We start from the raw sequence: 57,671 nt of genomic DNA, 5'->3' as shown, positions 1-57,671 counted from the left end.
GTAGTAAACAGCAACAGTTGGCATACCAATGCCTGCTTGCTGTGCCTGACGACTCACTGTGCTCATCAGCCAGTGCTCAGTTTCGTTACGTGGGTGTTCGATAACTTGGCCGCGCACTGAACGTAGTGCCATAGATTTCGACATCATCAGCGAAATCAGTGAGCCACCAAAACCGAACAATGCTGCCATCACCAATAGTCCAGACAAGCTGCCTGGTTGAAGACCGGTAACGGCATATACGATGTTTAGTACGATGCTGAAGACAAACAGTACAGCAAGGTTTGTCATCAGAAATAATGCGATGCGTTTCATTGCGTCAATATTCTCCGAATCATGAAAGCGTATTACTCAAGCTACCTCAAGTCGCTGATCACAGTGACCTCAGCTAGCTTGGGTATACAGTTCGAATAGTAGGGTCGAAATGTGGAAAAACAAGCCTGTGTAACAATTTAAAACACAAATCACAGAAATTTGTTGTTTTTGTTCTCTTGGTCAGAGGGTTAAAAGAAAAACCATTCACTCGTACACGACCTTGAAGCCAAAGCATTCATCTAAGTCATGTGCTTTGGAATGGGTCAGCTCTGTACACTCTGCTTTGGATTGACATCTCCATCACTCGTTATTTGCGAGGGAGCACAGTTTAAAACGCAAGTTCTTGCAAACATACGCCGTATGCTATTTTTTAAGCGTGCGTAAAACAGGTAACAGATAGAGGATGTTCGACTAGGGTATTAGACTTTTGTCGAGTTGTATTTGTCGCCAGAGAGGAATAACGTACGCATAAGGATGAAATGCCAAAAGGCATACATTGTGGCCCAGCAGGGACGCGATTCTAAGGAGAGAGAATCATGGCTGACAAAGAAAACTATCGTATGGCGATCGATATCCTTTGCTGTCACTTGGGAATGAGCTTTGACGAAGCTTGTGCCGAGTTGGGGCTTGCCGACGATGAGAATCAAAAGCTCAAAGAAGTGTCCGATGTTCAGCAATCGCTGATGGGCTTGCTGCCGGAAGATAGCAAATAAGCACCAAACCAAGTTCCAAAAAAGCCAGCTTTAAGCTGGCTTTTCTTTTGGTTACAACCCCAGTGGTGCGATGTCGATGTAACCACTCAAGTCACGCGACTTGATAGATGGCATGTAAGGAATCTCACCCAACTTAGGCACTTTCAAGTGATGTTCCAGCGTCTTAACGATATCGCCGTAGTGCTCTGTTCCCGGGTTAACGCGGTTCGCGACCCAGCCAACGATTTCCATGCCATCACGCCGAATCGCTTCAGCGGTAAGATAAGCGTGATTTAAACAACCCAACTTAACACCAACAACTAGAATCACGGGTAGCTTCTCACCCACAACCCAGTCTGCCAGCGTAGTGTCATAAGTAACAGGCACTCGCCAGCCGCCAGCACCTTCTACCAATGTGAATTCCGATCTCGCTTGAAGATTCTTCAATCCATCCGTTAGAAGACTAAAGTCGACCGTTTCATTTTCCAATTCAGCAGCAATATGCGGTGAACAAGCCGCATGCAAAAGACACGGGTTCACATCCGTGTAGCTAACTTCTACTGTCGTACATTCGCGCAGGCGAATGGCGTCTGAGTTCATTGGGCCTTGTTCTGTTTCCTTGCTGCCTGCGGCGACTGGTTTGTATCCAGCCACGCTGTAACCAGCCTTGGAGACAGCCTGCATAACCGCCATTGAAGCGACAGTTTTTCCTACTTCAGTATCCGTACCTGTGACGAAAAAGCTTTTATTCATTTGTTATAGCTCCAAAGCAAACCTGATACGTAGCGGGAACGGTACCATCCGCAAGCCGGAAAACACCGTAAGCGTTTTCCAATTCGTTGAAGGTACGTTTGCCAACTAGACCCGCACTTCTTCCCTCTTGAAGATGCGTTGCGCCGATCCCTTTTAGGTCTCTCATTAATGCGAACGCTGAGGGGTAATACTCCGTAATCGGCTTACATTCTATGTGGTAGTGGTTGCAGTGAGCTTGAGCGAGCGCAATGTTTACCTGCTTGTGTGATAAAAAGGTATTAACGTGAGACTGCCCGTTCACTTGACGCCATGATTGCTTCAGCTCTTCCAGCGAACCTTCTAACAAGGTCGTAAATAGTATTTGCCCCCCCGGCTTCACGACTCTTTTTAGCTCATTCAAAGGCACAGAAAGGTCATGACACCATTGCAACGCTAGCGAACTGAAAGCGATATCAACACTGTTATCTGCCAATGGCAGTGCTTCGGCATCGGCTGAAACGTAGTCCACGCTGTCTCCGCAACGTGACCTCGCCTGCTCAAGCATCTTGTCGGAAAGATCGAGCGCAATCATGTTTGCGCCCTGCTCCAGAATTTGTTTGGTGAAATAGCCAGTGCCGCAGCCCAAGTCGAGGACAGTCTTACCTTGCCAATCCGTATTCATGTCCATCAACAGATGGCCAACACGTCGCTGAAATGAAGCGCTGTTGTCATACGTTTTTGCCGCACGACCGAAGGCGTCCTTGATGGCTTTCTTTTCGTCATTCAGCATGGTGAATGCGCCTTGCTGAAAATCGATAGCCTGACTCATGATGCCTCCTGCAAAATCTGGCTCAGTGTCGCTACTAACTCTTTCACTTGCGATTCGCTTTGGTTGACTGACAACGTGATTCGAAGGCGGGAAGAGTTTACTGGCACTGTCGGTGGACGAATCGCCCCCGTCCAAAACCCGGATGCTTTGAGGGATGTTGCTGCAATTTGCATACGTTCTACATCGCCCAGTACAACGGGTTTGATTGGCGTTATCGTAGGAATGACTTCTGAGAAGTCAGCTAGCGAAGAATGAAAAAGCTCAGAGAGTGCTGCAAGTTTTTCACGACGCCAGGATTGTGTGTTGATGATTTCCACCGCTTGTGTCAAAGCATGTGCCTGAGAAGGTGGCATGGCGGTTGAATACACGTAGTGACGGGCAAACTGCGTCAAATAATCATGGACGCTCTCGCTGCAAAGTACAGCCGCGCCCATCATCCCGAAGGCTTTACCAAAGGTCACGATCAGTATGTCAGGTTTAATACCAGCATGATCACAACTACCCCGACCATCTTTTCCAAGAATCCCACAGCCATGGGCATCGTCCACCATCAGCCATGAACCGTGAGCTTCACATTGTGCTTTCACATCAGCCAGTGGTGACAAGTCACCATCCATACTGAAAACGCCTTCTGTGACCGTCAGCGTTGGGCTGTCTGCTTTCTGTAAAAGCGCGCCAAGTTTAGTCACATCGTTATGGGGGAAGCGTTTCATAGTGGCTTCAGACAGCATGCCCGCTTCCATTAAAGAGGCATGATTAAGCTTGTCTTGAAGCAGCAAATCCCCCTTTTCCAGTAAAGAGAAAATCACCGCCTGATTGGCAGAGAAACCACTGTTAAACAATATTGCTCGATCAAAGCCAAGCCAATTGCAAAGCTTGTCTTCCAAGAACTGGTGAGCTTTAGAGAAGCCAGTTACCAAAGGCGAAGCTGTGCTTCCTGCGCCATAAAGCGAAAGTCCTTCTTGCCACGCTTTGATAAGGGATGCGTCCTGAGCGAGGCCAAGGTAATCGTTGCCCGAGAAATTAGCGAACTGGCGGTTGCCGCTGTCCGTAATCAGTCCTTCTTGGTGGCCAAATGCGGCCACCTGACGGTGAAGGCGTTGTTGCCGCCGCGCTTCGAGCCTCTGCTCGATACGGCTTTGCAGCTGGCATTGTTCACGCATTGTCGAAGCGCGCTCCTAAACGTTCGCTTCGTAGAAGAGGTCGTCTTTGCCCGGACGAGAAGCTACGCGCTCAGCTACTTGAGTCAACAGCGTTTCTTCCTGAACCTGATCCGGTTTTTGTACAGCCTGCTCGCTGTTAATGCCCAGCTTCTTAAAGAGCATCATATCTGAGTCTTCATCTGGGTTTGGCGTGGTCAGTAGCTTGCAACCGTAGAAAATCGAGTTCGCGCCCGCCATAAAACACATGGCCTGCATCTGCTCGTTCATGTTTTCACGGCCTGCTGAGAGACGAACAGCAGACTTCGGCATCATAATGCGTGCTACAGCGATAATACGAACGAAGTCAAAAGGCTCAACGTCGTCGACACTTTCCATTGGCGTGCCTTTGACCTTAACAAGCATGTTAATTGGCACACTTTCTGGGTGATGTGGAAGGTTCGCCAGCTCGACAAGCAGACCAGCGCGGTCTTGTTTGCTCTCGCCAAGGCCGATGATACCGCCGGAACACACCTTCATGCCCGCTCCGCGAACATGAGATAACGTGTCCAGACGATCCTGGAATGTACGAGTGGTAATGATGTTGCCGTAGTGCTCGCGAGAGGTATCCAGGTTGTGGTTGTAGTAATCCAAACCCGCTCCCGCAAGTTCGTTCGCTTGGTCCGGACTCAGCATGCCAAGTGTCATACAGGTTTCAAGGCCCATACCCTTCACACCTTTGATCATGTCTTTCAGATATGGCATGTCACGCTCTTTAGGGTTTTTCCACGCTGCACCCATGCAGAAACGCGTCGCACCTGAGTTCTTCGCTTTTTGCGCTGCATCCAGAACACGCTCTACCTCCAACAGACGCTCTTTCTCAACGTCAGTGCGGTAATGTGCGCTCTGGGGGCAGTACTTACAGTCTTCAGGACACGCACCAGTCTTAATGGACAGCAGTGTGCTGACTTGCACTTGGTTAGCGGGTTGGTACTGTCGGTGAATCTGTTGCGCTTCAAACATCAGATCCATAAAAGGTTTTTCAAAAAGGGCCTGTACTTCCTCGACAGTCCAGTTATGGCGAACGTCCACCTGTCTTTCCTCAAATTGATTAAACGATAACTTGTCCAGTCTAAGGTCGCCCTTTACAATGTCAACAGCAAGCACTTCCTATGGTTTACATCTGGATATTTTTTGAGCATGGACATCGCATTCGATCGCAATCACATTTGGCACCCTTATACATCCACCATTAACCCGTTGACGTGTTATCCCGTTAGCCGGGCGGAAGGTGTTCACATTTATCTTGAAGATGGCACAGAGCTTATTGACGGTATGTCGTCTTGGTGGGCGGCGATTCACGGCTACAATCATCCTGCATTGAATGAAGCTGTTACTTCTCAGCTCGCCAACATGTCTCACGTGATGTTTGGTGGCATCACCCACGAGCCAGCGATCGAATTGTGTAAAAAGCTGGTAACGATGACACCGCCTTCGCTAGAGAAAGTATTTCTGTGTGATTCAGGCTCTATTTCTGTAGAAGTTGCGCTCAAAATGGCGCTGCAGTATTGGCATTCAAAAGGGGAAAGCCGGGCAAAGTTTTTGACACTTCGCCACGGGTATCATGGCGACAGTTTTGCAGCCATGTCAGTCACAGACCCAGATAATTCAATGCACAAGCTCTATAAAGGCTTTTTGCCGGAACATATTTTCGCGGACTCCCCACAATGCGGTTTCCACGATGAGTGGGACGAAAATGATATTGTCGATTTCAAAGCCAAGTTAGAAAGCAATGCAAAGCAAATAGCAGCAGTGATCCTCGAACCTATCGTTCAAGGTGCGGGTGGAATGCGGATTTATCACCCAATCTTTCTAAAGCGCGTCAGAGAACTGTGTGACGAGTTCGGTATTCTTTTAATCTGTGATGAAATCGCTACTGGCTTTGGCCGTACAGGCAAGCTTTTCGCCTGCGAACACGCCGATATCGAACCTGACATTCTCTGTTTGGGTAAAGCTTTAACGGGCGGCTATATGACCATGGCAGCCACCATCACCTCTAAGCATGTAGCAGACACAGTGTGTAGCGGGGAAGCAGGTTGCTTTATGCATGGCCCAACCTTTATGGGAAACCCTCTCGCTAGTGCTGTGGCCAACGCCAGCCTTCAATTACTCCAAGACACGCCCTGGCAGGAAAAAGTGCTCGGTATTGAAGCAAAGCTGGCTGAATTACTTCCAACATTGCTTGAAATGCCGCACGTAAAGGATGTGCGTTGGCTCGGTGCGATTGGTGTGGTGGAAACGCACTCACCCGTCGATGTCGATACCATTCAAAAACACTTCATAAAGAAAGGTGTATGGATTCGTCCGTTTGGCCGATTGGTTTATATCATGCCGCCATACGACATGAGCAGCGAGCAACTTAAGCAACTGGTTGATGCCATTCAAAGCGGACTTGCCGACTATTTCGAGAGTAAAGAGTAAGCGAAGGTGATCTCACACATTGATCTCTCCGTAATTTTGTATGTGATTTTATGGAGGTTTCAATGCACTTAGGTCTTTTTCCGTTACCCCTCTTTTTACTGCCTGGCGGTGTTACCAAGCTAAGGATTTTTGAACCACGCTATGTGCGCTTGGTGAAGGAATCAATGGCGAGTGACAGCGGTTTTGTGCTGGCAATGAAGGACGGAGACGCAATTTGTCGGTTCGGCACACACGTAAAGATCGTCGATTTTGAAACCTTATCAGACGGTTTACTTGGCATCACCATCCGAGGTATCTCCCGTGTCGCTCTGGACAATATCGGGCAGGAAGAAGACGGACTTTGGGTCGGCGATGCCGAAGCGCTTGAGAATTGGGATGAAATTGAAGGCGCTGGCCTCCTAGGTGAAGCGTTGGAAAACGTTTTCGAAGCCCACCCTGAACATGCTTCGCAATACCACGATGAACAGCACTTCGACGATATGCTTTGGGTATGCCAACGCTGGTTAGAAATCCTTCCGCTCGCCAATAACCAAAGACAATGGTTCTTGTCCCAAAAGGATTTAGAAGAAGCCAAACAATTCATCTCTTTGCTGCTCACCGAAGAAAAAATTTGATGTACAAGTGATCCAAATTTGAATTTCATTCGTTTCGACTGGTAAGACATTTAAAGGACACAATCATCATGGAACTGGTCGAAAGCACTTATAATTCAATCAACCAGAAACGATCAAACAGTCGGTCATCTATGTCTACACCCACCCCTGAACATTTGGCGGAGCTTTTAACTCGCGTTGCGAACGACAGAGACGACAAAGCTTTTTCAAGCTTGTTCAGTCACTTCGCACCCAAAATTCGTGCTTACGGCCTTCGCCATTTGAGAGCAGACGGTCAAGCGATGGAGTTGGTTCAGGAAACCATGATTCTGGTGTGGCGAAAAGCCCATCTGTATGACGGGTCTAAAGGGGGCGCATCGACTTGGGTGTTCACAATCATGCGTAACGTCAGCTTTGACATGCTGAGAAAAGTGAAGAGCAATAGAGAAGATTGTTTGAGTGGCGATATTTGGCCGCTTATTGATGGTGAAGTTGGCGATCAAGAAGACGAAGCATTGCAAGATCAAATCCAGACGCAATTGCTTTCTTACATTGATTTGTTACCTGACTTACAACAGCAGGTCGTCAGAGGTGTCTATCTGAAACAGCTGACTCATCAAGAGCTCGCAGACCAACTCAACGTGCCCCTGGGGACCATCAAATCTAGGTTGAGATTGGGCCTTCAAAAACTGCGTACTCATCTGGAGGTAAATAATGATTAAGTACCATCCGTCTGAAGCACTGCTTGAGGCACATGCAGCGGGTGAATTGCCGGCATCAATGTCCATTGCCGTCGCTGCCCACTGTGAACTGTGTTCATGCTGCGCAGATAAGCTTGCGCACTTCGAGGCTAAAGCGGCTGAATCAGCCTTCAGTGAAGAAAGCGTCAACGACGCTGAGACTCACGCAGAGCAAGAAGCGCTTTTCGCTGACATGATGGCATCCATCATCAGCGGAGAGAGCGTGCCAATGACAAAAGTATCTGCTTCCCCTTCTACAGAGATTGAGGTGGCGGGTGAACGATACAATCTGCCGACCGCACTGCGCCGATATCATCATTTAGGGTGGAGCTCAATTGGTGCAATCAGCCGAGCAAGGCTGCCTCTCAATGAAGGCGATACCAGAGCAAGCCTGCTTCATATTGGTATGAATGGCAGTGTTCCTAGTCATACTCACAAGGGTATGGAAGTGACGCTATTACTGAGTGGTCATTTCGAAGACGAACACGACAAATACGTGCCAGGTGATTTCATTGTGTTGGACGGCTCAAACCATCACACCCCGCAAACACACGATGGCTGCCTATGCTACACAGTCGCGGATGCACCGCTGCACTTCACAAAAGGTGTGAGTCAGTTGCTTAACACTATTGGACGCGTTATTTATTAGTCTGATACGCACCAAGCTCAGTATGATTTTTACCACCAAAGCGCCCTTAAGGGCGCTTTTTTATTATGCCAATTAACAACTAAACAACAGTTATTTATCCAACATATTACATCATTATATCCACATATAACGTTATATAATCACGCATATGCGATCTGATTGTATATTTTGTGTCATTTATCCCTTTACAGGATGCCAGCCATCCTGATTTAATCCAATCGCTAACCTCGTGTTAACAGTTTTACCTCAAGCGTGATGACGTTTGAGGCTTTGTCGGTTATGGGGCCCCAAGACCCTTACACAGTGAAGTGAGAATATAATGAAGCAAACACAATCTCCTCTCGCTCGCATTGCCAATACCAGTCTGGTTGTCCAGATTCTGGTCGGTATTATTGCGGGTGTCGCGTTGGCAAGTTTTTCGCCAGAAAGTGCAAAATCCGTCGGTTTCCTCGGTGGGCTTTTCGTCAGTGCGTTAAAAGCCGTTGCTCCGATTCTGGTCTTTATACTGGTCGCAGCATCTATCGCTAATCAACGCAAAGGCCAACACACACACCTTCGTCCTATCGTTATCCTTTACCTTGTTGGTACTTTTGCCGCCGCGCTGACCGCGGTGACGATGAGCTTCCTGTTCCCAACGGAACTGACGCTGACAACCTCTGAAACCGCAGTTGCACCGCCAGAAGGTATTGGCCAGGTGATCACTACCCTGCTGTTCAGCATTGTGGATAACCCAATCCACGCTCTGATGAACGGTAACTTTATCGGCATTCTGGCTTGGGCAATCGGCCTGGGCATTGCTCTTCACCACGCCAATGACACCACCAAAACGGTGTTTGGTGACGTTGCAGAAAGCGTCTCTTTCATCGTTCGCAACATCATTAAACTGGCACCGCTGGGCATCTTTGGTCTGGTGGCAAAAACCTTCGCAGAAACTGGCTTTGAAGCACTGATGAGCTATGCGCACTTGCTGGCTGTGCTGTTGGGTAGCATGGCAATTATCGCGCTGGTCGTTAACCCTATTATTGTGTACTTCAAAACCCGCTCAAACCCTTACCCATTGGTGTTCCAGTGCCTGCGTGAAAGCGGTATGACCGCCTTCTTTACGCGAAGCTCCGCTGCGAACATCCCAGTGAACATGCAGCTATGTAACCGTTTGAAGTTGGATAAAGACACTTACTCCGTTTCAATCCCTCTGGGTGCGACCATCAACATGGGCGGTGCGGCGATTACAATCACCGTTCTGACACTGGCTGCCGTTAATACACTGGGTATTCAGGTAGATTTGGCCACCGCACTTCTTCTCAGCATCGTTGCCGCGGTTTCTGCATGTGGCGCATCTGGCGTAGCGGGTGGCTCACTGCTGCTGATTCCTCTGGCTTGTAACCTGTTCGGTATCCCGAACGATGTGGCAATGCAGGTTGTTGCGGTAGGCTTCATCATTGGTGTGGTTCAGGATTCAGCTGAAACCGCACTGAACAGCTCAACAGACGTGGTGTTCACTGCCGCAGCATGTCGTGAAGTTGAACGCAAAGCGGTACTGGAGAAGCTGGTGAAATAGCCTCCAATTCCCTCCCTTTGAGAAAGGCGCTTCGGCGCCTTTTTTGTTGGTTCTCAACTTCGTTTCGGTCAAAGCTTCATCAAGCGTCTATCTTGGTTTACAGAAAGGTTTAGACGTCTAGATAGATAGCTTTCCTTTCCCGAAAATTATCCCTATAATCCCGCCTCATTTTTTGCGAGCCACTTAAAGAATTTGCATCACGAAGCGTCCTGGCTCGCCTTCGATCAGCCGGGCGTGAAAGGTTATCTATGAATCTCTCTGCAAAAACAGTCGTTATTATTGCCATTGGTGCCGCTCTTTACGGCATCGGTGGCTTGCCCATGTTTGGTATTCCGATTTTTGCCAACACCACTTTGAAACCCGCCATGGCGATTTTGGCACTTTTCGCTGTGCTGTTTGGCCCAGGCGTTGGATTTTTCGTTGGTTTCATCGGCCACTGGGTGACTGACCTTTTCGCAGGATGGGGCGTATGGCTGACTTGGGTATTAGGCTCAGGCATTGTGGGCATGATCATCGGGCTATTCCCACTGTTAACCAAAAAACGCCTCAAGTACGGCCATTTCAAACTGCCAGATGTCTTCTTGTTTGCGCTTTTAGCATTGCTCGGTAATGTGATTGGCTACGGCTGCTCAGCCTTACTTGATACTATTTTGTATGCAGAACCTTTCACCAAGGTGTTTATCCAGCTTTGCATCATTGCCGCAGGTAACGCTTTACTCGTGTCAGTGGTCGGCTACTTCATCCTGCAATCTGTCGCTAAGCGCAACAGCCAGTGTCGTAATCTGACTGAGGCCTGACCATCTCCATGACAATAGAATTTAAAAACTTCAGCTTCCGATACGATGCATTGGTGAACCCAACGCTCAAGGGCATCAACCTTCGCATTGAAAAAGGTGAAAAAGTCCTGATCATCGGGCCAAGTGGCAGCGGTAAATCGACGCTGGGTCAGTGCATCAACGGTTTGATTCCTCATTCCGTAGAAGGCGATGTTTCTGGTGAGCTTTTCATCGGCGGCCAAAACGCCAGTTCGATGTCACTGGTTCAGTACACAGAACAAGTCGGCACCGTTTTGCAGGATACCGACAGCCAGTTTGTTGGCCTAACCGTAGGTGAAGACATCGCTTTTGCTCTGGAAAACCAACAGGTTCCAGTTGCTGACATGTATCCGGTTGTGAAAGCCACTGCCAAGATGGTTGAGCTGGAAGCCCTGCTCAACCACGCGCCTCATGATTTGTCAGGCGGCCAGAAGCAACGTGTCTCTCTGGCTGGCGTGCTGGTCGACGATGTCGATGTGCTGTTGTTCGATGAGCCCCTTGCCGCACTTGATCCGAAGACGGGCAAACGCACCATTGAAATCATTGATCAGCTGCACCGTGATACCGGCAAAACCATCATCATCATTGAGCATCGTCTGGAAGATGTGCTGACCAAGCATGTTGACCGCGTCATCCTGATGGATAACGGCACCATAGTGGCAGACACCACACCAAATGCGTTGATGATGTCCGTTCTGCTGGAAACACACGGAATTCGCCAACCATTGTATTTCTCTGCGCTCAAACATGCGGGTTGTGAGCTGGCGGAATCAGATTCTCCTGCCTATCTGTCTGCGCTACCCGTCGAGAAGTTCAAAGCGTCGCTCCAACATTGGGCAACAGTGAACAGCTCTTCTGCTCGCACAGAAAATCAGCAACCTTTGCTAACTGTGGAAGGTCTCACCTACTCCTATGACGGTGAGAAAAATGCGCTTGAAGACGTTTCCTTTACTGTTAACCGCGGCGAATTGGTATCCATTCTCGGTAAAAACGGTTCGGGTAAGTCCACCATAACCAAACTGATCATGGGCGTGTTGGAACCAGATGCAGGCAGCATCAGCTTCGAAGGTCAGGATTTCAATCAGCTATCGATTTTTGAGCGGAGCAAGAAAGTCGGTGTGGTGATGCAAAACCCTAATCACATGATTTCCCACCACATGATCATGGATGAAGTGGCATTCGGCCTGAAAAACCAAGGTTTGGATGACAAAGAGCTCGAACGACGCTGTCTTGAAGTGCTTGAATTCTGTGGTCTGAGTAAATATCGCCATTGGCCAGTCGATGCACTGAGCTATGGCCAGAAAAAACGTGTCACCATCGCTTCAATTCTGGTGATGGAACCAGAACTGTTGATTCTGGACGAGCCAACTGCTGGTCAGGATTATCGAAATTACACCGCGATGCTTTCTTTCATCAAACGATTGAATAAAGAACGTGGTGTGACCGTGATGATTATTTCTCATGACCTCCATCTGGTGCTTGAAAACACCACCCGTTCTATCGTGATTGCTGACAGTAAGCTGATCGCTGATGCGCCGATGACTGACGTCTTCAGCCACCCAGCGCTTTTAGATGCAGCTAACCTGACCACCACCAGCCTATACGAACTGGCAGAGCGGGCAGGCATCAGCGATATCAACGGTTTTATGCAGCAGTTTATTGAGACAGAGAACAACGCCAAATGAAAGCATCGAAAATGAAGTTTGGTATCAACTACATTGATACCCAATCCCCGCTTCATGCGCTAAATGGCATCACCAAATTTGCCCTGTTTATGGCTTGGGTCACTGTGGTTCTCACGACCTTCGACCTGCGTATTATTGTTGCAATGGTGCTGCTCGGCCTAGCCTTGCTGAAGATGACGGGCGTGGCTTTTCAGGTTTATAAACCACTTTTGCTGGGTACATTGAGCGTACTCGGCATGAATGCCGTGTTTATGTTTCTGGTTGCGCCCCAACAAGGTTCAGAATGGACAAACACGGCAACTGAGATCATTGCGTTACCGGGTAACTATTCGCTTACTCAGGAAACCCTGTTTTACCTACTCACGGTCACGTTGAAATACTTCAGCATGTTCCCTATCGCACTGGTGTTTGTGTTTACCACTCACCCAACGGAGTTTGCCTCTAGCCTGAATCGCATTGGTGTACCCTACAAGATTGCTTATGCGGTCAGCCTGACGCTTCGTTATCTGCCAGAAGTGAAGAATGATTTCGTCAATATCATGCATGCACAGCAAGCTCGCGGTGTGGATTTCTCAAAGAACGCACCGCTGATGACACGTTTCCGTGGTGTGGCAAAGATTCTGATCCCACTGATTTTTTCCAGCCTGGATCGTGCCGACGAAATCTCTAATGCCATGACACTTCGCGGCTTCGGACGCAATAAATCGCGCACTTGGTATAACGAGCGCCCGCTGGCTCTTAAAGACTGGAGCATGCTGGCACTTATCGCTATCTGTGTTGCGCTGGCGCTGACGAAACGCTCACTCGACAATGGTGTTGTCTGGTACCCGCTATAATACCAATCGTAGTAAATATCTGCTCATGCTAGCTTGTTAAAATGCTCGATCACTGCGTTGAAAAATTTGATTGTAGAATAACTACTTATCGAAATTTTTTGCCTTGCTCTCGAGCATTTTTCCTGCGCTATTTCTGATCACCTACTTACTGTGATTGGTATAAACAACAAAAAGGAGCCAATGGCTCCTTTCTTCATTGTCACTCTTAGGGGCTGTCGATCTTTACCCTTCCAGCACCTTCATTAGCAAATAGCCGTCATACATGGCGCGTTTCACCAGTGCAGCACCTGGCATGGTTGCCTGAGTATAGAAATGGCTTTCTTCCAGCACCAAGTTCTCAAAGTAATGTGGAAGCGTTTGGTTTTGAATGCGTTCCATAATGGCTGGGTACAACACAGATTTCGCCTGGTTGAATTCACCGCCAATCAAAATTCGCTCTGGGTTGAACAAGTTCACCACGATGGCAATTGCCTGACCTAGATTGTGACCGAGCTCAGTAATCACTTTTACCGCAACACCGTCACCCGCTACTGCCGCAGCACAGAGAGAATCAATCGTCAGCGGTTTGTCCTGCAACACACTTTCATGACCTTGATCCAGCAGTACCTGCGCATCTTCGAGCACTGCTTGTAAACTGGCCACCGTTTCAAGACAACCACTGTTTCCGCAATAGCAGCGTTTGCCGAAAGGCTTAATCTGAATATGGCCTAGTTCGCCAATGTTACCCACTTGGCCTTCAAGCACTTTGCCGTCAATCATGATGCCAGCTCCGACACCGTGGTGGATCGAAATCAGTACTGAGTTTTCAACATCACGCGCATTCCCGAACAACTTTTCCGCCAAAGCCCATGAACGAGTGTCATTACCGATAAAAACAGGCAAGCCTGTCGCACGGTGAATGGCAGGACCCAAAGGCATGTTGTGCACATCATAGTGCGGCATTTGAATCACAATACCTTGCGTACTGTTCACCAAACCGGGCAGGGACACGGCAATGGCAGTGACACGGTCAACCACCTCAGAGTGGGTGGAGAAAAACTGGTTGATATGCTGCTGAATCAGTTCGAGCAGTAAGTCTTGTTCAAGCACCAGAATGTCGTGGCGCTCTTCAACCAAAATGTCACCACCCAACTCGTGGAGTGCCAGCGTCAGGTAGCCACGTCCAAGACGGATAGAAAGGAATTGCCAGCCTTCATTGTTTAACACCAATCCGATAGCAGGACGTCCACGGCTGACTGGCTCACCGTACTCAGTCTCTTTGACCAAATGGGCTTCAATCAGCTCACGGGTGATTTTGGTAATACTGGCAGGCGCTAACTGGCTGCGCTTAGAGAGTTCAATTCGGGAGATTGGCCCTAGCTGATCGATCAACTTATATACTGCTCCAGCGTTGTTACGCTTGATGTGATCTATATGTCCTGGCTGGGCGAGGATCATCCCATACTCCCTGTAAAATTCTTGAATAGTGAATTTTTTTACTTTGCGAAGTAATTGTGAAGCGTCATGAGATAATGTCGTGAAGCTCGTCACGAGCTAAATAATTTACCGCATAGATAAAAAGTTCAGATTCCTAAAATCAATAAGTTAGCGCCATTTCAAACGGTAAGAGATGTATCTGCTTATTTCTGGTCAAGACAGTTGCCCCCGAAACTGACATAATCTGCCCCCTTCTTTGAACCAGTGACTGTTTTAGCGGTATGTACAACGTCAACGAAATATTCGAAACCATTCAGGGCGAAGGCACCTTCACCGGCGTACCTTCTGTCTTTGTTCGTCTTCAAGGCTGTCCAGTAGGCTGCCCTTGGTGTGATACGCGCCAGACATGGGATACTCTGCCAGCCGATGAACGTGATTTTGGAACCATTATCGCGAAAAATGGCGATAGTCCATTGTGGACGAAAGTCACTGCCGAAGAAATTCTGACTCACCTGCAAAGCAGTTATCACGCTAAACATGTGGTGATTACTGGTGGCGAGCCTTGTATGTTTGATCTGCTGCCTTTAACTTCACTATTAGAATCAAATGGTTATCGCTGTCAAATCGAAACCAGCGGCACCTATGCAGTAAAAGCCACCTCCAATACCTGGGTCACTGTTTCCCCTAAGATTAACATGCGAGGAAAACTGCCAGTTTTGGGCGAAGCCTTAGCACGTGCCAATGAGATAAAGCACCCAGTGGGTACAGAAAGTGATATCGAAAAGCTTGAAGAACTACTGAAAGACATTGATTTGTCAGGCAAAGAAGTTGCACTTCAACCGATCAGTCAAAAAGAACGTGCAACTAAGCTATGTATTGAAACCTGCATCAAGAAAAACTGGCGTCTTTCGATTCAAACACACAAGTATCTGGAAATTGCCTGATATTACTCTCTGAAAAAGGCAGGCAGACTGCTTATTTTTCAAGGCACGAAAAAAGGGCCAATTTGGCCCTTTTTTATTCAGCTGTTAAAGCAAACTGCTTACTCGCCAGTGTAAATACAACCCGCTGTACAGGTTTCTTTAATCATAACTTTACTAAGGATTGGCAGTTCTGGTTTTAGCTGATCCCAAATCCACTTCGCCAGTACTTCACTGGTTGGGTTTTCCAGACCTTCAATATCATTCAGGTAGTAATGGTCCAGACGATCATAGATAGGTTTGAATGCTTGCTTGATCTCAGAAAAATCAATCACCCAGCCAGTATGCGGATCCACTTCTCCGGCCACATAAATTCGAACCAGGAAAGAGTGGCCATGCAGACGACCGCACTTATGTCCTTCTGGGACATTCGGCAGTCGGTGTGCTGCTTCAAACATGAATTCTTTAAACAGTTCGGTATGCATTTTTAGCGTTCCTGTGATCGAGTGTTTTTACATTGCGCGGCGATGCTACTCAATAATTGCGTTGAGCTCAAACTGATTCGGCTGCAATAACAATTTCCAAGCGTGCGAGACGACCCATAAATTTTTGTGTTGCAACAATCACACATTAACATCATGGTTAATACTTATTCACATTGTTGAAGCTAAACTATTGATAATAATAACTACATGGAAGTCATCGTTAACAATGCGCCTACCAATAGCGGTAAAAATACTCTTCGTCTTGCTCGGTATATTTTCTGTCGTATTAGCTGTTTCCCTGATCTACCAAACTAATCACCAGAAAACATTTGTTACTGATATTGTCGGAGAGCAAACCTTAGATAAAGCCAGCAATTATTTCGATAGCCTGAACATGATGATGCTGACCGGCACCATCCATCAAAAGGAAGCGCTGAGAAATAAAGTACTGGAACAGAATGGTATTGAAGATGCCCGCGTTATCCGTGCCGATGGCATTACAAGCATCTTCGGCCCCGGAAATCCCAATCAAGCAATTCTCGATAACATAGACCAACGTGCGGTAGCGGGAGAAACCATCGTAGAGCGTGTTACCCGTGATTATGGTCCCGGTATTGTGGTCGCTCTGCCAATGAAAGCCAGCGCAAACTATCGCGGCACCAATTGTATGCAGTGCCACATTGTTCCAGAGGACACCGTTCTTGGGGTCGTGAGGCTGGAATATAACCTGTCCGAACTCTATGAAAGTATCAACGGGGATATGTGGGTCACGGCGGGCATCATGGGAGCCATTACCCTCGGCGGTTTTGCACTGACCTTCGGCTTTGTTCGCGTCAGTTTGGTTTCGCCTTTGAAGCGAATCTCCCATTTCATGCATCGTTGCAGCGAAGAAAAAAACCTCAGCCAACGTTTGGCCATGCATCGGGACGATGAAATCGGACAATTGGCAGCCAGTTGCGATACCTTGCTCGACAGCTTTTCTAGCAGTCTGAACCGCGTGAAAGGCACTGCCACGACTTTGCTTGAGGAAGCTACAGTGCTCACTAATGTCTCCAGTGAAACCAATCATCTGGTTGAGAATCAACGCCGGGAAACGCAAGAGATGTCTTCGTCAATTGATGAAGTTCAGCATCATCAGCATATCGTGGAAGAGAAAACCACGGAGGCAGCAGAACTGAGCCAAAACCTGGCAGAGAGCGCACAACAAGGTCGCAACGTCGCGAATGTTGCAGCGGAGCAGATCCAGCAGTTGGTTCAAGAAGTCGATCAGGTTCGTCATCAAATCCTTGCTGTGAACCAGCAAAGCAAGGAAGTGAACAGCATTCTGGAAGTCATTCGCGGAATTGCAGAACAAACCAACCTTCTTGCCCTTAACGCTGCGATCGAAGCAGCCCGAGCTGGCGAGCAAGGTCGCGGGTTTGCTGTTGTCGCTGACGAAGTAAGAAGTCTTGCCAGTCGCACCCATGATGCGACAGGCGATATTCAGAGCATCATCGAGCAACTGACAGCCGATGCCGAGCGTTCAGCTTCAGCCATCGAGACCACGTGCGAAAACACGGCTCAGCGCTCTGATACCGTCATGCAACTGTCTAACTCATTGGCTCAGATCGCCGAGGAAATCCTGATTGTGAATGCGAACGCCAAAGAGATCAGTCAGGATACGGTGCATCAGGCTGAAATGGCCGATAACCTTCGTGAACAGGTGGTGACCATTCAGTCCCATGCGGAAGACACGTCAACCAACGCCAACCAGACACAGGCCATCAGCGCGAAGCTGAAAAACCTCGCCGATCAACTCGAGCAACTGATCGACCAATTCAAGTTGGCATAACCCAGCGTGATCAGTCTTGAGTATCAAAGTCCCGCAACCAAGGCGGGGCTTTGTCTTTCTGGCTGTATATCTTACCCACTATCGTCCCATCCGATGACGTGAACCCCGCGTTCATCCAGCCCAATAAAGCCTTCGACATTTTTTTCACAAGCTTCGAGTTATATCTAACGTTTCCTCCTTTGAAGCAACGGACTGTTAGAAATGGAAAAACCTATTTCCGAACAAAAATTCGTTTCGGTTCCAATAACGTTGGCAGCATTACCCCTTACTTTTGCCGCAAGTTGTTACTCACAAGATGACTTCAACACTTATCAATTAGATATCACGACAGAAATTCTTACCGAAGGCGGCGTCGCCGCTGAAGATGAGTTGTTGATTGGTGGAGAGTTTAGATATTTCTTTTTACGCCAGTCACCTTTTCATTTGTACCTGTCTTCCGGCTACCGCACAGACACTGACGATGAAGGCAGTACTTTTGACATCTACAACGCTGACGTCGGCTCTCAATGGGATTTCGGTTACTTCTGGGGAAACCGAGCATTTTTAGAGGCCGCAGTTGGAGTTGCCTACATTCGAGAGTCCTATGCCATTGCGCTCATCGACCGCAATGCTAGCAGTGACTTTGATGAGTTCACTTACAAAGCGGCTTTTGGGCTGGGTGTTGAATGGCAAAACACAGTCGGAACCAAGCTCTTTATCAATCAATACGGCTCAGATTACCGCTCACTCGGTATCAGCCTTTCCTATTCATTCTAAGAGGTATTCATGATGAAAAGACTTGTTACCATGGTACTTCCACTTCTTCTAACAGCCTGTGGTGACGCCTCATTAGGTGGTAATGGGAACAACCCTCAAGTCGGAAGCTTGCCACTATCCATCATTGAGCCGGCAGACAATCCATCTACCAGCGAAAAAATCGCCCTTGGCCGGATGCTGTTCTGGGACCCGATTCTTTCAGGCAATGAAGATGTGGCTTGTGCCACCTGCCACCACCCGAATGTCGGCTATGGCGACAATCTCGATGTCAGCATGGGCGTCGGCGGCCTTGGTTTAGCCACAGAACGTGTCTCCGGTGCGCTGGTGTTGCGTAATGCGCCTACCATTATCAACACGGCTTACAATGGGATTGACGAAGATGGCAACTACGACCCCAGTGCCACCGTGATGTTTTGGGATAACCGCTCTGTGTCTCTTGAAGCACAAGCGCTTGACCCTATCCGCTCTTTGGAAGAAATGCGCGGCGAGATGTTTACAGAAGAGGAGATCCTGCCAGAGGTTGTCTTCCGTCTCTCACAGAACTCAGAATATATTTCGATGTTTACTGACGCCTTTGGTGACAACACGATTAACGAAGAGCGTATAGGTAAAGCCATCGCCGCTTTCGAGCGTTCTTTAATCGCCAATAACTCGCCTTTTGACCGCTATGCAAGGGGAGATAATTCAGCGCTCAGCCAACAACAAATCCAAGGGCTTAACGCCTTTATTGATGCCGGTTGTAATGCTTGTCATAGCGGCCCTATGTTCTCAGATTTTCAACTTCATGAGTTACCCGTCGACAGCAACCAGAAACTGGTTTCTGAAGGCATCAGCGACAATGGCGTCAACAACACATTCAGAACACCTAGTCTAAGAAACGTTGAACTCACCGCGCCTTACATGCATAACGGCACAGTCAGAACGCTCCGTGAAGCCATCGTATTTTATGACGACATGACGAACCCCGGTGGAGACCCTGACATTTCCCAACTGGACTTTGATGATGTTGACGATGATACCATTGATGCGATTGAAGCCTTCCTTCGCTCGCTGACAGATCAAAGTTTTGATAAGTCGATTCCTGAATCTGTACCCAGTGGATTGAATCCAGGCGGCAACATCTAACCGACAAACAGACCACAATATTGCAGTTTTGGCCCGGCGCTCTACGCCGGGTCATAAGTTTTTCTACTTATTCCTATATTTCTGCTGGTTTTTTCTTCGATCTCATCGCACCATGAAGCCTCGTTATTCCTGCATCTTGAGGTAGCTCAGGTATGCGGGTAAACTTGCCAGTCCTAGTGCGAATTATCCTAATCCGACGACTCTGAATCGTCGGATATTCTTCAACGGAGTTAGATGCAAATTATGAACTATGTGCCTGTAGCAGACGTCCTGCACGGCAAAGCGGCAGTAGACACAGAAGTCACTGTTCGCGGTTGGATCCGCACACGTCGTGATTCAAAAGCCGGTATTTCTTTCCTTGCCATTTATGACGGCTCTTGTTTTGACCCTATCCAGGCGGTTGTTCCTAATGAGCTGAATAATTACCAGGAAGAAGTATTGCGTCTTACCACAGGCTGCTCTGTAGAAGTTACCGGTAAGGTGGTAGAAAGCCCGGGACAAGGTCAGGCATACGAACTGCAAGCAACTAACGTGAAAGTGGTTGGTTGGGTTGAAGATGCTGACACCTACCCAATGGCGAAAACCCGCCACTCGATTGAGTACCTGCGTGAAGTAGCTCACCTGCGCCCACGCACCAACGTCATTGGCGCGGTAGCACGTGTACGTAACTGTCTGGCACAAGCGATTCACCGCTTCTACCACGAGCAAGGTTACTTCTGGGTATCTGCTCCACTAATCACTGCGTCTGACGCTGAAGGTGCTGGTGAAATGTTCCGCGTTTCTACACTGGACATGGAAAACCTGCCTCGCACTGACAAAGGCGACGTTGATTACAACGAAGATTTCTTCGGTAAAGAAACCTTCCTGACGGTATCAGGTCAGTTGAACGCAGAAGCATACGCGTGCGCAATTAGCAAGGTTTACACCTTCGGCCCAACTTTCCGTGCTGAAAACTCAAACACCAGCCGCCACCTTGCGGAATTCTGGATGGTTGAGCCAGAAGTAGCGTTCGCAGAGTTGGACGATGTAGCAAAGCTGGCAGAAGACATGCTGAAGTTTGTGTTCAAAGCTGTGCTTGAAGAGCGCCGTGACGATATGGAATTCTTTGCTCAGCGTATCGACAAAGAAGCGATCACCCGACTTGAGAAGTTTGTTGATTCTGACTTCGCTCAAGTAGATTACACCGATGCTATCGACATCTTGATCAAATCTGGCAAGAAGTTCGAATTCCCTGTTGAGTGGGGTATCGATCTGGCTTCTGAGCACGAGCGCTTCCTGGCTGAAGAACACTTCAACGCGCCAGTTATCGTTAAAAACTACCCGAAAGACATCAAAGCTTTCTACATGCGTTTGAACGACGACGGCAAAACTGTAGCTGCGATGGACGTTCTGGCACCTGGCATCGGTGAAATCATCGGTGGTGCACAGCGTGAAGAACGTCTGGATGTACTAGACGAGCGTATGCGTGCGATGAACATCGACCCAGAGCACATGAACTGGTATCGCGACCTGCGCCGTTACGGCACTGTGCCACACGCGGGTTTCGGTCTGGGCTTCGAGCGTCTGGTTTCTTACGTGACAGGTATGGGCAACGTTCGTGACGTTATCCCATTCCCACGTACGCCACGTAGCGCAAACTTCTAATCCATTTTGGATGTTTAAAAAGGTCGCGAAAAGCGGCCTTTTTTGTCTGTAATTTTTCTTCATCAGGCACACGAGATTTTCGTCTTCTCTGGCACGTACGACTCCCCTTCTCATGCGTGTTTCAGGATTTTGTGCCACTCCTCCAAAACTTGTCTGTCCCACATCACGCCATTAAGAAAAGATAGAGAAATAGAGGCTTTATTGTCATCCGGCAGCCAAGTGATAGCTAATCGTAAAAAATCCTTAAATTTCCGTTTTATTACCATCAGCCAAATGTTATAAAAAAAGAAAGTTACTAACGCCATGGATGAACGAAGATGTTTGAAAAAATTGCTGCGGCTCCCGCCGACCCTATTCTAGGCCTAACCGAAGAATTCAAAGCCGATGCCCGTGCTGAGAAAATCAATTTGGGTGTAGGTATTTACAAGGATGAATCCGGAAACACCCCTGTTCTGGCAACCGTTAAAAAAGCAGAAGCTGTTCTGCTGGAAAACGAAACCACCAAATCTTATCTGGCGATTCCAGGTACCCCTGAATACGGTCTGGCAGTGCAAAAACTGCTGTTCGGCGCTGACGCTCCAGTAATTGCAGACAAACGTGCACAAACTGCACAAGCTCCGGGTGGTACCGGCGCTCTTCGTCTGGCGGCTGAATTCATTAAACGCCAACTTGGCGACGTGAAAGTTTGGGTGAGCAACCCAACTTGGGCAAACCACAATGGCGTATTCGCTGCAGCAGGTCTGGAAGTCGCGCAATACAGCTACTACAACGCAGAAACTAAAGACATGGACTTCGATGCCATGCTGGCAGATCTCCACACTGCAAGCGCTGGTGATGTTGTCCTTCTGCACGGTTGCTGCCACAACCCAACCGGTATCGACCCAGATGCAGGCCAATGGCAACAACTCGCAGCACTGGTAAAAGAAAAAGGTCTTCTGCCGCTGTTTGACTTTGCATACCAAGGTTTTGCGAAAGGCGTTGAAGAAGATGCTGCAGGTCTGCGTATTTTCACTGAAAGCTGTTCAGAGCTTCTGGTCGCAAGTTCATTCTCGAAAAACTTCGGTCTGTACAATGAGCGTGTTGGTGCATTCACACTGGTCGGTGAATCTGCCGAGCAAGCTGCAGCTGCATTTAGCCAAGTGAAGAGCATTGCGCGTGTTATCTACTCTAACCCACCAGCACACGGTGCTGCGGTTGTGACTGTTATCCTGAACGATGCGGCACTGCGCGCAGAGTGGGAGCAGGAAGTGGCAGATATGCGCGTTCGCATTCAGGCGATGCGCGAGCTGTTCGTAGCGACATTGAAAGAAGAAGGCGTTGACCGTGACTTCAGCTTTATCGAGCGTCAAAACGGCATGTTCTCTTTCTCTGGCCTGACCAAAGAACAAGTGAACCAACTGAAAGAAGAGTTCGGTGTTTACATTGTTGGTTCTGGCCGAATCAGCGTTGCTGGCATGACACGTTCAAACATGGGTCCACTGTGTAAAGCTATTGCCGCTGTTTTGAAGTAATTCAAAATTGCAGCCAAGAAAAAAGCGCCTTTCCGGCGCTTTTTTTGTATTCGTCATTCAGTGTTAGATGCCATGTAGGAATTCTGCGCGCGTCGCTGAGTTGGATTTGAAGATACCACCCAATGCAGTCGTCGTGGTTTCACTTGTGGCGTCCATTACACCGCGTGCTTTCACGCAATAGTGGGTTGCGTTCATATGAACTGCTACGTTATCTGTTTCCAGTAACGTTTGCAGGGCCACGAGGATTTGGCGCGTCAAGCGCTCCTGAACCTGTGGACGTTGAGAGAAGAACCTTACGATACGGTTAATCTTCGATAAACCAATGATCTTGTTCTTTGGCAGATAAGCAACTGTGCACTGCCCATCGATAGTCACCAAGTGGTGCTCGCAGGTGCTGGTCAGCGTAATATTCTTCACTCTTACCATTTCATCACAGCCCATTTTGTTATCGATAACTGTGATTTTTGGGAAGTTAGCGTAATCCAGGCCAGAAAAGACTTCATCGACATACATTTTCGCAATGCGCATTGGTGTTTCAGTCAGGCTATCATCTTCCAAATCAAGATCCATCGCCGTCAGGATTTCACGCATGTGGTATTCGATTTTCTCTTTCTTCTCTTGGGCGGTCATCGGCGACCCAGCCTGCATCGGCGTCTCAATGCCACGTGCTATCAGCGCCTCACGGACTCGTTTTGCAGAATCGCTCAATGCTGTCATAGTCATTCCTCGGATCGTTCCAATGTTATAGTTTTATTTATTACTCGCCTTTTGAGGACAAGGATCAATGTGCTGTCAGAATTTTGAAGCATAACGTTAATAGTAGGAAAATTACACCTCGAAATGCGTGTGGGCATTAGTTTCCGGCTACAAAGTTTGCGATAATACCTTCTTTCTTCTACGAGTTGAGCAGAATACCTCATCATTACAAAGATGCTTGGTTCGTTATTAACGCTCTGTCATCAATCTCGTTGCACCGATTGTGTCCGCCAAAAGTACAAGTCTATATAGAGATCATAGGCTAAGCATGAAAGTTACGTCACATGACCTGACTAACGCAATCGGCTACAGTATTCAAAAAACGAATGAGAGTCTTTATATGGGTTGCTGCGACACGCCGGGATTGATGCCCGTTTCTGAGGCTATTTCTACCCTTCTTGAGAACACAACGCCACTCAGCGAAACAGAAGTGGTTTCTCTTGTTAATGCGCAAAACCGCATCACTGCGGAAGATATCCGCTCACCGCTAAACGTGCCACCTTTCGCTAACTCAGCAATGGATGGTTACGCCCTTCGCACCAGCGATTTGGCCTCGTCTAACACGTTAAGACTGGCTGGGAAATCATTTGCCGGTGTGCCATTTGAAGGCGAATGGCCAACAGGCAGTTGTATCCGCATTATGACTGGTGCAGAAGTACCAGAAGGTGCGGACGCCGTTATCATGCAAGAACAAACGACTGTTGAAGGCGACCAGATCACTTTTACCGCATCAGCCCAGCCACAGCAAAACATCCGCCCGATCGGCGATGATGTAAAAGCGGGTGACGTTGTTATTCCAAAAGGCACGCTGCTAACACCACGCGAAGTGCCAATGCTCGCAACACTGGGCATTGCCGAAGTTACCGTCATACGTCGCCCAAAAGTCGCCTTTTTCTCGACAGGTGATGAATTACGTCAGGTCGGTGAAACACTGGGCAAAGGTGAAATCTACGACAGCAACCGCTATACCATTCGCGCCATGCTAGAGAAGATGCATTGTGAAGCCATTGACCTCGGTGTGATTCCTGATTGTCCCGACCAACTTCGCGAGGCTTTCCTCAAAGCAGCAGCTGAAGCCGATGTCATTGTGACTTCCGGTGGCGTCAGCGTCGGTGAAGCAGATTACACCAAAGACATTCTGGATCAGGAAGGCGAAGTCGGATTCTGGAAAATCGCCATCAAGCCGGGCAAACCTTTTGCCTTCGGCAAAGTGAAAGGCGCCCTCTTCTGCGGTCTGCCAGGCAACCCGGTTTCAGTCCTTGTCACGCTGCACGTTTTGGTTCAGCCTCTATTGGCTAAATTGGCAGGTCATACTCAGTGGCAACCTTCAATTACGCTGAAAGCCAAAGCCGAAACCCGCTTTAAGAAAGCACCAGGCCGAGCAGATTATCAACGTGCCGTTTATCGTACGGATGACAATGGCGATTTACTGGTTTCAACTACGGGCAACCAGGGTTCTGGCGCATTCAGCTCTTTGTCTCTGGCTAACTGCTTTGCCGTACTTGAGCAAGATCGCGGCCATATCGAAGTGGGCGAAACCGTCACCATTGAACCATTTAATGCCGTACTGAACTGAGGAAAAACGTGGATATTCTCTCTCCCGAAGAAGAACTCAGGTATAACCGGCAAATCATTCTGCGTCAGTTTGATTTCGACGGTCAGGAAGCATTAAAAAAAGGCAGTATTCTGGTGTTGGGAGCGGGCGGCCTTGGCTGTGCTGCCACGCAATACCTTGCTGCCGCTGGGGTCGGGAAACTGACGCTTATTGATGACGACAAGGTTGAGCTCTCCAACCTGCAGCGCCAAGTGCTACACAGTGACGACACGATTGGTGAACTGAAAGTGGAATCAGCCGCTGCCAGTCTTCGTAAAATCAACCCACATATCGTGGTAGAAACTATTGCCAAGCGGTTGGACGACGAAACCTTACGTCAGCTCATTCATTCTCACGACTTGGTGATGGATTGCTCCGACAATGTGGAGACCCGCAATCAGTTAAACCGTTTATGCTTTGACGCCAAAAGGCCATTGGTGAGCGGCGCTGCTATTCGGCTCGAAGGACAAATAGCGGTGTTCACCTACGGAGAGGGTGAACCATGCTACCAATGTCTCAGCGCGCTTTTCGGTGACCAGGCGCTGAGCTGTGTTGAGGCCGGAATTCTCAGTCCTGTCGTAGGCATCATTGGTGCTTGTCAGGCCCTAGAGGCTATTAAGCTATTATCAGGCTTTGCGCCTGCGCCAACGGGTAAGGTCATGCTGTACGATGCGATGGCCAGCGAATGGCGCAACTTTAATCTGCCTAAATACCCAACCTGTCCTGTCTGCAATACTTAACATAACCTCATTGATTTGCTGACACTTTTCTCAATATCGACAAATCTCTACTACATTTATAACAGCTTATGCTGTCTTGGCATATCAAGGCAGCGTTAATCCTTTTCAAGGTTTGTTGACCTTAGTATTTCACCGCGGGCGAAGTGATAGGACGATGATAAAAACCGTCTCAATAGTGCTTGTCATACTTGGAATGCTCGCCCTGATTTCGGCGCTGAAATCATCGATCGCTCTATATCGCCGCGACCGTCGCCCTTCCACTTTCAGCTTCATTCCCGTGATGCTTGGTTTCGTGCTGGGCTACGTCATTTTCGCAGCCTTCTTGTCTCGTCAGCCTGAAGCCACCACGATCGAGTTCATTGTTGCGGCGGTCTTTTTTGGCGGGGGTATCTTCTGTGTCATGATCTTTGGTGTCGTCTCCCAAAGCATGGAGCGCATCGCGTTTGCGGAATTTCAACAACGTCACAACGAGTCGCATGACCCACTGACCGGCTTGCCAAACCGTCGGTTTTTGTTGAACACCATTGGACAGCAAGTCATTGACTACAACACTTCTCAACAACACTTTGCCTTGATCATTATTGATATCAATAACTTCAATAACATCAATGAAGTCTTTAGCCACCAAAAAGGTGATGTGTTACTTGCGCAGTTTTCTACCCGACTCAAAGAATTTGTTGAGGATGAAATCTTTCTCGCCCGGTCCAGCGGGAACCGATTCACCATGATTCTGAACGACCCAGAAAATATCAATATTGCCCAATACATCGAGAGTATTCAGAGCTATTTAGACCACCCACTGACTATTAATGACCACGATGTGAATCTGACCAACACAGTGGGTGTCGCGCTGTTCCCGGAACACGGCAGCAACGCTGAAGAGGTCCTTAAGCGCGCTGAAGTCGCCATGTACAACGCCAAACGCATTCAGGCGCCCTACGCTATTTACGAGCCTGCGGCATCCAGCCACTTCTACGATAAAACGGAATTGGCCGCCATGCTTCACAACGCGCTTGAAACCATGGATTTTGAGCTCAATTTCCAACCCGTCATGAACGTACACAATCCGAGCAGCACCACCTTTGAAGCCTTAATACGCTGGCCTTTGGCTGACGGTTACAGTGTCAGACCGGATGACTTTATCCCGCTTGCTGAACAAACCAATGCCATACAAAAAATTACCCATTGGGTCCTGGAAAGCACAGTCGCCCAGCTCGCCGTATGGCGACAGCAATCTATAACGCCGCAGGTTCAGGTCAACCTTTCGGCAAAAGACATTGAAGATGACTCACTCGAACCTTACCTGTCCAAGCTACTCAGCCGTTATGCCATCAACCCTGCCCAACTGACGCTGGAAATCACGGAAACCAGTATGATGCAGAATCCAGCCAAAGCGCGGGCTGTACTGGAGAAAATTAAGAAGTTGGGTGTATCACTGAGTATTGATGATTTCGGAACTGGCTTTTCATCACTGTCTATCCTGAGCAATATGCCGATAGACGAAATCAAAATTGACCGCAGTTTTGTGACCGATCTTCTTTACAGTAGCAACCATGAAGCCATTGTCAGATCAACCATTTACCTTGCCCATAGTCTGGATTGCCGCGTGGTTGCTGAGGGTGTGGAAACCGAAGCCTTGGGTCAATATCTCGTCTCAATTGGGTGCGACAAAATACAGGGCTACTGGTACGGCCGCCCAATGAACCTTGCTCAGACCGATGCCTGGCTAAACGAAGCCTTACTTATCAACTCCCGCGTTGCCAGCCAAAACTAACCGATATTTCTTTCTCTAGAGCCCCAAACCTATTCACCCCAACATGCCTATCTACTGAATCATACGACTCATATCTAACCCCTTGTCTCGTCATTAATGCTTAATTTTGTTGAAACATGAGTGTCATAAAAGAGACCTAAAGTTGCAATCGTTGACTCATACACGACCTTCGAGAAAGGCAACGATTAAGGAAATCTATAATGAAATCAAAAGTATTCACCGCACTTTGTATGGCTGGCGCACTCGTTGCTCACACTGCTACCGCTCAAGAAACCATCACTGTATCTGGCTCAACGTCTGTAACAGAAGTAATGGAAGTTTTGGCTGAGACTTACCAAACCCAGAACAACAACACCTTTATCGAAGTACAGGGAACAGGCTCTTCTGCGGGCGTAAAAGCCGCTAAGAACGGAACGTCAATGTTCGGCATGGCATCTCGTGAGCTGAAAGATTCAGAAAAAGAATCATCACTGAAAGAAACCGTGATTGCGCGTGACGGTATCGCCGTTGTGGTTAACAACGCAAACGCGCTGGACGATCTGACTATCGAAGACATCGCAAAAATCTACCGCGGGGAAGTGCAAAACTGGTCTCAGGTTGGCGGCGAAAACAAGCCAATCGTGGTTGTTACCCGTGACACAGCATCAGGCACCCGTGGCGCATTCGAAGACATCATGGGTCTGAAACGCAAAGTTAACGGCATTAGTGTTTCTGCTATCTCGCAGCGCGCTCAGGTAGGTAACGGTAACGGCGTGATCAAAACCATCGTCGCGAACAACCCATTCGCCATCGGTTATATCTCTCTGGGTTCGATCGATGAATCACTGAAAGCCGTCAAAGTGAACGGCGTTGCGCCAACTTCTGAAGCAGTCGCAGCCGGCGATTACAAAGTAGCCCGTCCTTTCCTGGTTCTGAGCAAAGATGGCAAACCTTCACCTGCAGCAGATGAATTCCTGAAGTGGGTCGTTTCTTCTGAAGGCCAGAAAATCGTTTCAAACCAAGGCTACGTGCCAGTTAAGTGATACCCCTTGGCCTGATGGTTTTCATCAGGCCGCTTTTTCAAGAAGTTAAGCATTTCCCTACTGTCATCATGTGACACAAAGGACAGCAATTATGACCATCGCAACCGAACAATCTATCCAAATCCCCGCTGGTAAGCTGGGAACAGGCAAACGCCGAGACTGGCGCGAAGACATCTTTCGCACGCTATTCCTGACAGCCGCAGCGCTGGGCGTGTTGTCTCTCGCGACCATCGGCTTCTTTATTTTCCGTGAAGGCCTCCCTGCTATTCAGGAAGCCGGTGTTACCGGTATCGTCACTGGCTCAGAATGGCTGCCACCAGCCCTTTACGGCATCGCGCCAATGATTGTGGCATCGCTGGCATCAACCGCAGGCGCTGTCGCGCTGGGCGTGCCAGTCGCGGTTCTAACCGCCGTTTTTATCGCGGAAGTTGCCCCAAAATGGCTGGCAAACATCATCCGTCCAGCCGTTGAACTCCTGGCCGGTATCCCATCTGTGGTATACGGCTTCTTCGGTCTGGTGATTATCGTTCCAATGATTCAGGACATCTTCAACGTTCCAGCGGGTAATACACTGCTGGCGGGTATCATCGTTCTCGCTGTCATGATTCTGCCAACGGTTATCGCTGTCTCTGAAACGTCGCTGCGCGCAGTACCAAAGGCCTATAAAGAAGGCTCTCTGGCACTTGGTGCATCGCCGATGTTCACCACCTTCAAGTTGCTGGTTCCTGCAGCGCGCTCAGGCATCATGACGGGCGTCATCCTTGGCATCGCCCGCGCTTTGGGTGAGACCATGGCCATTATCATGGTGATGGGTAATGCGCCTGCTATGCCTAACGGTCTGCTCGAATCAGCACGAACCCTGACCGCCAACATCGCGCTGGAAATGTCATACGCATCAGGTATCCACGCCAGCGCTCTCTACGCAACAGGTATAGTCCTTCTGGTCTTCATCATGATCCTGAACGCGTCCCTGCTTTACCTTAACCGTGAAAAAGCGAGGTAATGACTATGTTGACCCGTCAAATGAAAGACAAAATTTCACTGGTTGCCGTTTGGGCCGCAGCAGCAATGACCGTCGGTTTCCTGTTCTGGATTATCTGGTACATCCTGAGTAATGGCCTGCAATACGTCGATTGGTCATTCATTACCAGCGATTACACCCGTATTGGTGAGCAATCAGGTATCTGGCCGATGATTGTTTCAACCATCTACATGGTGATCGCATCTATCTCTATCGCAGCGCCTATCGGCATCATGACGGCAATCTACCTCACCGAATACGCAAAAGTAGGAAGTCGTCTGGTGAAAGTGATTCGATTTTGTACTGAATCACTGGCGGGTATCCCGTCTATCATTTTCGGCTTGTTCGGTATGACATTCTTTGTCGCCGTGCTCGGCCTTGGTTTCTCTATCCTCTCTGGTGCACTGACGCTGAGCATTCTCATCCTGCCAGTGATTATCCGTACCACTGAGGAAGCACTAATGGCGGTGCCTCAAACCTATCGAGAAGGCTCGTATGGTCTGGGCGCATCGAAGATATACACCATCTGGAAACTGATTCTGCCTAGTGCCATGCCAGGCATCGTGACTTCTATCATTTTGAGCGTTGGTCGCGTCATTGGCGAATCTGCACCGGTATTTCTGACAGCAGGTATGGTCGCACGAATCCCAGAAAGCGTGCTGGATTCAGGCCGTACACTGACCGTACACCTCTACAAATTAACCCAAGAGCTCTACACCATTCACGAATGGAACCAGGCATATGCCACCGCGACAGTGCTGATTGTTGTCGTGCTGTTTATCAACATGCTGACCAAGCTTATCGCCAGCAAATTTAGCAAAGCCACTTACTGAGCCCGGGAGAGAACACAATGATGACTGCAACTGCAATGAACAAAGCAAACAAATTCGATATCGAAAACCTGAACCTGTTTTATAACAACGGCGCTAACCACGCACTGAAAGACATCACCCTGCCGATCCCGAGCAAGAAAGTAACGGCGCTGATAGGTCCTTCAGGCTGCGGTAAATCTACCCTACTGCGTTGCCTGAACCGCATGAATGACCTGATTGAAGGGGTTAAGATCAACGGTCGCTTGGAGATGGATCGCGAGAACGTTTACGGTAACATCGACATCGCCAACCTTCGCATCAAGGTGGGCATGGTGTTCCAAAAGCCAAACCCTTTCCCAATGAGCATCTACGACAACGTGGCTTATGGCCTGCGTGCACAAGGCGTGACTGACAAGAAAAAGCTGGATGAAGTGGTAGAGAAAAGCCTGCGTGGTGCAGCGCTTTGGGATGAAGTGAAAGATCGCCTGAAATCTCACGCTTTCGGTCTGTCTGGCGGCCAGCAGCAACGTCTGTGTATCGCCCGTACCATTGCGATGGAGCCAGAAGTGATTCTGATGGACGAACCTACTTCCGCACTTGACCCGATAGCCACCAAGAAAATCGAAGATTTGATGGAAGAGCTTAAGAAGAACTACACCATCGTCATCGTGACGCACTCTATGCAACAAGCTCGTCGTATTTCAGACCGCACCGCCTTCTTCCTGATGGGCGAATTGGTGGAACATGATGAAACTGCCAACCTGTTTGCCAACCCACGTGACGATCGTACCCGTGGTTATGTGAACGGAGATTTTGGTTAAAAACCAACCGCTCAGTACAAGAACTTCTCATTACTACTATAACAATCGCGATGGATTACTTTGCCCCCGTCTCCCGGGGGCTTTTTTCATACCGCCCTAAAAAACACCCGCTCATAACCTCATGATATTTATAAAATATCGATACTTTGGTTAACAGGTCGTTGAGACAATTCTTAAAACGAACAAACCCTGTCCAAGTTCCGCAATTTAATACCAAATTGACAGATTTCTGACTTGCTAAGCGACTAAGATTCATAATAATCATTGAACCAAGCCAATCAGGCGCTGTCTCTACGTGACGAAATGTAGAAACACTCAGAGATCAATCTGGAGTTAATAATGAAAAAGATGGCAATCGCAATGCTGGTCGCTCCTGCAATTCTGGCAGGCTGTGCAACCAGCACTTCAGGCAAAGGTGACGCAATGGAAGTGTCTCAAGCAAACATGCAGCACCACAACTGGGTTTTGGAAAGCGTTGATGGTCAACCACTGAGCCTGCCAGAAGGATTTGCAGCACCAAGCTTAGAAATTGGTGAGTCATTCACAGCAAACGGCCATGGTGGCTGTAACCGTTACTTCGGTCAAGGTGAGCTGAAAGGCAGCAAGTTCCGCATCGACAAAATGGCTAGCACCATGATGGCGTGTCCGGAGCCTGCGATGAAGCTGGAAGGTGTGATGACCAACGTGCTGAGCGATTGGAGTGATGTTACGCTGACCAAACAGACACTGGTTCTTGAAAACGGCGAGCACGTTCTGACTTTCCAACTGCGTGATTGGGTAAACTAAACCCACACGAAGTGATGAGGACACCTGAAGTCAGGTGTTTCTAACAGCCTCCTCCGGGAGGCTGAATTGTTTCTGGCACATACACCCAGTTATATGTTCCCCTGCCTTCGGCAACAACCTTACCCAGCGCCACCTCTCCGTATGCCAATACTTTCGCGGCATCGAGAGACTTCGCTTCCTGAACGGTCACACCACCGATAGAAATCGATATGGTTGCCGGACCTTCCTCTTTGTCAAAAGGCAATCTCAGCTTCTGAACCGCCTCAATACAGGCTTCCGCCATTGGCGCACCGTCCTTTGTGTTGGGCAAAAGAACTGCAAAGGTTTCACCGCTGTAACGTGCCAGCAAATCACCAGGGCGCTTGAGGGTATCTGATATCGCAGCGCCAATCAGCCGGATAGCCTTATCTCCCGCTACCCTGCCATGTTTAGTGTTGTACTTAGACATTTGATCGATTTCGATGATCATCAGACTGATAAACAGATTGTCTCGCTGACTTCGTCGCACTTCGGCTTCCACAATCAATTTGAAGTAATCCCGGTTGTAATACCCCGTCAGACCATCACTTTTAGAAAGCTTTTCCAGTTTCTTGTTCGCATCACGAAGTTCCCGCGTTTTTTCGTCGACCCGTCTTTGAATCGTCATCGCACGGTATTGCAGCATGTAGAGAAGATAAGCAAGTAAAGAGAAGATCAGTACGCCGATAAAGAAAATCAGATGCGGAACAATACTCATCCGGGAATGAACATAAGACGCTGATGGCGTGCCTCGCAACAACCATTCCCTTCCGGCAAAGAAGATAGGTTCAGACTCATAACGCAGCGCTTCAACGGGCGGTTGGGCCAAATCAACCACGTTGCTGTAAATCACACCGCTTTGCTCAGAAAGCCCTTTATCCACCAGCTCAAGATTGATCGACTCTTTCACTGTATTGTTAATGGCCAGATTAAAAATATCGGAGACATCAAACAGCGCCACTAAAAAGCCACGCAGTGCGTCCTCCCTGTCGGCGTCCGTTTCCGGGTAGCCAAAAAACACCGGTAATAGCATCAGAAATCCGCTGTGATCTTCAAACTCGCGCTTCAAGCGAATAGCTGGCGTAGCGATGGGGACACCGCGATACCAGCTCATTTCCAGTGCATCTTTCATTAACGGGCGGGAAGCAAGATCGAAGCCCATGACATTTTGGTTGTTTTCGTAAGGGTGAACATAACGAACAGGAAAGTAGCGGCTGCGACTTACCGCAGACACCAGATTACCCTCCTCACTGAGCTCGACAATCTCAAACAAAGCGAATTCCAATGCAGCTTCCGCTTCATAGAGTTCGCGGTCACTTTCGTTGACCACTTCCGCCCACTCCATTGCGTGGATATTGGGGTGTCGGTCCATCACGGCTTGAGAGAGATTGATGAAGGTATCTTCATTAATGTCTTCATTCATCAGTAACTGGTTTCGAAGGGCGTACATGAGCTCAATGCCGATGTTTAACTCACGCCCGAGGGAGAGAGCCGCATTCTCTACGTCCTTCTGGATTTCGTGTTCAATCGACTGCTGTTCAGACTGATAAAGTGACATGGCGGCCAGGAACGAAAAAAACAGCCCCACAAAGACTGTAAGTATCGTTGAATATAAAACCCGCTTCGCCATCCCTTCATTGTCCTTTTCAAGATGTTAACTAATTGTTGGACATAATCTTAGATCCCGCCAGCATTGGGCGGTCGATACAGCATAACCGCACTTTGAAATACAATAACGCCCGGACCTTTAAAAAGACCCAGACGCATTGTTAATGTTCCGTAAATTTTTCTACTGTGTAGCAGAGCGCAACGTTTTCGCTGCTTCCACCAAGTTAGTCAATGCCGCTTCTACTTCCATCCAGTTGCGGGTTTTTAAGCCACAGTCTGGGTTAACCCACAAACGTTCATCCGGAATGGTTTTACGTGCTTTTTCTAGCAATCCCACGATGCTTTCCACCGAAGGAATGTTTGGTGAATGTATGTCGTAAACGCCAGGACCAATTTCATTTGGATACGCAAAGTCTTCAAATGCCCCAAGCAACTCCATGTCAGAACGAGACGTTTCGATGGTGATGACATCAGCATCCAGCGCCGCCACAGAATCAATGATGTCGTTGAATTCGCTGTAACACATGTGAGTGTGAATTTGGGTGTCAGACGCCGCACTGGAGGCCGAGATCTTGAACGCGTTAACCGCCCAGTCCAGATAGTTTTGCCACTCACTGGCTTTCAGCGGCATCCCTTCACGGATAGCGGGCTCATCAATTTGAATAATTTTGATGCCCGCCGTTTGGAGATCCGCAACTTCATCACGCAATGCTAAAGCGATTTGCTCGGCAATTTGCTGACGTGAAAGATCTTCGCGTGGGAACGTCCACCCCAGAATCGTCACCGGTCCTGTCAGCATGCCTTTGACGGGCTTATCTGATAATGACTGTGCGTAGGCCGCCCACTCAACAGTGATTGGTGACTCACGGGAAATATCGCCAACGATCACCGCTGGTTTCACGCAACGCGAGCCGTAACTTTGTACCCAACCAAATCGTGTCGCTGCGAAGCCATCGAGATTCTCGGCAAAGTATTCCACCATGTCGTTTCGTTCAGGCTCTCCGTGAACCAAGACGTCCAGTCCCAGCTTTTCCTGACGTTCAATCGCATCTTTGATGTGTTCTTGCATCGCCGCGACGTATTCCGTCTCGGAAAGGGTTCCGGTTTTATAGCCACGACGCTGTTGGCGGATTTCGCCGGTTTGCGGGAAAGAACCGATGGTGGTAGTTGGGAACAGGGGAAGATTCAGGCCCGCCTGCTGTGCTTTGGCGCGTTCCACGTAATTCTCTTCACGCTCAGCCAATGCTGCCGTTATTCCCTTTACTCGTGCCTGTACATCAGGTTTGTTCACCCGCGTGCTCGTCGATCTGGCTTCAATTGCCGCACTGTATTCACGACATTGTGCAATCGCAGACTCGTGACCATTCAGAGCGTTAGCAAGCAAAGTCACTTCGTGGGTTTTCTGCTTGGCGAAAGCCAGCCAGGATTGCACTTCCGGATCGAGATCGGTTTCCTGATCTAAATCTACCGGCGTGTGCAGCAACGAGCAGCTTGTTGATACCCACGCCCTGTCTCCCAGCTTTTCAACCACACTAGACAGCGACCTAATCCAGGTATTCAGGTTCGCCTTCCACACATTCCGGCCGTTGATGGCTCCTAAAGAGATGATCCAGTCTTGCGGCACCTGGTTGATGACAGCATTGAGCTGCTGTGGTGCCACACTCAAATCGATATGAAGACCATTCACTTTCAGCTCGGAAATAATGTCCAGCTGCTGTTCTACAGATTCAAAGTAAGTCGTTAGCAGCAGCTTCACATCACCTGCAATCACCTGATACGCGAGTTTATAGGCTTTTCGCCAAGACTCAGGCAGCTCCAATGCCAGAATTGGCTCATCAATTTGCACCCATTCAACGCCTTGTGCTTTGAATTTGGCAAAGATTTGTTGGTAGACAGAAAGCAGACGTGGCAACAGATCTAAGCGGTTAAAACCGGCTTCTTTTTCTTTGCCCAAGTAGAGGTAAGAGATGGGTCCCAGAATGACTGGTTTAACAGTGTGCCCCGCCTTTTGCGCCTCGTTAACCTCATCGAAAATTTGGTTCCAGCTCAGGTTAAACTCATCATCCTTCGTGAATTCAGGAACAATATAGTGGTAATTGGTGTTAAACCATTTCGTCATGTCTGACGCCGCGCAACTGCATCCTGTCGGTGCTTTCCCGCGGGCAATACGAAACAAGGTATCCAAATCTGGATGGCCGCTGCGATGACGTTTCGGGATATGGCCTAAAGTCAGGCTGGTTTGTAGCACCTGATCGTACCAAGCGAAATCACCGACAGTGACAAAAGAAAGGCCCGCGTCCTTTTGTACCTGCCAGTTGTGATGGCGAATTGTCGCGCCAACATCCAGCAATCCTTGTTGATTGATTTCACCTTGCCAGTATTGTTCGAGTGCAAATTTCAGTTCGCGTTTGTTACCGATGCGAGGGTAACCAAGAATATGCGTTGTGGTCATGACTCTTTCCTTATTTTTAGCCGTCCAGATGTTTACATGTCCACATTGATTCATTAGAGTGCATAAAACAAACTCAAATTACTCAAACGGATGTTGAGATAAATTCATGCTAGAAGTGAAACACTTACGTACGCTGGCGGTACTCAGAGACACGGGCTCATTGACCTCAACCGCCACACAATTGTGCTTGACTCAATCCGCGTTGAGTCATCAGTTGAAGGACTTAGAACAGCGTATCGGCGCTCCTCTGTTTCTTCGTAAAACCCGCCCTGTGCGCTTTACCGCTGAAGGTCAGGTACTTCTGAAACTGGCGGATGATGTGCTGCCAAGACTCGCTCAGGCAGAAACTGAGTTGGCCGCTTTGAAGGAAGACGCGCAAGGACGCCTGCACATGGCTATCGAGTGTCATTCCTGTTTCCAGTGGCTGATGCCAGCACTCAAAGAGTACAAAATCAGCTGGCCCTTGGTCACGCTGGATTTCTCTTCAGGATTTGGCTTTGAACCATTACCAGCGCTGGCCGGTGGTGAACTGGATTTGGTTATCACTTCTGACATTGCGCCTCGTAGCGAAATTCATTACGAAGCGTTGTTTGATTTCGAGATGCGTTTAGTGCTGGCTGACAACCACCCATTGGCGAGTAAAAAGTCCATTGAGCCGGAAGACTTGGCTAACGAAACCTTACTGACCTATCCGGTTCAGCGTCAGCGAATGGATGTGATTAAGCATTTCCTACAACCAGCAGGTATCGAACCCGCACACTTCAAATCGGCTGACAACACCTTGATGCTTATCCAAATGGTGACCGCAGGCCTTGGTGTAGCAGCGCTTCCTAACTGGGCTATCAGCGAGTTTTCTCGTCAAGGCTTGGTTGTAGACAGACCTTTAGGGAAGGGATTATGGCGACGCTTATTCGCGGCGGTCAGAAATCAAGAGGCACAACGTCCGTACCTTCAAGCTTTCTTTTCCACCGCCCGTAACCAATGCCACACACACTTGGAAGGCATTAAGCGCGTGTAACTTTAGGGTCTGCTGACCTTTGGGGCTATTTTTGACGAAGCTGGTTCACCAGTGGATCGTAATAGCACCCCATGGCGTCGATTTTGGCCTGGAACTCTTGTAAATCCAGGTCGAATTGCGACGCCAAATCATCCAGTGAAGAACATTCAAGACGAAGCTTTTCATTCACGATGCCATACATGATGGCGCTATCGAGGTGATCAAGGTTATGTATTTCCATGACGGCAATCCTAAACGCGGACACATAACTAAAGCATAGTTCGGCTGCCGTCCTGCCAGTGTGAATCAAGCAACAAAAAAGGCACTTCACGTGCCTTTTTATTGCTGCTGAGACAGGGATTCCTGAAACCGCTAGATAACGCTCGACAAAGCCACACCGGATGCGCATCCGATCACCAGTAAGGTGACACAAAGCTGTGCGAGATGAGGAGTGGTCTGTCGAACCAAGTGGGAGGTCCACACAATGACACCGGCAATCGCCAGACCCAGACTGGTTATGACTGTCGACACCAGCGATTGAGCCGCTTCCGGCTCCAACATCATGCTTGCCACAGCCAGTGTCACGGCGGTCAACATCACTGCGACAACACCAATCACGGGCAAAATACGGTGGAACGCCTGCAGACGAGAACGCGCTCTAACCAGCAAACAGTGTGCGGTGATTGCTCCTACCAGAAGTACCTGCGATATCATCAATAACGTGGTGATCACGCCCTGCTCAACACTAGCCATCAAAAGTGCCAGCACGCCAAAGGCATTTGAAAGATGCAATAACGGCACGGGTCCCGTTTGACGTGTTTTGCCTGATTTAGAGCGCAGCGAGAAAATGCCGAGGGTAATAAAAGGCAACGCTGAAAATGGCGAGAAAGGAACGGTTAGCGCCCAGCCAACAACCAAGAACCAGAAAGCTTTGTGTAAACGCCCACGTTGCCCCGGACAAATGTCCCCTTTTAGCAGGACTAAGGTTAAAACAGCTTGTGCTCCCAGCACACCCGCAAGCGTCACTGCGCTAAAAATTTCGTACATCTTTTCTTACCCAGATCAATTGAGCGCCGATTATATACCGATTAAAAGCGATATACCCAAATGATCTGAATGAAGCGTCTTCAGATTTTTTAGGTCTAAAACCACACAAAAAGTGTGTAACAACGTTGAGACGCTCACAGTTATTGACGATTATTTTGCAATCAGTCGCACGGATATGTAACTGTTTTTATATAAAGAGTACAAATGTGAACACGCTTCAAAAAAATGGCCTAGTGAAGAGTAAAAAAATCTAGGTGTATTGATGATTTCAACTAACAGGATGACAAGTGCGGGATATGGAATTGTCCTTATCACAGTACAAAACCCAAGTGTTAGAGCTGCTGACTGACCGAACACATGCTGCAGCGTTCAACACAACACGCGCCACCTACCTTCGCACCCGTATTATGGCGCTTTGCTATATTTGGGCGGCGCTCTGTCTGCTTTGGATCCCCATTGACGCGATACTTCTTGAAGACGCTGCTGGCTCCATAGCCATCCTGAGACTGAAGCTTTCTGCTGTGTTGATATTTATTGGCTGGATGACCAGTCTACGCAGCACATTAAGCGCCTGTAGAAATGGCATATTTGCGCTGGTGTTCAGCCTGAACATGTTTTACGTGCTGGCAAACCATATTCTGGGCTACCCACATAGTATTGATGCTTTCAGTTACTGCTATAACCTACTGCCATTCGTGTATGTGGTCATCCTGACCATTCTTCCCCTAACCGCGAAAGAATCAGTCGGCGTGATGCTGATGACGGTGGTTTCACAGATATATGTCGATGTGCAAAGTGGCGCGTTACTCTCTTTCGAAACGCTGGGGCTCTATTGGTTGCAAACCGTGGTCGGCTTCCTGGTAATTTGGGCACAGACCTCCAAGCTTCACATGATGCTAAGGCTCTACCGTCACGCGACGCTCGACCCGCTCACAGGTGTCTACAACCGCCGCATGCTGTTGACACTTGCCCGTCGGGATTTCGAAAACACCCGCACAAAATCTCGACCCTACTCCGTGCTTCTGATGGATTTAGACAGGTTCAAGCGCGTCAATGACAGATACGGACATCACGCGGGTGATTTGGTGCTTCAGGCATTCACCCAAGCCGTGCAGGAAACCCAACGTAAGAGTGATATTTTTGGTCGGTTTGGCGGTGAAGAGTTTATTTTGTTCCTACCACGCTGCAGTGCAGACAACGCACAGTTGGTGGCTGACCGTATCATGACAAGAGTTCGCGATATGGGTATCAAGGTCGACGGCTTTCCTGAACCTTTGAAGGTCACCACCTCAATCGGGATCAGCACCAGCCAGTGTAAAGATGATGACCTGTCCATGATTCTCGAACAGGCAGACCTCGCGCTCTACAAAGCAAAGAATGCTGGCCGTGATCAGAGCAGCACGTTTGATGAGGTGAACGAAGCAGTCGAAGACGGGATAAAGCGCCCGTGGTTGGAATTAGTCAACTAACCCTATTAACAAGGTTCCTGAACAGGGACCTTTTTGTTTTTGGCACCAAGCAGTTGAATCAAAACAATGTTTGCGAACGCGAGTGACAAAGCACCAAAAGTCACAGCGTGCCAACCTCCGATTTCCCAACACCCAATAAGATAGAACCCGCCGAGACTGCCACCCACGTAGTAATGAACCAGATACAATGCCGTTGCAGTCGCTTTCCCTTGCCGCGCTCGACGACTGACCCAACCATAAGCCAGTGAATGGGTGAAAAACGCACCTCCACTGACCACAAGTAAGCCAATCACCACCGCAGCCTGATGCTCAATATTGGCAATCAGAACACCCGTTAATGTCACCAAGGTACCAAACGTCATGCCTGAAATAGGTGAATAGCGGTTTGCCCAACGGCCGCTCAATCTCGATGTTAGGGTTCCCGCCAGATAACAGATAAAAATGGCGGAAGCGACACTAACCGGGAGGTTGAAAGGCGCGGCAAGCAGACGAAACGTGGTCACAGAGTAAATATTCACAAACACGGCAAAGTTGATACCGCCGATAACCATCGCCATCCATAAAATCGGATTTCTGATGTGCCTACCTACCATTCTGAATTGTTTAAAAAAGGAATCGTTTGAGGGCACAAACTGGCGCTGAGGAGGCAACAGACAATACACCAATGCCACCCCCAAGACAGTGAATGTCGCCATGGCAGCCACTGCCCCTTGCCATCCAAAGAAATCAGCCAACATACCACCGGAAAGGCGTCCAAAAATGCCCCCTAACGAGTTGGCACTGATATAAGCGCCCACGGCGACCACCAAAGCGGTCGGACTGAATTCATCCGCCATATAAGCAACAGCGACCGCCGCATAACCAGCCAGCGCAATACCCATTAATCCCCGGATAGCAACCAAGCCCCAAAAGGATTCAATCAGAAGCGATAAGACGCCCACCAATGGCATTAACACCAAACTGAACAGCATCACTGGTCGTCGACCGATTTTTTCTGAAATCACCGCCCATGGAATCAAGCTGACAGACAAACCCAAAGTAGATGATGCCAACAACCAATTTGCTTTGGTGGCTGTCACTTCAAACGCATTGGCAAAAACAGGCAACAAGGGTTGAAACAGATAGAGATTACAGAACACAAGAAAAGAGCCAAATGACAAGGCAAAGGCAGCTTTTCGATAGGCGGGTGTCTGTAATTCAATCATGATGTTATTCACTGTTTTTCTCTGGATATACAGTGAATTTAGCAACGCCCTCATGATAAAAGAAGTATATTAAATATATAGAAGTAAGATCTTTTATTTATACCTACCACGTCTTTCTATGCGGGAACGATAGGAATCGAAATGGATATTCGTCAGTTACGCTACTTCGTCTGCGTTGCAGAACAACAGAATTTCACACGTGCCGCAAGGCAACTCAATATTGCACAACCCGCATTGAGTATCGCCATCAAAAAGCTGGAGCAGAGTATTGGCCTGCCCTTGTTTGATCGGAATGAGCGTCAAGTTCATTTAACCCACGAGGGTGAGATTCTGTTGCCTCATGCTTATCGGGTGCTTCAACAGGTCAAAGACGCCAACACTGCGATGGCAGAGCTTCGCGGGCTGCAAAAGGGAGAAGTTCGCGTCGGCGTTCCTGGCATGCTGGGTTCTTATTTCTTCCCTTCGATTCTGATGGGCTTCAAAAGCCGCTACCCAGATCTCAAACTCAGCGTCGTGGAAGCAGGAACACAGTCCATTCGTCAGATGTTATTAGATGGCGACTTGGATATTGGCGTGATACACAATCAAGATGTTCCGTCAGCGCTGGAAACCACTCATCTGATTTCCTCGCAAATGGTGGCGGTCACTTCAACTGACCATCCGTTGGCAGAGCGCGAGTCGATCAGCTTTCAAGAGTTCTTTAATGAAGAGCTGGTGATGTTCAAAAAGGGATACTTTCACCGCGAATTTGTCGACCGGATTTGTGCCAGCCATAAAATCTCACCGCATCTTTCGTTCGAAACGAACCTGTTAGCCATGATCCTCAATATCGTCCGGCATGGATTTGCCATCACGGCACTGCTGGAAATGGTGACAGAACACGAAACGGGGTTGAAACCCATTCCTTTTGAAGAACCAGTCACACTGGACATTGCGATGGCCTGGCGTAAACATGGCTACCTTTCTTTGGCCGACCGCGCCTTTATCGACTTTGTGCAGAATAACAAATAGGAAATCAATGTGAGTCACTATGCTTTTGGCGACAGCAGCGCAAGCCTCCATGTCTATGTAGAAAAATCACCTCCATGTGAAGAACTGTGGGGAGAAGCTCCGGAAAGCGGCCACGTTAAAGCCCTTCAAGAAGGAGACATCAAATCCCTTGGCAATATAGGCGGTAATGGTTGGCGAAAAGTCTTCAATGTCTACGCCAAGTTGTTGTTCACTTTTCCGGAGCGTTCCCCATTTAAACCCAGTAGCTTCTCAAGTTGGCAAGATTTCAGAGACCAAGCGCTTTTGCAATCTCAAAGCGGAACGTCACTTCTGTTCGGAGATTGGGATATCGAAGAAAACGCGAGACAAGGCGGTATCCATATTATTGCTGGGAGAACACACGCCCTGAAATTGGGCCTCTCTGAACAATGTGTCTGGCTGGACAATGAATTTGCTAAACATACCACCTTGCCTATCTTTATTTGCCCATATTTTGATTATCGCCAACTATCAAACGTGAAAATTGAACGGCTTGTTGGGCTAATTGAAGGTTCACAGAGGTGATCTTTACTGGTCGACATACCGTATTTATTATTCGTAACTTAAAGATATTAAGTTGTTTTTTAAGTTTCCCAGTCTGTTAACATAATCAAACAACCTTAAGACGCAAGATTCAGGTTGTTGAGTTATCCATGCACCGCACAACACCTCAGGGACAGAATAATCGATGAAAACAACGACCCCTCTTCTTACAGCCATTGCACTTTTGCCGTTTGTTGCCCATGCAGGTCTCGCTGAAAAAGGCGGATTGAGTGGAGAAATTTCCGTTATTGCTGGTGTGACATCAACAAATTCCAATCTTTCAACCAACGGCAATACGGTTAAAAACGCGCCTTTAAATTCCGAGGGTGAGCAAGAGACAAGCTCTATCGTGGGTGCGTTGGGTAGCTTGGCATATACCTTCGGTCAGAGTTTGGACAAGCAAATCTTCGTCGGTACGTCCCGTGAAGATATCGCCATCGGTACCATTGCACTGGAGCTTGGCTACCAACAAGAGCTTGAGTCTGGCACCCGGGTTTCCTTGTCATACCTACCAACGGTGCTTGCAGAAGACGTATGGACAGACCCTTTCACACTGGGAGCTGCCAGAAGTGAAACGGAAAAATCCGGAGACGCTTACCGACTCCAGTTGGATCGCATTGGCGGCTCCATGCTCTCGCTCGATTTGGCCTACGCCCAAACTGAGGTCGATCTTGAACAAAGCGGCAGCACGCTGGGGCTTTCACCTGCCCAGCGACAAAGTCTGGATCGCAGCGGAGACACTTTTTACTCCAAGGTCAGTTATCGTCAATTTCTTGGCCGCGGATTAGGCGTTTCACCTGCATTCGTGCACATGAAAAACGAAGCTGACGGCGATGCCATGTCACACCAAACCTACGGCGGCGAGCTCAGCTATTTCAGCTTTGCAGGCCGAAACAAAGTGGTACTGACCGGTAAATACCATTACCGAGATTACGATGCCGTGCATCCGGTGTTTGGCGAGGTGAGAAACGATCAAGAATTCAGCGCATTCCTGGCATACGAATATGCACATTTCTTCGAAGTTCATCCACTCTCGTTTGTCACACTGGCGGGTTATAACAACACTGACTCAAACATCGACTTCTACAACGCCAGTGAGTTCTTTGGTTCAGTTGGCGTGACCTACCGCTTCTAAGCTTCGCTTCAATACCTATACGCTTAAATTGACGCCGTCTTGCTATTGGCTAAGACGGCGTTTCTTTTCGTGTTAGAAAATCCTAGCAAATCCATCTTTACGACAAATATCTGAATTTATTAAAATTCACCCCATCAATAGCCCCGTTATGCATTTGCATTCTGAAAATCATTTTGCAAAAAGACAATAAACTTAGGCATCCGCCCTTTATGTTAACAGAAGAAGATTAACTTATTGATATCTTGATTATTTAGATGCTTATTAAAAAAGTTGGCCTGTAGGTTGCTTTAGGAAAATAACAGTACGACGTAGAGTAACGAGAGGTTTAAAACAAAAACGAATTGATACTGTTAGCGTGCAAAAAGCAATTAAAAGAGTTTGTTGAGGAGCTTTGTATGATTTGCATGAACAAACACGGTGAGCTAATCCAGCTGCAATACCATAAAAAATGCCCAGTTAAAGGGTCGGTATACGTGAAATATTTGGATGGATTGAAAAAAGGGAATTTTTACATTGAGTTAGAGCCGGATTCACTCGTGAAAGTGACGGTTCATTGATTATTGACGCTGTTTTCCTTTAATCGCCGCTGTATCGCGATTGCCTTAACAACAAACCGGGCCTTGAATATCTTCGCCTTTTCACTCTCAAGGCCCAACTCATTAGTACAATTCGATATCATCAAACTTATCACCTTTTATCTCTGAGCTTATCTTTCCTATCCAGACTTTTCATGTCCTAAGAGTCCGGGGACGCGCACTTTTCGAGTGGTTTGGTTCTTCTCGTCATCAGCCATATTTCTCCCCTTTATTCTATCCACGACATCTCACTACATGCGATTTGCCCAACATTTCAAATACCAATGAATTTACTGTGTAAATAAATCATACACAAATGACTCAATTTCAATTCACAACCGTTAAATAATCCGATATTCACTTCATTAATGACACATCACAATCAAAGCTAAGTCTATCTACCGCCAATTAATAGGTCGTTACGACGTCCAAAGAAAGTATTCATTGGCTTAATTGTTTTGGGGAAAGCAACGTGGACAACATAAAAAGGTTGAGAAGAGACGTGTTTTTTATGGCCATTAAAGAGTCATTTATAAGCACGGTTCCTTACTTGGTTTTATCTTCCATTATTGTGCTTATCAACCAACTCCTGATTTTAACGGATTTCACCACCCCCTTTTTGAACAGCATTGTACTTACCAAAATCATCGGCTACATGAGCGACTTTTTCCCCGTCATACTAATGACTTCAATTGCGTTCCACTTTTCAAAACGTAATAACATCAATAACATATTTATCATCACTTTATCTTTCGCGATTTTCATCACCATTGAGTCCATGATAAATACACACAAAGCTCAGTGGTTACTTCATGATGCTGGCGTCTCCTTCTTTGTCCTTATCATTCCCATCGTGTCCGTTGCGCTATTCAACATCCTTCCTCAGTTTGAAAAAGACCTGAAGCTATCAAATGGTCAACTTAGCCACGTTTTCTTCCACCTCAAATCCTTTATCCTCATCTATTTTGTCTCGATTGTGGCCTATTTACTGGTGGTTAAAGGGTTGGAAGTCATTGCCAGCAATATCAGTTTTAGCTTTCTAAACTTGGATCTTTTTTCCATCATGACGCTCAGAACGATTGCGTCACAGTTTCTTTGGTTTTTAGGGGTCCACGGCCCCAATACCCTCTCAATTATTGCACCCAGTGGAAGCCTCTCTTTCCCCATCATCAACGATATTTCCTACAAAGCTTTTTATGACGTATTTGTCATATATGGCGGTTCAGGCTCGGGTTTATCATTAATTTTTGCGGCACTTATTTATTCACAGAGCAAGCACATCAATAAAGTTTCAAAGATCTCTCTTCCTTTCGCGATCTTTAACGTCAATGAAACACTGATCTACGGCCTGCCCATCGTTCTAAACAAGTACCTGCTTGCCCCGTTTATTCTCATTCCTGTTTTCAACATTGTTATCGCCTACTTTTACGTGGATTTTTTTAATATTTCCTTCGTCAACAATCAGGTTTCCTGGATAACCCCTATATTTATCAACGCCTTCATCGCTACCGATGGACATGGTGGAGCGCTATTATTGCAGCTGCTTCTCGTCGTTGCTGGCACCTTCATTTACGCACCATTTATCAAACGATATTCACTGGCACAGTCTTCTTCCAATCATCTGGAAAACCTGAAAAACAATTTGGAGATGATTGAGTTAATGGAGTCAAACGAAGGCATTAAATCCAATGCTGCAGAATCGAAAATCATTAAATCCAATCAAGAAGTCGACAAAATCATCAAGTTCATCAGCTCAAATAAGCTCGAAGTTCACTACCAACCCAAGGTAGACATTATCGAAGGACGCTGCAGTACCTACGAAGCCCTGCTCAGAATCAGGAGGGACGACGGCACTATCTCAGGCCCATTTTTCCTTGAGTCTCTCGAACTCGCAGGTTTGGCAAGTGTCATTGATCTATGGGTGTGTAAAGAAGTGAGAAAACACTTCCAGATTTGGCGTCTTGGAGGATTTACGCCCAAAGTCGCTGTCAACATCCACCCTGACACGCTCACCGATAACAAAACCATTGAGCTAATAATCAGAGAACTAAAAGGACTGAGTGTCGAGTTTGAAATTATTGAGCGTGATTCTGTCAAAAGCCCCAGTTCTATCGCCAATATTATGCGGCTTCATGACAACGGATTTGGTATTTCACTTGACGACTTCGGCGTTGGCTACAGCTCATTTGAAACGCTGACCTTCCTGCCAATCAATACGATAAAGATTGATAAGTCTCTGATTGATAACATCGAATCAGAGAAGGGCTATCACATTTGTAAGAACATTTTTACCCTATGTAATGACCTAGGTCTCCACTGCGTGGCTGAAGGGGTTGAGAAGGACATCCAATATTTAAAATTGAAAACAATGGGAGTGAGATACATCCAGGGTTTTTACTTTGAGAGAGCGATTCCTTTTGACCATATTGATAGATTTAAACCTCGCTTCAAAGATCACGAGTCTTATCAGAAAGTTGCGACATAAGCTTCCAGCAATCCCCAAAGGTATTCTTTAAGGGCGTTGCTCAAGCAAATCCCTTTTAAATTTGCGGATTTATTCGATCTGGCTCTCACCTGCGCAAGCCGCTATAATTCACGCCTCGCGAGAAAGAGGTTAAAAAATGCGCAATTCTGTAACTCCGATTTTCGATTACCCAAAATACTGGGCTGAGTGTTTTGGTCCTGCTCCTTTTCTGCCTACCAGCAGAGAAGAAATGGACATGCTCGGCTGGGATAGCTGTGACATCATCATTGTTACCGGCGATGCCTATGTCGACCATCCTAGCTTTGGTATGGCGGTTATCGGTCGTACGCTTGAGGCGCAAGGCTTCCGCGTAGGCATTATCTCGCAGCCAGAATGGCAGGATAAGAAAGCCTTTATGGCACTTGGCCAGCCTAACCTCTTCTTCGGTGTGACAGCCGGTAACATGGACTCCATGATCAACCGCTACACCGCTGACCGGAAACCTCGCCATGACGACGCCTACACAGCAGGTAATGCTGGCGGCAAGCGTCCAGACCGTGCTGTATTGGTTTACTCGCAACGCTGTAAAGAAGCATACAAAGACACCCCTATCGTACTGGGCGGCATCGAAGCGAGCCTTCGTCGTCTTGCGCATTACGATTACTGGTCAGATAAAGTTCGTCGTTCAGTACTGTGCGACGCCAAAGCTGACATTTTATTGTTCGGTAACGCCGAGCGTGCGCTGGTTGACGTGGCGCACCGCCTTTCTCGTGGCGAAAATATCGCGGATATGACCCGTATTCCTGGCACCGCAGTGATGCTGAAAAAAGTGCCGGAAGACATGAAGGAAATCGACAGCTCACGTATCGACAAGCCGGGCAAGGCGATGGTTATGCCGAACCCATACGTGACAGAAACGGCTTGTGCAACCGACAAGGGCGAAGTGAAAGAAGAAGCGCCGAAGCCAGTCATGGTTCGCCCTTCCCGTCACGATGCGGAAAACAGCTTCGTCCGTCTGCCTTCATACGAAAAACTTCTGAATGACCGTATTCTGTATGCGCACGCAAGCCGCGTGATGCATTTGGAAACCAACCCTTATTCCGCACGTGCGCTGGTGCAAAAGCACGGCGAGCGTGAACTTTGGGTCAACACGCCGCCTATTCCTCTGACAACAGAAGAAATGGACTATGTATTCGGCTTGCCGTTTGCACGTGTTCCTCACCCTAGCTATGGCGATGCGAAAATCCCTGCGTATGAGATGATCAAAACCTCGGTCAACATCATGCGTGGTTGTTTTGGTGGTTGTTCTTTCTGTTCGATTACCGAGCACGAAGGCCGCATCATCCAGAACCGTTCAAAGGATTCCATCCTTAACGAGATCAAAGAAATCAAAGAAAAGGTACCGGGCTTTACCGGTGTGATTTCTGACTTGGGTGGCCCAACCGCAAACATGTACCGTTTGGGTTGTTCAGACCCACGCGCAGAGAAGAACTGTCGTCGTCCTTCCTGTGTCTTCCCGAAAATCTGTGAAAAGCTGGACACCGACCACAAACACACTATCGACCTCTACCGCGAAGCACGTGAGCTTGAAGGTGTGAAGAAAGTAGTTATCGCATCCGGTGTTCGTTATGACCTGGCGATTGAATCACCTGAGTACGTGAAAGAGTTGGTGACTCACCACGTAGGTGGTTATCTGAAAATCGCGCCTGAGCACACAGAGAAAGGCACACTGGATCTGATGATGAAGCCGGGCATGGGCACCTATGACCGCTTTAAAGAGCTGTTCGAGAAATACTCGAAAGAAGCGGGTAAGAAACAGTACCTGATCCCTTACTTCATCGCAGCGCACCCTGGCTGTACTGATGAAGACATGATGAATCTGGCACTGTGGCTGAAAGAAAACGATTTCCGTTGTGACCAGGTACAGAACTTCTACCCTTCACCGATGTGTAATGCAACGGCGATGTACCATGCGGAAACCAACCCGCTGAAACGCGTGAAGTATAAGAAGCGTGAAGACTTGTTCGTCGCCAAAGGTGAGCGCCAACGTCGTTTGCATAAAGCCTTCCTGCGCTACCACGATCCAGCAAACTGGCCTTTATTGCGTGAAGCGTTGATCACTATGGGCAAACGCCACCTGATTGGTGACCGTCCGGGCTGTCTGGTACCTCGCGAAGGTACAGAAGCGGAAATGACACCGGCACAACGTCGTGGTTCAAGCCGTCATGGCGCCAAACGCTTTGCAACTAAACACCCGAACCAGCCAGATATTCGTAAGCCTAATCAGCGTAGCGGCAAACCGGCAGGCAAGAAACCAACCAATGGCAAAGCAACGCCACAAGGTGGTAAGCCAAAAGCACATTCAAATGCTGGCGGTAAACCAGCACAAGGTGGAAAGAAACGCCCTGCTGGAAACAGAAGCCGTCAGGCGGTGAGATAATCTTCTAACAAAAAAAGCGAACCATCCGGTTCGCTTTTTTATTCGGTTTAACGTTTATCGTTTAACGCATTAATTCTGAAATCACCAACAACACCACAGCCAATGCGACTGTAGAAACAGCGCCAATCAAAAACTTCTTCTGGGACTTTTCATCGAGGAACTTGGCAACCAAAACGCCAATAATGATCAGGCCAACAATAAATCCAATTTTAATCATTCTGATACCTCTGAATGAGATAGTTCAGATCGTCTCTTACAACCATCCATTTGATTTTTAAAGCTAACACATATCGATTCCCAGCGTAACAACTACTCAATTGTAAATTAGGCCACTCTTGAAGCCGCTGAATTGTGACACTCGAACCAGCATACAGGTCATAGGTACGTTTGATGGCACGTTGGGGTATCAAATTATGAATAACACTCTAAATAAAGCATAGAGTGCTACTTTTAAGCATGTACCCAGATCTAAATAACTCAGATGGCAAGTTAGTCATGAGTATGGTTTTCTCACGTGCCGTCCTAAATACAACTAGGGAGATCGTGAAATGTTGAAGAAATTGACAGCAGAATTTATTGGCACCTTTTGGTTGGTGCTTGGGGGTTGCGGTAGTGCTGTATTCGCAGCCGCTTTTCCGGAACTTGGTATCGGCTTCTTGGGCGTCGCCCTCGCCTTCGGTTTAACCGTTGTGACCATGGCTTACGCCATTGGCCATATTTCCGGTTGTCACCTCAACCCAGCCGTATCTTTTGGCCTATGGGCAGGCGGACGTTTTCCTACCGCTGAGCTAATTCCCTATATGCTGGTTCAGGTCGCAGGCGGTATTGTCGGCGCGTATGTTGTTTACATTATTGCCAGCGGCGCACCGGGTTTTGATTTAGCGGGTGGCCTGGCATCAAATGGCTATGGTGACCATTCACCAGGCGGCTATGACATGCTTTCCGGCTTTATCACCGAAGTGCTGATGACCTTTATGTTCCTGATTGTCATCATGGGTGCGACCCACAAGCTGGCAAGTCCAGGCATGGCAGGATTAGCGATTGGTCTCGCCCTGACTTTGATCCACCTTATCAGTATTCCAATCACCAACACCTCAGTGAACCCAGCACGAAGCACGGGTCCTGCACTGCTTGTTGGTGACTGGGCGATGGCACAACTCTGGATGTTCTGGGTAGCCCCATTGATTGGTGCTTTCATCGCCGGTGTGGTTTACCGCTGGCTGAGCCCAAATGAAGACTAATTAACAAATACGAATGATAAAAAAGCCCCGACAATTCGGGGCTTTTTGTACCTAAACAACCTGAAAATGCTGGATTCAGGCTGTTTAGGTATATTAAATCTCTACGTGTTCAGCAGGACAACTCAGCATCCACCTTATCCCGAACTTGTCCGTCACCATACCAAAGCGCACTTTCCAAAACGTGTAATCAAGCGGCATGACTATCTGCCCCATTTCAGAAAGCGCCATAAAGACTTGGTTCTGTCTTTTTTCATCCTCAAAACTGACATGGAACGCCACATCGCCAGAGCCTTGCGCCAACGAATCGTCTAACCCATCGGACGCATAGAAACTCACTTCCGGCGATTCGAATTCCGCATGCATAACTCTGCTAAGTAAATGATTGGGAAACTCCACCGGAGATTCGTCAAATGTCGCGATTGTCTTAATTTCCCCGTTAAGTGCCTGACTGTAAAAGCCAAGAGCCTCTCTACATACACCATGGAACGTCACATGTGGCTTAATCTTGCTCATGTCTGACTCCTTTCCATCTATCTATGAATCAGACTATCAGGTGCCAATTTACGCCCCGCCTAATAATTAAGACGTTTGAAGATATATACCAATCACAGTAAGTAGATGATCAGAGATAGCGCAGGAAAAATGCTCGAGAACAAGGCGGAAAATTTCGATAAGTAGTTATTCTACAATCAAATTTTTCAACGCAGTTATCTAGCATTTTAACAAGCTAGGATGAGTAGATATTTACTACGATTGGTATTCTACCCAAACAAGATCAAAAAGGGGGAGCCCAATGGCTCCCCCTTCAATACAGCAATAAGCGGATTAAACCAACTTCACCAGCACTTGTACCGGGTGCTTGAGCTTTTTACTTTCAAAACGCTTCACCTGACTGCGGCACGAGTAACCTGTTGCCATACAGCGTGATGGTGGCAAAGATTCCAAGCGAGGTTTCCAACTCAAACCGAAAATACCTTTTGAGTTTTCCAACTTGTCAGATTCGTGTCCATAAGTCCCTGCCATACCACAACAACCGACTGCAACAGCCTCGAGCTTGCCACCAAAGTGATGGAAGATTTTGCCCCACTCAGCTTCTGCATTTGGCATCTTGGTTTTTTCAGTACAATGCGCAAACAGATACCAAGCGTCTTTGTCGGCATTTTCTTTTTGCGGCACGTCAGAAATTGCATTGAGCAACCACTCATGCGCGGTCTGCACCTGAAAGTCACCACGGCTTTCGCCCAGAATCTCGTTGTACTCATCGCGATAGCAAAGAACCAGAGCAGGATCGACACCCACCATTGGCACGTCCAACGCTGCCAGCTGATTCAGGAAGTCAGCGGTATTGCGGGCTGTTTTGGCAAATTTCTTGAGGAAGCCTTTAATGTGCTGCGCTTTACCGTTTGGCTTAAACGGAACTAGCATTGGCTTCTTACCCAGCTTCTCTACCAGCGTCACCAAGTCCTTAACCACATCTGCTTCATAGAAGCTGGTGAACGGGTCCTGAACAATCAGCACATAGCGGGAACGCTCCTCGTCGCTCAACGCTTTCAGCCATTCCAAGTCGAACTTGGTGGCATGGTGGCCATCCAGCGACTCCATCAGTGTCGGTACTGACAGCGCAGGTGTATCCACATACCCAATCGCTTTTTCAGTGACAGACTGCGCCCATTTTGGCTGGGTGAACGCATTCACAATCACCGGCGCTTTTGCCATCCAAGGCAGCATGGTTTCGATATTTGCCACCAGATAGTCCTTCGCAGGACGCTGATAACGGCTGTAGTAAAGATTGATAAAGCGGGAACGGAAGCTCGGCACATCGACCTTGATAGGACACTGAGTCGCACAGGCTTTACAAGCCAGACAACCATTCATGGCTTCCATCACTTCGTGAGAGAAGTCGTAGTCATCTTTGTTTGAAAGCCAGGTGTTCTTGAACCGTGCGAAAATTTGGCGAACCGACGGTGTTTTCTCCATCAGCTCTTTTTCCATGGTGATAGGGTCAACGCCCTGCTCTGCCAACAAACGCAACCACTCACGCACAATGCCCGCACGGCCTTTTGGCGAATGACGACGGTCATAGCTGATCTTCATCGACGGACACATTGGCGAGCTGGTGTCGTAGTTGAAGCAAAGGCCGTTGCCATTACATTCCATCGCCTGCTTGAAGCTGTCACGCACCGTGATTGGGATTTGGCGATCTAAGGTGCCGCGTTTTTCATCATCCACTTTCACCAGCGAATCGCTGCTGTCGATTGGCGTACAAATCTTCCCAGGGTTCATGCGGTTGTGAGGATCAAATGCCGCTTTGACTTTACGCAGCTCGTTGAAAAGCTCCTCACCAAAGAATTCAGGACCATATTCAGAGCGGAAACCTTTACCGTGCTCACCCCACATCAGGCCGCCGTATTTCGCCACCAGCGCGACCACCTGATCGGAAATCGTCTTCATCAGACGCTCTTGCTCTGGGTCGCAGAGGTCAAGAGCAGGACGGACGTGCAATACACCCGCATCAACGTGACCGAACATGCCGTAGTTAAGGTTATGACTGTCCAGTAACGTTCGGAATTCGACAATAAAGTCAGCGAGGTTTTCCGGCGGCACACACGTGTCTTCCGTAAAGGCAACTGGCTTCGCAGCACCTTTTGCCGCTCCGAGCAGGCCAACGGCCTTCTTGCGCATATTGTAGATTTTGTTGATAGAGGCCAAGTCGTTACAGACTTGATAGCCAATCACGCCTTTATCACCGGCTTCGACCAGCACATCCAAACGCTCACAAAGTGAAGCGATTTGTGCGTCGATTTCCTCTGCATCATTACCGGCAAACTCAACGATATTGATGCCCTGCATATCTTTGCCAGGAACGTCCGTCAGCAGATCTTTCACCGTGTTCCAAACGATATCTTCACGCGCCAAATTCAATACGCGGGAATCCACGGTTTCAACAGACAAGGCATTCGCTTCAACCATCACAGGCGCACTGCGAAGTGCTGAATCGAAGCTGTCGTACTTCACGTTAACCAGAGTACGCGCTTTAGGAATTGGCGTGATATTCAGTTTGGCTTCAGTGATAAATGCCAGAGAGCCTTCCGCGCCACAAAGCACACGTGCCATGTCGAAAGTTTCAGTCTCAGGCTGGTATGCATTTTTCAGATCGTAGCCAGTTAAGAATCGGTTCAGTGGCGGGAATTTTGCGTCAATTTCCGCACGTTTGCTTTGGCAGATTTCCGCCACGCGGCGCAGTGCTTCACCTGCGTAATCATCACGGGTGTTACCCGTCACATCCGCCATAGACTGGGGTTCGGTATCCAATACTGAACCATCTGCCAACACCGCTTTCAGTGCCAAAACATGGTCTGAAGTTTTACCGTAGCGTAATGAACCCTGACCTGATGCATCGGTGTTGACCATGCCACCCACTGTTGCGCGGTTGCTGGTCGAAAGATCAGGCGAGAAGAAAAAGCCGTGCGGACGCAGTGCGTCATTCAGTGCATCTTTGACCACGCCTGCCTGTACGCGCACCCAACCCTCTTCTGGGTTAATCTCAAGGATATTGCGCATGTGGCGCGACATATCAACAACGATATGCTGGGTCAGAGACTGTCCATTGGTGCCGGTACCACCGCCACGGGCAGAGAATTTAATCTCAGCGAATTCGGCATCTTTGCAGACTTCGCCTAACAGCGTTAAGTCTTGCGTCGAGGTAGGAAAAACCACCGCCTGTGGAAGAAGCTGGTAGACCGAGTTATCGGTCGCAACAGCAAGGCGGCTGGCGTAAAAGGTCTCCGTCTCACCCTGGAAACCTTTCTCTTTTAAAGCATCAAGAAAACGCCCGACGATGGGATCGAGCGTATGATGGTGTGTAAGTGCTGGTAACATCTTGCTCCCTGAAGCCATTTGTACGATCTATTTCCATACGATCGTTGGCAATCTTATAAACTAACGACTGCCATAACTTTACCTCAGGTGTGAGATCCATCAAAGAGGTAATCCTAAGAGAAATCCCTTTAAAAACACGCCGCGCAATCGTTTACGTGTCACCGAACAAATTGATGAAAAATACGTGGTGTCACCACCAGCAACCAAACTGAGATGCCCCAGGCCGCTGCGCAGTTCACGGCAACAATAATGGTGTTCACGGCATAACGGGACGAAATCACGTAGTCTGCGTATAGGATCGCCAACACACCTGCCAAAGCAATCATGAAAAAAGTCAGCTTAGCGGGGCGTCGAACGGCGGAAATATAAAGAGGAAATGCCTTCAGCCAGAGAATTGCACAGTAAGTTCCCAAGCAAAACGCGGAAAGGTACACAATATGCGGTTTGTGAATGGTGATGCCAATCAGTGCGGTTGCCACAAAGCTCATCAACCAAAAGCGCGCGGAGATCAAAGCGCGGTTACGGTTGGCAAAACGCCACTCTCTCAGTCGTTTGAAGCCGACAGCAAACCCAGGGCCAATCAACAGTCCTAAGACCATATCTGATGGATAGTGCTCTCCAAGCAGCATGACTTTACCACTGATCGCCGCCACACAGACCACAGCACAAGCAAACAGGCGCTTTCGCCCTGCGGGGCAAACCTCTTTGTCCCAGTTAAGCAGTAACCAGCTAAAGAAAAACGTGGTGAGCGCGACCATACAACTCGGCAAGGTATAACCCAAGGTATCCTGCTCACCAAACACAGGATCGATGAAGTAAGGTCTGGGTAGCTCAATCACGGTGTTCAGTATCAGCACGAACACGGAAAGCGACAGCAATCCTGCGCCGTAAAGCAGTGCTGCACGGTAACCATGGTAAGCCCGGATAAAAATAAGCGTGCCGAGAAACAACATCGGCGTAAACAGACTTCCCAGTACGATTACCCCCTTCACCAAGGCTTTTACAATCGCGCTCTCAGCTTTCCATTCATGCAAGGATTGGAGCACTGATAACTGAGCACGATAAAAGGGTGTAAGCACCACAGAATCGCCCTCTGAAAGAACAAACTCACTCGGCGGCACCTCCGGCACCCAATGCCTAAACATCCATTTATGCTCCGGGAAGCGGTAGTTATCGCGCACGGCTTTATTGTCCGGCATCATCAAAACGCGGGTCACTTCCTTACCGAAATGCGGTGCTGACCACGCCATCAGCACTTTTCTTCCCATCGAATCGATAAAATACGGTGTGCGTGAAGCCAACTGACAGGCGAAAATGGCCGAATTATAAGTGCGGGCGATTTGCTGACCGACATTCACGTGTAGGCCGGTTTCCTCATACGCTTCACGCTTGGCGGTTTGTTCCGGCGTTTCTTCTCCAATGATTGATCCGCCAGGAATGGAATAGCGCCCGCTGATCGCTTCATCAATCATCAAGATGTTTTTGTCTTTGTCGACAATAAGGCAATCTGCCGCCTCGATTGGCAACGTACTATTGATTGCATTTTCTTGGCTTGCCATCACTCCCATTGACATAGAAAGAAGTGATGTCAGAAGAAGTATCCCTGAAATGAGGCGTGTTATGCTCACTAACTGTCTGTCCCTATTGAATGCTATTGAACGATTGAATGCTATTGAACCATCGAGTAAGTCTTCGTTTTAAATCGACAAGGATGCCATGAGCCCGTTGACCACCCCGCCTGTTTTGCCGCCTCACTACTATCTGGATAACTTTCTATCCATCGTCGATGTCGTCTCGACCCGATACAGTGATTTACTCACAGAAACAGAAACGCATTGGCTTACTGCATTTTCGGCGCTACCCAAAAATGCCCAACTCTTGTTGGTTCGGCTGCTGACACGCAAAGGGGATTGGTTCCGCTGCGATAAGCTCGTTTATCCAGAGATCCCGGATATTGAAAGCGCCACCACACGGTTATCTGAAGAAGGTTTCCTCATTGAAACGACGCAACCGCCGTTTGAAATCGTCGCTAAGCTAATGACAAAAGCGGAATTACTCTCGCTTTATTGTCACCTTTCTATAAAAGCTACCCTTCGAAAGCCAGAAATCATCGCCACCATCGTTGAAAACAATGAAGAAGCTGTCCCACCTTTGCCAACCCGTTTTCTTTGCCTGAAACACGATGTCTTGCCTGTATTTTTGCTGCTCTACTTCGGCAATTCTCGTCAGGATCTCAGCCAGTTTGTTCTTAACGATTTAGGCATCTACCGCTTTGAAAACGTCCAACTTCGTCCAGAAGACAGACTCTTTACTTCACGGAAGCAAATCGCTGACTGGCTTTTCTTGTCATCACTTGCTGATTTGTATTGGGAGTATACAGAAGCAAAAGAAGTCACTTCTGCATTAAAAGTGAGTCAACAACTCCCTGAGAAGCCCTTCTGGCCGCCGTTAACAAGGAAATGGGAAAGGCTGGCGAACAAGCTGGCCAGAGAATTCGAAAGACAAAAAGACGAAGGAAGCGCCCAACACCTGTTTTCACAGTCCTCGCTTCCTCCTGCCAGAGAGCGATTGGCGAGGATAGCCATCAAACAAACGCGCTTTGAAGATGCAGCAGCCATTGTCACCGACATGCTGACCGCGCCGAAAAACGAAGATGAAGCCGATGTTGCCGCGCGCATAGCAAGACAGCTAGCCAAAAAAACCGACTGCCCCTCTCCCGAAAAAGCAGGCGAGGCGTTTGGCTCAGAACACATCACCTTGGTGCTTAATGAGCGCGTAGAACTCGAATCTGCGCGACATTATGCTCAACAAGGCTGGCAAGTCTGGTATTGCGAAAACAGCCTTCTCAATGCGCTGTTTGGCCTGCTGCTATGGGATATCATTTTCGCCCCTGTACCCGGTGCGTTTCTCAACCCTTTCCAACGCGCGCCACGCGACATGTATTCGACGGATTTCACCACAGCCCGAAGAGAAATGATTAAACAGCGCTTCGAGGCTTTGGAACAGGGTGAATACGACCTCCTGGCGGTTTATGATGCAAAGTTCGGCATCACTAACGAATGGGTGAATTGGAGCTGGGCAGAACGGGATATGATTGAGGCAGCGCTCTCTACATTGTCATCAACGCAAATTATCGCCTGTATTAAACGCATTTTGTTCGATGCCAAATCCAACCGGGCCGGACACCCTGACCTGTTTATGGTGAAAGAAGGAAAATGCCAGTTTGTTGAAGTCAAAGGTCCTGGCGATAAACTTCAACATCACCAAGTGCGTTGGCTTAACTTCTTCGCCACTCACGGGCTTTCCGCTCACACGCTCTACGTGTCTGCCGATTTACCCAAACAACCTGTTGACCTCTGAATCCTGCATCTTCAGGTTGTATGGGTACAATTGATTTCTCATTTATGAGGCAAAAATATTAAGTTAATACATACTTATAGAAAACAGGCCTTAGGGGCTGTTGACCTTTGGTGATGATTTTTGCAGCAGTTTGT

49 protein-coding genes (1 of these 49 running past the window's edge) are annotated in these 57,671 nt (G+C 48.2%); 32 read left to right on the top strand and 17 right to left on the bottom strand.

The features are described 5' to 3' along the window. Window positions 1–312: the start of a protease HtpX gene (gene htpX, locus D515_RS00250; RefSeq protein WP_002535057.1), read on the bottom strand. The gene continues 570 nt to the left of window position 1, outside the view; only the first 312 of its 882 coding nucleotides appear in the window; its start codon is at window positions 310–312; the stop codon falls past the left edge of the window. A gap of 536 nt (window positions 313–848) precedes the next feature. Here htpX and D515_RS25970 point away from each other — a divergent pair. Beyond that, the gene (locus tag D515_RS25970) at window positions 849–1,025 is read left to right on the top strand and encodes a hypothetical protein (protein WP_002535055.1); all 177 of its coding nucleotides are present in this window, start codon (window positions 849–851) and stop codon (window positions 1,023–1,025) included. Window positions 1,026–1,076: 51 nt separating this feature from the next. Here D515_RS25970 and bioD read toward each other — a convergent pair whose 3' ends face one another. The 4 genes from bioD to bioB are packed head-to-tail and all read right to left on the bottom strand — an operon-like array spanning window position 1,077 to window position 4,796. Beyond that, complete coding sequence (gene bioD / locus D515_RS00240) at window positions 1,077–1,757, bottom strand: dethiobiotin synthase (protein WP_002535053.1); 681 nt, start codon at window positions 1,755–1,757, stop codon at window positions 1,077–1,079. Further along, window positions 1,750–2,565 carry a malonyl-ACP O-methyltransferase BioC gene (gene bioC, locus D515_RS00235; protein WP_002535052.1) on the bottom strand — a complete coding sequence of 272 codons (816 nt, stop codon included), beginning with the start codon at window positions 2,563–2,565 and terminating at the stop codon, window positions 1,750–1,752. Before bioC ends, bioD begins: the two co-directional genes overlap by 8 nt. Continuing rightward, complete coding sequence (gene bioF / locus D515_RS00230; RefSeq protein ID WP_002535051.1) at window positions 2,562–3,728, bottom strand: 8-amino-7-oxononanoate synthase; 1,167 nt, start codon at window positions 3,726–3,728, stop codon at window positions 2,562–2,564. Before bioF ends, bioC begins: the two co-directional genes overlap by 4 nt. Before the next feature lie 15 nt (window positions 3,729–3,743). Beyond that, window positions 3,744–4,796: a biotin synthase BioB gene (gene bioB, locus D515_RS00225; RefSeq protein ID WP_002535049.1), complete on the bottom strand. Its 1,053-nt coding sequence runs from the start codon at window positions 4,794–4,796 to the stop codon at window positions 3,744–3,746. A gap of 108 nt (window positions 4,797–4,904) precedes the next feature. Here bioB and bioA point away from each other — a divergent pair, with 108 nt between their 5' ends. The 8 genes from bioA (at window position 4,905) to D515_RS00185 (ending at window position 13,061) form a co-directional block, all read left to right on the top strand. After that, window positions 4,905–6,185 (top strand): adenosylmethionine--8-amino-7-oxononanoate transaminase, encoded by a 1,281-nt coding sequence (gene bioA / locus D515_RS00220; protein ID WP_002535048.1) that lies wholly within the window; start codon window positions 4,905–4,907, stop codon window positions 6,183–6,185. Between the two features lie 62 nt (window positions 6,186–6,247). Next, complete coding sequence (locus tag D515_RS00215) at window positions 6,248–6,799, top strand: LON peptidase substrate-binding domain-containing protein (RefSeq protein ID WP_002535046.1); 552 nt, start codon at window positions 6,248–6,250, stop codon at window positions 6,797–6,799. 68 nt (window positions 6,800–6,867) lie between these two features. Further along, the gene (locus D515_RS00210) at window positions 6,868–7,500 is read left to right on the top strand and encodes a sigma-70 family RNA polymerase sigma factor (RefSeq protein ID WP_002535045.1); all 633 of its coding nucleotides are present in this window, start codon (window positions 6,868–6,870) and stop codon (window positions 7,498–7,500) included. Further along, window positions 7,493–8,167 carry a ChrR family anti-sigma-E factor gene (locus D515_RS00205; protein WP_002535044.1) on the top strand — a complete coding sequence of 225 codons (675 nt, stop codon included), beginning with the start codon at window positions 7,493–7,495 and terminating at the stop codon, window positions 8,165–8,167. The genes D515_RS00210 and D515_RS00205 overlap by 8 nt, the downstream gene beginning before the upstream one ends. A gap of 319 nt (window positions 8,168–8,486) precedes the next feature. Continuing rightward, window positions 8,487–9,725, top strand: a complete 1,239-nt coding sequence (gene sstT, locus D515_RS00200; RefSeq protein ID WP_002535042.1) for a serine/threonine transporter SstT — start codon at window positions 8,487–8,489, stop codon at window positions 9,723–9,725. A gap of 248 nt (window positions 9,726–9,973) precedes the next feature. Continuing rightward, window positions 9,974–10,522, top strand: coding sequence for an ECF-type riboflavin transporter substrate-binding protein (locus tag D515_RS00195; RefSeq protein WP_002535041.1), 549 nt, complete (start codon window positions 9,974–9,976; stop codon window positions 10,520–10,522). 8 nt (window positions 10,523–10,530) lie between these two features. Continuing rightward, window positions 10,531–12,225, top strand: coding sequence for an ABC transporter ATP-binding protein (locus tag D515_RS00190; protein WP_002535040.1), 1,695 nt, complete (start codon window positions 10,531–10,533; stop codon window positions 12,223–12,225). Beyond that, a complete protein-coding gene (locus D515_RS00185; protein WP_002535039.1) occupies window positions 12,222–13,061 on the top strand; it encodes an energy-coupling factor transporter transmembrane component T family protein in 840 nt (279 codons plus the stop codon). The genes D515_RS00190 and D515_RS00185 overlap by 4 nt, the downstream gene beginning before the upstream one ends. A 222-nt stretch (window positions 13,062–13,283) precedes the next feature. Here D515_RS00185 and mlc read toward each other — a convergent pair whose 3' ends face one another. Beyond that, window positions 13,284–14,498, bottom strand: a complete 1,215-nt coding sequence (gene mlc, locus D515_RS00180) for a sugar metabolism global transcriptional regulator Mlc (RefSeq protein ID WP_002535038.1) — start codon at window positions 14,496–14,498, stop codon at window positions 13,284–13,286. A gap of 260 nt (window positions 14,499–14,758) precedes the next feature. Here mlc and queE point away from each other — a divergent pair, with 260 nt between their 5' ends. Next, window positions 14,759–15,421 (top strand): 7-carboxy-7-deazaguanine synthase QueE, encoded by a 663-nt coding sequence (gene queE, locus D515_RS00175; RefSeq protein WP_002535036.1) that lies wholly within the window; start codon window positions 14,759–14,761, stop codon window positions 15,419–15,421. A gap of 98 nt (window positions 15,422–15,519) precedes the next feature. Here queE and queD read toward each other — a convergent pair whose 3' ends face one another. Further along, on the bottom strand, window positions 15,520–15,882 hold the full coding sequence (gene queD / locus D515_RS00170; protein ID WP_002535034.1) for a 6-carboxytetrahydropterin synthase QueD: 363 nt from the start codon (window positions 15,880–15,882) through the stop codon (window positions 15,520–15,522). A 226-nt stretch (window positions 15,883–16,108) separates the two neighbouring features. Between queD and D515_RS00165 the strand changes: the two genes are divergently transcribed. From D515_RS00165 to D515_RS00140, 5 genes are all read left to right on the top strand, one after another. Next, window positions 16,109–17,713: a methyl-accepting chemotaxis protein gene (locus tag D515_RS00165; protein ID WP_002535033.1), complete on the top strand. Its 1,605-nt coding sequence runs from the start codon at window positions 16,109–16,111 to the stop codon at window positions 17,711–17,713. Between the two features lie 201 nt (window positions 17,714–17,914). Further along, window positions 17,915–18,469: a hypothetical protein gene (locus D515_RS00160; RefSeq protein ID WP_002535030.1), complete on the top strand. Its 555-nt coding sequence runs from the start codon at window positions 17,915–17,917 to the stop codon at window positions 18,467–18,469. A 9-nt stretch (window positions 18,470–18,478) separates the two neighbouring features. Next, window positions 18,479–19,594 carry a cytochrome-c peroxidase gene (locus tag D515_RS00155; protein ID WP_239643911.1) on the top strand — a complete coding sequence of 372 codons (1,116 nt, stop codon included), beginning with the start codon at window positions 18,479–18,481 and terminating at the stop codon, window positions 19,592–19,594. 243 nt (window positions 19,595–19,837) lie between these two features. Further along, window positions 19,838–21,238, top strand: coding sequence for an asparagine--tRNA ligase (asnS, locus tag D515_RS00150; protein ID WP_039849382.1), 1,401 nt, complete (start codon window positions 19,838–19,840; stop codon window positions 21,236–21,238). 317 nt (window positions 21,239–21,555) lie between these two features. Beyond that, complete coding sequence (locus D515_RS00140; protein WP_002535027.1) at window positions 21,556–22,749, top strand: amino acid aminotransferase; 1,194 nt, start codon at window positions 21,556–21,558, stop codon at window positions 22,747–22,749. Between the two features lie 63 nt (window positions 22,750–22,812). On the opposite strand, the gene folE is transcribed toward D515_RS00140, so the two are convergent. Further along, window positions 22,813–23,466 (bottom strand): GTP cyclohydrolase I FolE, encoded by a 654-nt coding sequence (gene folE, locus D515_RS00135; RefSeq protein WP_002535026.1) that lies wholly within the window; start codon window positions 23,464–23,466, stop codon window positions 22,813–22,815. 379 nt (window positions 23,467–23,845) lie between these two features. Here folE and moeA point away from each other — a divergent pair, with 379 nt between their 5' ends. The 8 genes from moeA to D515_RS00095 all read left to right on the top strand — a co-directional run bounded on the left by moeA (window position 23,846) and on the right by D515_RS00095 (window position 32,075). Then, complete coding sequence (gene moeA, locus D515_RS00130; RefSeq protein WP_002535025.1) at window positions 23,846–25,081, top strand: molybdopterin molybdotransferase MoeA; 1,236 nt, start codon at window positions 23,846–23,848, stop codon at window positions 25,079–25,081. 8 nt (window positions 25,082–25,089) lie between these two features. Then, on the top strand, window positions 25,090–25,839 hold the full coding sequence (gene moeB, locus D515_RS00125; protein ID WP_002535024.1) for a molybdopterin-synthase adenylyltransferase MoeB: 750 nt from the start codon (window positions 25,090–25,092) through the stop codon (window positions 25,837–25,839). Window positions 25,840–25,993: 154 nt separating this feature from the next. Continuing rightward, window positions 25,994–27,613, top strand: coding sequence for a putative bifunctional diguanylate cyclase/phosphodiesterase (locus tag D515_RS00120; protein ID WP_039849363.1), 1,620 nt, complete (start codon window positions 25,994–25,996; stop codon window positions 27,611–27,613). A gap of 200 nt (window positions 27,614–27,813) precedes the next feature. Continuing rightward, entirely contained in the window at window positions 27,814–28,635 is an 822-nt protein-coding gene (locus tag D515_RS00115) for a phosphate ABC transporter substrate-binding protein (protein WP_002535021.1), read from the top strand. A 91-nt stretch (window positions 28,636–28,726) separates the two neighbouring features. Next, window positions 28,727–29,638: a phosphate ABC transporter permease subunit PstC gene (gene pstC / locus D515_RS00110; protein ID WP_002535020.1), complete on the top strand. Its 912-nt coding sequence runs from the start codon at window positions 28,727–28,729 to the stop codon at window positions 29,636–29,638. Between the two features lie 5 nt (window positions 29,639–29,643). Continuing rightward, complete coding sequence (pstA, locus tag D515_RS00105; RefSeq protein ID WP_002535018.1) at window positions 29,644–30,489, top strand: phosphate ABC transporter permease PstA; 846 nt, start codon at window positions 29,644–29,646, stop codon at window positions 30,487–30,489. 35 nt (window positions 30,490–30,524) lie between these two features. Beyond that, window positions 30,525–31,289, top strand: coding sequence for a phosphate ABC transporter ATP-binding protein PstB (pstB, locus tag D515_RS00100; RefSeq protein ID WP_239643912.1), 765 nt, complete (start codon window positions 30,525–30,527; stop codon window positions 31,287–31,289). A gap of 339 nt (window positions 31,290–31,628) precedes the next feature. After that, window positions 31,629–32,075, top strand: coding sequence for an META domain-containing protein (locus tag D515_RS00095; RefSeq protein ID WP_002535015.1), 447 nt, complete (start codon window positions 31,629–31,631; stop codon window positions 32,073–32,075). 40 nt (window positions 32,076–32,115) lie between these two features. Here D515_RS00095 and D515_RS00090 read toward each other — a convergent pair whose 3' ends face one another. Beyond that, on the bottom strand, window positions 32,116–33,723 hold the full coding sequence (locus tag D515_RS00090) for a CHASE domain-containing protein (RefSeq protein WP_002535014.1): 1,608 nt from the start codon (window positions 33,721–33,723) through the stop codon (window positions 32,116–32,118). Window positions 33,724–33,882: 159 nt separating this feature from the next. Next, window positions 33,883–36,153 carry a 5-methyltetrahydropteroyltriglutamate--homocysteine S-methyltransferase gene (metE, locus tag D515_RS00085; protein ID WP_002535012.1) on the bottom strand — a complete coding sequence of 757 codons (2,271 nt, stop codon included), beginning with the start codon at window positions 36,151–36,153 and terminating at the stop codon, window positions 33,883–33,885. Window positions 36,154–36,259: 106 nt separating this feature from the next. On the opposite strand from metE, the gene metR reads away from it, so the two are divergent. Beyond that, window positions 36,260–37,171 carry an HTH-type transcriptional regulator MetR gene (gene metR, locus D515_RS00080; RefSeq protein WP_002535010.1) on the top strand — a complete coding sequence of 304 codons (912 nt, stop codon included), beginning with the start codon at window positions 36,260–36,262 and terminating at the stop codon, window positions 37,169–37,171. A gap of 25 nt (window positions 37,172–37,196) precedes the next feature. Here the strand turns inward: metR and D515_RS00075 are convergent, their stop codons facing one another. Together D515_RS00075 and D515_RS00070 are read right to left on the bottom strand one after the other, a co-directional pair. Beyond that, entirely contained in the window at window positions 37,197–37,391 is a 195-nt protein-coding gene (locus D515_RS00075; protein WP_002535009.1) for a DUF4250 domain-containing protein, read from the bottom strand. 131 nt (window positions 37,392–37,522) lie between these two features. Beyond that, window positions 37,523–38,197: a hypothetical protein gene (locus D515_RS00070; RefSeq protein ID WP_002535007.1), complete on the bottom strand. Its 675-nt coding sequence runs from the start codon at window positions 38,195–38,197 to the stop codon at window positions 37,523–37,525. Window positions 38,198–38,493: 296 nt separating this feature from the next. Here D515_RS00070 and D515_RS00065 point away from each other — a divergent pair, with 296 nt between their 5' ends. Continuing rightward, window positions 38,494–39,666 carry a GGDEF domain-containing protein gene (locus D515_RS00065; protein WP_002535006.1) on the top strand — a complete coding sequence of 391 codons (1,173 nt, stop codon included), beginning with the start codon at window positions 38,494–38,496 and terminating at the stop codon, window positions 39,664–39,666. A 5-nt stretch (window positions 39,667–39,671) separates the two neighbouring features. Here D515_RS00065 and D515_RS00060 read toward each other — a convergent pair whose 3' ends face one another. Next, the gene (locus tag D515_RS00060) at window positions 39,672–40,871 is read right to left on the bottom strand and encodes an MFS transporter (protein ID WP_002535005.1); all 1,200 of its coding nucleotides are present in this window, start codon (window positions 40,869–40,871) and stop codon (window positions 39,672–39,674) included. Between the two features lie 141 nt (window positions 40,872–41,012). Between D515_RS00060 and D515_RS00055 the strand changes: the two genes are divergently transcribed. From D515_RS00055 to D515_RS00035, 5 genes are all read left to right on the top strand, one after another. Beyond that, on the top strand, window positions 41,013–41,882 hold the full coding sequence (locus D515_RS00055; RefSeq protein WP_002535003.1) for a LysR family transcriptional regulator: 870 nt from the start codon (window positions 41,013–41,015) through the stop codon (window positions 41,880–41,882). Window positions 41,883–41,891: 9 nt separating this feature from the next. After that, window positions 41,892–42,425 carry a DUF6942 family protein gene (locus D515_RS00050; RefSeq protein WP_039849362.1) on the top strand — a complete coding sequence of 178 codons (534 nt, stop codon included), beginning with the start codon at window positions 41,892–41,894 and terminating at the stop codon, window positions 42,423–42,425. Between the two features lie 163 nt (window positions 42,426–42,588). Further along, on the top strand, window positions 42,589–43,578 hold the full coding sequence (locus D515_RS00045) for a DUF2860 domain-containing protein (protein WP_002535002.1): 990 nt from the start codon (window positions 42,589–42,591) through the stop codon (window positions 43,576–43,578). A gap of 1,086 nt (window positions 43,579–44,664) precedes the next feature. Then, complete coding sequence (locus tag D515_RS00040) at window positions 44,665–46,638, top strand: EAL domain-containing protein (protein ID WP_239643910.1); 1,974 nt, start codon at window positions 44,665–44,667, stop codon at window positions 46,636–46,638. Between the two features lie 136 nt (window positions 46,639–46,774). Then, window positions 46,775–49,057: a YgiQ family radical SAM protein gene (locus tag D515_RS00035; RefSeq protein WP_002534998.1), complete on the top strand. Its 2,283-nt coding sequence runs from the start codon at window positions 46,775–46,777 to the stop codon at window positions 49,055–49,057. Between the two features lie 61 nt (window positions 49,058–49,118). On the opposite strand, the gene D515_RS25965 is transcribed toward D515_RS00035, so the two are convergent. Next, complete coding sequence (locus D515_RS25965) at window positions 49,119–49,274, bottom strand: hypothetical protein (RefSeq protein WP_002534997.1); 156 nt, start codon at window positions 49,272–49,274, stop codon at window positions 49,119–49,121. A 334-nt stretch (window positions 49,275–49,608) separates the two neighbouring features. On the opposite strand from D515_RS25965, the gene aqpZ reads away from it, so the two are divergent. Next, window positions 49,609–50,298 carry an aquaporin Z gene (gene aqpZ, locus D515_RS00025; protein ID WP_369700103.1) on the top strand — a complete coding sequence of 230 codons (690 nt, stop codon included), beginning with the start codon at window positions 49,609–49,611 and terminating at the stop codon, window positions 50,296–50,298. A 93-nt stretch (window positions 50,299–50,391) separates the two neighbouring features. Here aqpZ and D515_RS00020 read toward each other — a convergent pair whose 3' ends face one another. The 3 genes from D515_RS00020 to D515_RS00010 all read right to left on the bottom strand — a co-directional run bounded on the left by D515_RS00020 (window position 50,392) and on the right by D515_RS00010 (window position 55,736). Then, window positions 50,392–50,811, bottom strand: a complete 420-nt coding sequence (locus D515_RS00020; protein WP_039849360.1) for a VOC family protein — start codon at window positions 50,809–50,811, stop codon at window positions 50,392–50,394. Window positions 50,812–51,123: 312 nt separating this feature from the next. Further along, window positions 51,124–54,177: a D-2-hydroxyglutarate dehydrogenase YdiJ gene (gene ydiJ / locus D515_RS00015; protein WP_002534992.1), complete on the bottom strand. Its 3,054-nt coding sequence runs from the start codon at window positions 54,175–54,177 to the stop codon at window positions 51,124–51,126. 158 nt (window positions 54,178–54,335) lie between these two features. Further along, window positions 54,336–55,736 (bottom strand): bifunctional NUDIX hydrolase/phosphatase PAP2 family protein, encoded by a 1,401-nt coding sequence (locus D515_RS00010; protein WP_002534991.1) that lies wholly within the window; start codon window positions 55,734–55,736, stop codon window positions 54,336–54,338. Between the two features lie 157 nt (window positions 55,737–55,893). On the opposite strand from D515_RS00010, the gene D515_RS00005 reads away from it, so the two are divergent. Beyond that, window positions 55,894–57,537, top strand: a complete 1,644-nt coding sequence (locus D515_RS00005; RefSeq protein ID WP_002534989.1) for a VRR-NUC domain-containing protein — start codon at window positions 55,894–55,896, stop codon at window positions 57,535–57,537. Window positions 57,538–57,671 lie beyond the last annotated feature (134 nt).

It is taken from the genome of Grimontia indica (assembly GCF_000333895.2).
GTDB lineage: Bacteria > Pseudomonadota > Gammaproteobacteria > Enterobacterales > Vibrionaceae > Enterovibrio > Enterovibrio indicus.
The sequence above is the reverse complement of the archived record's forward strand: the minus strand, read 5'-3'. Positions and strand labels throughout refer to the sequence as shown.

Bases quoted from the DNA above. Each gene is read 5' to 3' on its own strand.
- mlc (WP_002535038.1), bottom strand. From the start codon at position 14,498: ATGATCCTCGCCCAGCCAGGACATATAGATCACATCAAGCGTAACAAC.
- D515_RS00005 (WP_002534989.1), top strand. From the start codon at position 55,894: ATGAGCCCGTTGACCACCCCGCCTGTTTTGCCGCCTCACTACTATCTG.
- pstB (WP_239643912.1), top strand. From the start codon at position 30,525: ATGAACAAAGCAAACAAATTCGATATCGAAAACCTGAACCTGTTTTAT.
- queE (WP_002535036.1), top strand. From the start codon at position 14,759: ATGTACAACGTCAACGAAATATTCGAAACCATTCAGGGCGAAGGCACC.
- D515_RS00160 (WP_002535030.1), top strand. From the start codon at position 17,915: ATGGAAAAACCTATTTCCGAACAAAAATTCGTTTCGGTTCCAATAACG.
- bioF (WP_002535051.1), bottom strand. From the start codon at position 3,728: ATGCGTGAACAATGCCAGCTGCAAAGCCGTATCGAGCAGAGGCTCGAA.
- D515_RS25965 (WP_002534997.1), bottom strand. From the start codon at position 49,274: ATGATTAAAATTGGATTTATTGTTGGCCTGATCATTATTGGCGTTTTG.
- D515_RS00155 (WP_239643911.1), top strand. From the start codon at position 18,479: ATGATGAAAAGACTTGTTACCATGGTACTTCCACTTCTTCTAACAGCC.
- D515_RS00035 (WP_002534998.1), top strand. From the start codon at position 46,775: ATGCGCAATTCTGTAACTCCGATTTTCGATTACCCAAAATACTGGGCT.
- D515_RS00195 (WP_002535041.1), top strand. From the start codon at position 9,974: ATGAATCTCTCTGCAAAAACAGTCGTTATTATTGCCATTGGTGCCGCT.
- D515_RS00210 (WP_002535045.1), top strand. From the start codon at position 6,868: ATGGAACTGGTCGAAAGCACTTATAATTCAATCAACCAGAAACGATCA.
- D515_RS00120 (WP_039849363.1), top strand. From the start codon at position 25,994: ATGATAAAAACCGTCTCAATAGTGCTTGTCATACTTGGAATGCTCGCC.
- metE (WP_002535012.1), bottom strand. From the start codon at position 36,153: ATGACCACAACGCATATTCTTGGTTACCCTCGCATCGGTAACAAACGC.
- D515_RS00065 (WP_002535006.1), top strand. From the start codon at position 38,494: ATGGAATTGTCCTTATCACAGTACAAAACCCAAGTGTTAGAGCTGCTG.
- bioA (WP_002535048.1), top strand. From the start codon at position 4,905: ATGGACATCGCATTCGATCGCAATCACATTTGGCACCCTTATACATCC.
- pstA (WP_002535018.1), top strand. From the start codon at position 29,644: ATGTTGACCCGTCAAATGAAAGACAAAATTTCACTGGTTGCCGTTTGG.
- D515_RS00095 (WP_002535015.1), top strand. From the start codon at position 31,629: ATGAAAAAGATGGCAATCGCAATGCTGGTCGCTCCTGCAATTCTGGCA.
- moeA (WP_002535025.1), top strand. From the start codon at position 23,846: ATGGGTTGCTGCGACACGCCGGGATTGATGCCCGTTTCTGAGGCTATT.
- D515_RS00165 (WP_002535033.1), top strand. From the start codon at position 16,109: ATGCGCCTACCAATAGCGGTAAAAATACTCTTCGTCTTGCTCGGTATA.
- bioC (WP_002535052.1), bottom strand. From the start codon at position 2,565: ATGAGTCAGGCTATCGATTTTCAGCAAGGCGCATTCACCATGCTGAAT.
- D515_RS00090 (WP_002535014.1), bottom strand. From the start codon at position 33,723: ATGGCGAAGCGGGTTTTATATTCAACGATACTTACAGTCTTTGTGGGG.
- D515_RS00075 (WP_002535009.1), bottom strand. From the start codon at position 37,391: ATGGAAATACATAACCTTGATCACCTCGATAGCGCCATCATGTATGGC.
- D515_RS00070 (WP_002535007.1), bottom strand. From the start codon at position 38,197: ATGTACGAAATTTTTAGCGCAGTGACGCTTGCGGGTGTGCTGGGAGCA.
- D515_RS00140 (WP_002535027.1), top strand. From the start codon at position 21,556: ATGTTTGAAAAAATTGCTGCGGCTCCCGCCGACCCTATTCTAGGCCTA.
- D515_RS00055 (WP_002535003.1), top strand. From the start codon at position 41,013: ATGGATATTCGTCAGTTACGCTACTTCGTCTGCGTTGCAGAACAACAG.
- D515_RS25970 (WP_002535055.1), top strand. From the start codon at position 849: ATGGCTGACAAAGAAAACTATCGTATGGCGATCGATATCCTTTGCTGT.
- D515_RS00115 (WP_002535021.1), top strand. From the start codon at position 27,814: ATGAAATCAAAAGTATTCACCGCACTTTGTATGGCTGGCGCACTCGTT.
- pstC (WP_002535020.1), top strand. From the start codon at position 28,727: ATGACCATCGCAACCGAACAATCTATCCAAATCCCCGCTGGTAAGCTG.
- bioD (WP_002535053.1), bottom strand. From the start codon at position 1,757: ATGAATAAAAGCTTTTTCGTCACAGGTACGGATACTGAAGTAGGAAAA.
- queD (WP_002535034.1), bottom strand. From the start codon at position 15,882: ATGCATACCGAACTGTTTAAAGAATTCATGTTTGAAGCAGCACACCGA.
- D515_RS00045 (WP_002535002.1), top strand. From the start codon at position 42,589: ATGAAAACAACGACCCCTCTTCTTACAGCCATTGCACTTTTGCCGTTT.
- ydiJ (WP_002534992.1), bottom strand. From the start codon at position 54,177: ATGTTACCAGCACTTACACACCATCATACGCTCGATCCCATCGTCGGG.
- D515_RS00205 (WP_002535044.1), top strand. From the start codon at position 7,493: ATGATTAAGTACCATCCGTCTGAAGCACTGCTTGAGGCACATGCAGCG.
- D515_RS00060 (WP_002535005.1), bottom strand. From the start codon at position 40,871: ATGATTGAATTACAGACACCCGCCTATCGAAAAGCTGCCTTTGCCTTG.
- metR (WP_002535010.1), top strand. From the start codon at position 36,260: ATGCTAGAAGTGAAACACTTACGTACGCTGGCGGTACTCAGAGACACG.
- D515_RS00185 (WP_002535039.1), top strand. From the start codon at position 12,222: ATGAAAGCATCGAAAATGAAGTTTGGTATCAACTACATTGATACCCAA.
- D515_RS00215 (WP_002535046.1), top strand. From the start codon at position 6,248: ATGCACTTAGGTCTTTTTCCGTTACCCCTCTTTTTACTGCCTGGCGGT.
- sstT (WP_002535042.1), top strand. From the start codon at position 8,487: ATGAAGCAAACACAATCTCCTCTCGCTCGCATTGCCAATACCAGTCTG.
- D515_RS00020 (WP_039849360.1), bottom strand. From the start codon at position 50,811: ATGAGCAAGATTAAGCCACATGTGACGTTCCATGGTGTATGTAGAGAG.
- D515_RS00010 (WP_002534991.1), bottom strand. From the start codon at position 55,736: ATGGCAAGCCAAGAAAATGCAATCAATAGTACGTTGCCAATCGAGGCG.
- D515_RS00190 (WP_002535040.1), top strand. From the start codon at position 10,531: ATGACAATAGAATTTAAAAACTTCAGCTTCCGATACGATGCATTGGTG.
- D515_RS00040 (WP_239643910.1), top strand. From the start codon at position 44,665: ATGGCCATTAAAGAGTCATTTATAAGCACGGTTCCTTACTTGGTTTTA.
- asnS (WP_039849382.1), top strand. From the start codon at position 19,838: ATGAACTATGTGCCTGTAGCAGACGTCCTGCACGGCAAAGCGGCAGTA.
- folE (WP_002535026.1), bottom strand. From the start codon at position 23,466: ATGACAGCATTGAGCGATTCTGCAAAACGAGTCCGTGAGGCGCTGATA.